Here is a 57,671-nt window from a genome sequence, read left to right on the forward strand (position 1 = left end):
CTCAAGCAGCTTTGGATCGGTGGTAAGACGGCCCTCCCCGCGGATCCGCAAAGTTTCTCCTCGACCGGGGATCAGAAACAAAAGACCAATGCGCGGGTCTTTCAAAAGGTTATGGAATGTATCGAGACGGCGGTTGCCGGGCCGGTCGGGGATCGCCAGAAGGCTTGGGGACAAAACCTTTACAAATCCAGCCGGATCGCCCTTCGGTGACACATCGACATGACCCTCAGGATTCGCCGATGCGACAAAGCAAAAAGGCGCTTTCGAAATGAAATCTCGGCAAATCTCATCAAGCGCCGGCAACTCCTTTGCTGCAATCTGCGGCAAAGGATGTCCGCAAACGGTTTCAAGCTCTTCTGCGGTGGTAATGAACCCAGAAAGAGCTTCAAATGGATCAGAAACAGACGGCATCAGCAACTCACCAAACCAGACCAAACAATTGCACTATCCGCCGATTTGGGTTCAATTGCGACGGTTTTTGGCACCCTGCCGGGACAAATGCGCGGAACAGGATCAGCGAGCCTTGTTGGATGCAATCGCGGCATCGATGACATCGGCGCCGATATCATCTCGGAACATATCCCAGACCGGCTTCATGGTAGTGACCCACTCATCGCGCTGATCCGGGGTCAACGCCCGCACAACTCCACCGTTTTCAATGATGCTTTGCTTGCTGTCTTCATTGATCGCGTTTGACCGTGCGTTGAAGTCATCAGAGACCTCGGTAAAGATCGTCAAGAATTGGCTGCGGACATCTTCATCCAGGCTGTTCAACCATTCCTGAGATGTTACCGCGAGATAGGCCAGAAGCTGGTGATTGGTCTCCGTTGCGCCGTCCTGAACCTCAAAGAACCGCTGGGTGTAAATGTTGGACCAGGTGTTTTCCTGTCCATCCACAACGCCCATCTGGAGGGCCTCAAAAACATCCTTAAACGCCAGTTTTTGCGCAGTGCCCCCCATGGCTTCGACCATGGCAACCGCAACATCGGAGGGCTGGACACGGAACCTCAAGCCTTTCGCATCATCTGGTACGATCAGGGGCCTATTCGCCGAAAACTGTTTGAGACCGTTGAATAGGTATCCCAAGCCAACAAAGCCGTAATCGGACATCGCACCGAGCAGCTCTTGTCCCTTTTTGCCTTCAGTGAAAGCTGTCACGGCGTCCATGTTGGAGAAAACAAACGGCAGATCGAACACCCTGTATTTCAAGGTGTAAGCTTCGAATTTGGAAAGCGATGGGGCCGCCAGCTGGACGTCCCCCAACAAAAGCGCCTCCATCACCTGATTGTCGTCGAAGAGCTGCGATGATGGAAACACCTGCATACAGGCAGTGCCGTTCATCTCGGCATTGATCCGGTCCGCTAGCGCGCTTGCCATTTCCCCTTTGGGATGGCCTTCCGCTGCGACGACGTGACTGAACTTAATAACGATTTCGTCCTCATCGCAGGCAGCAAAGGCATGCGATACACCGAATAAGAAGGAGGACAAAACCGCAGCGGTGAGGCCGGCGATCTTTCTCATATGTGCTCCTCCCAGGCTTTCATGAACAGCATTGCGTGTGTCGAACGGCGTCGACCCTAACCCAATGCCTCTTGCCGAACATTAAACACTCAGGAAGGAAAACCCTTTGTTGAGACTGCGATCAGTTCGGCTGAAGAGCCCCGTTTCCGGTGTCGTGCCGGATCGACAGCGCCATCCCGCGCAGCTTATCCGGGTTCCGCATAATGAAAATCTGATCAATCAAGCCGTCCGCGCTGTATCCAAAATTGACGACTGAGACCAGTTTCCCACCTTCATAAAGGGCCAGACCTTCAATTCCGTTTATGATCCTGCGCTCCAGAGTTCCACCTGAGCCAACCCAGAGCCGCGACATGATCTTTGCAACGTATTTGGAGACATCTCCGCTGCCCGAAAGGATCCTGCCGAGGGCCGTCGCCTTGCCGCCACCGTCTGACTGATATTGCACACCTTCAGACAACAGCCCGGCCAGCTGTTCCGTCGAACCGGACATCACGGCATCAAGAAAAGCTGTCAGCATCTTTTCCTGATACTCCACTGGCGGCACAAAACGGGCGCTCGGCCCCTGCACATGACGGCTTGCCCGGGAGACGAGCTGACGGGAGGCAGATTCACTCATTCCGAGAACGCCTGCGACCTGTCTGTGCGATTGGCCGAACACCGAATGTAGCAAGAACGCAGCCCGTTCTTTTGGCGACAGACGTTCCATCATGTGCAGGAATGCAATCGTGAGGGATTCAGCCCGCTCAATATCGCCTTCCGGTGTTTCACCGGCTTCAATGTGCAGCGGCTCGGGGATCCAGGGGCCGACATAATCGACGCGCTTGTTGTGCGCGGATTTTAACAAATCAAGACACCGGTTGGTGCAAGCGGTCGTCAACCATCCATCCGGATTCAGGATCGCGGCACCGTCGCTGCCCTGCCACCGCAAAAACGTATCCTGCACAGCATCTTCAGCATCGGCCCAAGAGCCGAGCAGGCGGTAAGCCAGCCCCAAAAGACGGGGTCTGGCCTGCTCAAACACTTCGAGTTTCGATTGCTCGCTCATATCAGTAATTCGAGATTTGAACCCGGTTCCAGAGGTTGATCATGCCGATCGCCGCGGTTAACAAGCTGATCTCCGCTTCGGTAAAGTGTTTTCTGAGTTCCGCGCGCAGCGGTCCATAGCTTTGCTCCGACTTCATGTAAGTCAGCGCTTCGGCATACGCCAACGCGGCCTTTTCTTTCTCGCTGAAATCATCGACATGACGCCAGACGATCAGACGTTCCAGCCGTTCACTGTATTCGCCGGCTGCCAGTGCTTCCTTGATATGCATCTTCACGCAAAAGGCGCATTGATTGATCTGTGAAACACGCAGATCGACCAGATGTTGAAGCTTTGGATCCAGTCCTTCCTTGGCAAAGGACGCCGAAACGCCGCCGAGGGTCTGTGCAATTCCAGGGATCTGCTGGTGGTGGTTTACAGGTGCAGTAGTCGCAGTCATTTGAAGTTCCTCATTCAGAACCTGAATTGGTCCCATACTCAAATGACGACCCAGCTTTGCCGCTTGTGACATGCTCTAAATTTTTTTCATCGCCTCACATGAAACCGCAGATATTTCAGCCTCTTACCCCGGCACCGGAGCACGCTGGCGTTTGTCGATGGCGACACTCTTGATGAGGACCGTCACCGTTTTTCCAACTACCAGACCAAGATCGGCAACCGATGCCCGCGTGATCCGGGCACGGATCGTCTGCTCGCCGACGCCGCAGAGAATTTCTGCATAAGGTCCGCTTTCTTCCGAAATGCTGCGGATCGTTCCCTTCAGCCTATTCCGGATCGAAAGCCCATTCGGAACCTCTGTCGCAAGCGCGACATCTCGTGCCCGAATACGCAACCGGATTGGCTCGCCTGGCGCAGCTCCAAGATCAGGGATCTGAATGGTCGCACCGCCAATGTCGATATGCGTCAGTCCCCACACGCTGTCCGTATAGCTCACGGTGCCTTCAAGGAGCGCCCCGGCCTCATGCCGGCCGGTTGCCTTGCCAAGATCCGTTCTGGCGAGCATCTCGGCAACCGGTCCAAAGGCCGGTGTCTGGCCATCGGACAGGATCACCAAGGTCTGGGACAGGCGAGCCACCTCTTCGATCGAGTGGCTGACGTAAAGGATCGGGATCCCGGCTTCCGCGCAAAGGCGATCCAAATAAGGGAGAATGTCATTGCGCCGGGCCTGATCCAGATTGGCCAAGGGCTCGTCCATGATCAAGAGCCGCGGATCCGACAGCAGCGCCCGTCCGATTGCGACCCTCTGACGCTCACCGCCGGACAGCGTTGCGGGTTTGCGGGCCAAGAGCGGCTGCAAACCCAATAGCTGCACCACCTCGTCCATCGAGCGTGTCGTTTTCCGGCGCCCGGCCCAGCGCGCATAGGTCAGATTGGAGCGCACACTCATGTGAGGAAACAGGCGCGCATCCTGGAAAACATGCCCGATCCGCCGGGCCTGAACCGCAAGATTGATGTTCTTGTCTGCATCAAAAAGCGTTGTGCCGTTGACGGTAATCCGGCCGGATACCGGGCGGATAAGACCCGCAATCATATTGGTGAGGCTTGTTTTCCCGGCCCCTGACTGGCCAAACAGGGAGGTAACACCCCCCTCGCTTTTGAATCGTGCAGTCAGCGGCAGCGCACCGACCTGGCCCTTGATATCAACGTCAAGCATCCGCGCCTCCAAGACGTTTCCGGAGGCGACGAGCGAGCAGTTCAGAGGCTATCAAGGCGCCGAAGGCGACGATGGTTGCGATGATGGTCAGGCGAAAGGCTGCCAAGTCACCGCTTGGGCTTTGGGTGGCTGTATAAAGCGCCAAGGCGAGCGTTCGTGTCTCTCCCGGAATGTTGGAGACGAAAGTGATGGTCGCGCCGAACTCACCCATGGCCTTGGCAAAGCCGAGAATGGCCCCGCCCAGAATACCCGGGAGCGCTAGCGGCAAAGTGACTGTCAAAAAACTGACCAGCCGCCGCGCACCCAAGGACCGGGCAGCATCTTCGAGCTTTGGATCAACGGCTTCAAAAGACAGACGGATCGGACGGACCATCAGGGGGAACGCCATGACCCCGGCGGCCAGCGCGGCCCCGGTCCAGTTAAAGGCAAACGTGATGCCGAAGGTGTCTTCCAGCACGGACCCGATCGGCCCATTGCGGCCAAAGGCCAGCAATAGAACATAACCGGTGACGACCGGAGGCAGGACCAGCGGCAAATGCACCAGTGCGTTGACAACACCATGACCCGGAAATCTGTACCGGGCCAAGCCATACGCAACCATCACTGCAAGCGGTAGGGCCACAAGCAAGGCTGCTGCTGCAACCCTTAAGGTGAGAAGAAGCGCCTGCCATTCGGCGGGCTGAAGGGTGAGAAAATTCACGCGCGCTCAGATCGATTTGCCGTTGGACCTTCCTCCTGGAAGGCTATTCTTCCTTATGGGTCACAAAGCCAAAGGAACGCAAGATCTTCACAGCTTCGGGACCAGTCAGAAAGCTCAGAAAGGCCGCCGCCTGCGGATGATTGGCGTCTGTCGTCATCGCGGCCGGATATTCAATTTTAGGATGACTTTCCGCTGGCAGTTCCACCAGTACCCGAACACTCGGCTCAATTGCAGCATCGGTTGCATAGACCAGCGCGAGCGGCGTGTCACCGCGCGCCGCCGCGGCCAAGGCAACGCGAACGTTTTCCATCGGCGCCAATCGGCTTTCGACCAATGACCAGAGCCCGAGTGCGGTCAGCCCGGCCTTGCCATAGCGCCCTGCAGGAACAGTATCCGGGTCGGCAATTGCCAGCCGTCCGTCGCCCAGCCGCGCAGCAACTGCGTCAGCGGACAGATCCAATGGTTCGCTGTCCAGCGCGCCAGCCAAGACTATCAGGTTCGAAGCGATAACCGTTTCGCTTTCCGTCTGAACGGCACCCCGGTCCGTCAAGTACCCCATCCAGAGCGTGTCGGCAGAAACGAAGACATCAGCGGGCGCGCCTGCCTCAATCTGACGCGCAAGCGTACCAGTGCCGGCAAATGAGAATGTCACCGGCACACCGCTTTCCGCTTCAAATGCCTCACCGATCGCCCCCATCGCCTCGCTCATGCTCGAGGCTGCAAAGACGGTCAGTGGTCTTTCCGCAGCAGCAACAGTAGTCTGAGCGAGCACAAAAACGGCAGCCACAATGAGGCTCAAGCGCACAGCAACGTCCTTTCGCTTTACAGCCTTTGCTATGTACGTTGCCAACCGGTCAGATCAAGACACAGATCATCCTGCCTGCCGGTCGGCCTTGATCATGTCCGCGCCCTTTTCCGCGATCATGACAGTCGGAGCATTTGTGTTGCCGGAGGTGATGGTTGGCATCACAGATGCATCAATCACCCGGATGTTTTCAAAACCACGCAAACTCAAGCGGTCATCAACCACAGACTTCTCATCGACACCCATCCGGCACGTGCTGACGGGGTGGAAAATCGTGGTGCCGATGTCTCCCGCGGCTTTAATCAACTCGTCTTCGCTGGTGAGATCGGGACCTGGCAGATACTCCTCCGGCTCGAACCGTGCCATGGCAGGCGATGCCATGAGTTTGCGCGTGAGCCGGATACTGTCGGCCGCCACCCGGCGATCGGCTTCTGCAGAGAGATAGTTCGGCTGGATTTCCGGCTGCGCGCCTTTATCCGGTGACGTGATGTGCACATGGCCCCGGCTTTCAGGGCGGAGGTTACAGACACTCGCCGTCATCGCCGGGAAATCATGCAGCGGCTCGCCAAACTTGGGTAACGACAGCGGCTGGACGTGATATTCCACGTTCGCCGTCTCGAACGACGGATCGGTCTTGGCGAACACACCAAGCTGGCTCGGCGCGGACGACATTGGCCCGGATCGCTTGAGAAGATATTCCAGACCAATCTTCGCCTTGCCGGTCCAGGTCTTTGCCATCTTGTTCAGGGATTTTGCGTTCTTCACCTTGAACACGGGACGAAGCTGCAAATGGTCCTGCAGGTTTTCGCCAATGGACGGCAGCGCATGCCGTGTTTCGATCCCTGCGTTCGACAGGACCTCCGGATTGCCGATGCCTGAGAGCTCCAGAAGCTGCGGTGATCCAATTGCGCCGGCAGCCACCAGCAGCTCTCCGGAAATCGCTACCGTTGCCGGTTCGCCCGCAACCTCCAAATCGAGACCGGAGGCCCGGCCGTTCTCGAAGCGGATCTGGGCCACATGAGCTTCGGTCACAATATTAAGGTTCGGCCGGTTCTGGGCCGGTTTCAAAAACGCTTTCACCCCGTTCCAGCGCATACCTGATTTCTGAGTCACCTGAAAATAGGCAGATCCGAAATTGTCACCCTTGTTGAAGTCCCGGATCTTGGGAATGCCGTTTTCTTCACAGGCATCCCGAAAGGCATCAAGCAATTCCCAGGAAATGCGCTGCTCTTCAACGCGCAAGTTGCCGCCCTGAGCATGGAGCTCGTCGTCCCACGCATAATGATCTTCCGATTTCCGGAAATAGGGCAGAACGTCATCCCAGCCCCAACCGGCAAGCCCGAGCTGGCGCCAATGGTCATAGTCCCAAGCCTGGCCGCGCATGTAAATCATGCCGTTGATGGATGAACTGCCGCCAAGCACCTTGCCGCGCGGATAGACCAGTGACCGGCCGTTCAACCCCTTGTCGGGTGCGGTCTTGAAACCCCAATCAACGCGCGGATTGCCGATGCAATAGAGATAGCCAACGGGAATGTGGACCCAGATGTAATTGTCGCGCTTTCCCGCTTCCAGAAGCAGAACCTTGACGCCTGGATCCTCTGACAAACGGTTGGCCAGGACACACCCGGCTGTTCCCGCGCCAACAATTACATAATCCCAATCACCCAGGTCGCGCATTGTTCCTCCCGCACCTTTATTTGAGCATGATGGAGACACGGTCCGACCAACTGGTCAAGTCAGCCAGAGGGCATAAGCGGCCTGAGTGCACAGAGGCCGAACGTCATGTGTTTACGTATTTCTCACAAGTCCCACCTAAGCTGCAGGCTGCTTTCAGCTGAAGGGGCCCTTCGTGTCTAATCCTGTTCAACGCCTGTTGGAACAAAGCTTCCTGGTTTGTTTCAAAACAGCCAATACGCTCTATCGACCGTTGCGGCAGTGGATTGGTGCTTTAATTTTTGTGCTCTTTATCGCCATGACCACGGCTGTTGTGCACGTTTTTCCGGGTTCCAACTGGGACATGTTCGCTTACACGGCCAGTGTTCTGGAGCCATCTGTTGACGACCCGGCTGAATTGCACCGGCAAAGCTATGATTTCGTTGAAAAGAATGTTTCGCCTGGCGAATATCTGATCCTGACTCAGGACCGGGATTACCGGATCCATCAGGCAGAAAACCCCGATGCCTTCATGACCATGCTGGGCTTTTATCGTCTAAAGATCCTTTACATCGAAACAGCAAGACTGCTGACCGGCTTCATGGATCCGGTTCAGGCGCTACGGCTTATTTCCAAGGCTTCGATACTTGCCATCGGGGGGCTTTTGCTTGTCTGGATGGCCCGCAATCAGGCACTGGCGTATGGTTTGCCGGTCGCGGTGCTGCTGACCCTCTCCGGTTTCACCGAGGCGGCACAATTGGTGACACCGGACCTTTTTTGCACCGTCTTCCTGCTCCTTGCAGCCATGAGTTATCTGGAGAAGCTCGATTGGTTGGCAGCTGTTAGTCTTTTATGTGCCTTTCTGGTCCGCCCCGATCATTTGGCCTTCATTGGCGTCTTTTTCGTATTCGCAGCGATCTACGGTCCGGGACGATGGTGGATGACCGGCTGTTTTGCAGTGTGCTTCAGTCTTTATGTCTGGCTGACAAAAGGTGCAAACCACCCTGGTTGGTGGGTGCATATGTGGTTTTCACACATTGAATTCGTTCTAACGCTCGAAGGCTTTGATCCGCCGTTTTCGATAACCGCTTATGTCCAGATGCTCGTTCGCGCGACAGTGCGGTCACTTATGGGTGAGACTTGGCTCGCGGTCCTGATCGCGCAGGTCCTGTTTTTTGCAAAACTCATTCGGGTGACAGAGATGGCAGAACGGACCCGTGTGTTGCTCTATGCGGTTTTCGTATCAATATGTGCAAAGTATCTCGTGTTCCCACACTATGAGACACGGTTCTATGTGCCGTACCTCATCATCATGGGAATGATCCTGCTGATCTCCTGGCACAAGCAAAGCCAGAGCGATTCACTCGTTGGCGCAGGTCGAACGTGACACCACTGAACACAGCTCAAGTGCTCCAAATTTCATTGTTCTGGCCTGATCTCAACCTTTGTTGATGTCGCCTGAGCCCATTGCGCCTTGCTGTTCGGCCAACATGAGACCCATTCTTCAGACATAAACGCATGATTCCCGAGGTATATTTTGACATTTGAGATCAAGAACCAAGTCCCAGAGCCCGAGACCTATTTGCAACTTCGCAAAGACTGCGGCCTTGGCGATTATGAATTGAAAGCCGCAGAACTCGGACTGAAGAACAGCCTGCATGCCGTGATGGTATTTGACGGTGACACTCCAATCGGCATGGGGCGTCTTGTCGGAGATGGCGGCCTATTTGTTCAGGTCACCGATATTGCCGTGTTGCCTGCATACCAGGGCAAAGGCCTGGGCCGGACGATCATGGAACGTCTGATGATGTGGGCTGAGGTAGAACTGCCGGTATCAGCCTATATGAGCCTGATCGCGGATGTGCCGGCAAACACGCTCTATGAGAAATTCGGCTTTCACGAGACAGCGCCGCGGTCTGTTGGAATGGCGCGCCGTGTTGGAACGTATCCCTGACACTGTTTCGCCAGTCTATGGATGTCGGTTTCGCATGCTCGCAAATCGGGTCGTTTCCGGCAGCGTCGCCGCCTACCGTCCTGCCAATAGCAACGGAGGACGAAGTCCATGTTTCAAATCCAACCACTTCCGGCAGAGCATTTTTCCGACCTGAACGGTCTTTCGAACGCCGAACTGTCCGAGCGCGGCGTTCAGGTTCATATCTCAGATGGCGGCTTTCCCTGCCGTGTGTCCCTTGAAGACGTTACGGCGGGCGAGCGTGTGTTTCTTCTGAATTTCGAGCACCAGCCGGGAAATTCACCCTATCGATCCCGGCACGCGATCTTCGTGAAAGAAGGCGCTGAAGAAGCGCATCCGGACCAAGGCGACATCCCGGCCTCAATCACAAGCCGGCTTTTGTCCGTCCGCGCCTTTAACGAAGCGCACGAAATCGTGGATGCGGAAATCATCGAGGGAACCGAGGTGCAAGATCTGATTGCAAATTTCTTCGGAAACCCAACTGTGGACTACATCCATCTGCATTATGCACGCCGCGGATGTTTCGCGGCCCGCGTTGTCCGCCCCGAACCAAAGGCATAGGACCTCAATAACCGGCGTTGCGTTTGGATAATCCGGCAGATGTCACGTTCGTTTTTCCGATGTTGGGCTATACTCAAATTCAAAATGCTTTGGGAGAACACTGATGGTTACTGCCGCGCAACGCCGTTCCGCCTTCAAGGCGCTTCATGTGAAGGGCAAAGCCTTTTTGATGCCCAACCCGTTCGACATCGGCTCCGCCCGTATTCTGGACGGCATGCGCTTTGATGCGTTGGCAACCTCCAGTGCCGGGTTTGCATGGGCCCGAGGTGTTCGGGATGCTGAAGGCCTGATTGGGCGGGATGATGCGCTGGCTCACGCCGCTGATATCATTTCCGTGACCAGCCTGCCGGTCAACGGCGACCTTGAGAACGGGTTTGGCGACAGCCCTGAAGACGTGGTTGAAACCATCAAGGGTGCGATCGAAGTTGGTCTTGCCGGGTGCTCCATTGAGGATTATTCGCAGAATCCCAAGAACCCCTTTTACCCGCTGAACTTGGCCGTTGAACGGATCAAGGCGGCCAGCGCCTACGTTAAGGAAAATGCCCCTGAGTTTGTTCTGACTGCCCGCAGTGAAGGCCCGGTGAAGTCGGAGCATGAGCTAGAACAGACCATCAAACGTCTCAATGCCTTCAAGGACGCAGGCGCTGATTGCGTTTACGCCCCGATGCTCAAGGACAAGGCACAAATTACCAAAGTGCTGGAGACCGTCGATGCCCCATTGAACATCTTGGCCGGCCGCCCGAATTTTCATCTCACCCGCAAAGAACTCGGAGATCTCGGTGTTGCCCGGATCTCGATTGGCGCTGGCCTGGCGCGGCTTGCTTACGGCGCCTTCACGGCTGCGGCAGAAGACATGAAGGACGGCGGCTCGTTCGGCTGCTTCGATCGGGACCCAAGTGCAGAAATGCCTGTCAATTTCGAAGACTTCATGAAGGCAAAACCCTGATCTTTCCGCTCATGCTGCCCCATAGGTCAGTACAAGCGGAAGCGTCAGCAATGTCATCAGCGTCGACAGGAAAATGAAGCCTGCAACAGCAGGTGCGTCGTCAGGACGATGTTGCGATACCGCCAGATAGGTCGCAACGGATGGCGGCATGAAGCAGAGCAGAATGACCGCTTTTTGCTTTGCACCACTGAACGGAAATACGCTTGTAAGCGCCAAAGCGGCAACCACAGAAAAGCAGATATGGATCACGGATAGCGTGGCTGCGCGGCCGAGATTGCCGAATTTCAGCGTCGCAAGACTGTGGCCCAACGTCAACAGCATGATGGGAACGGCAAACCCGGAGAGAATGCTGAGGCTTTGATCCACCGGGCCGGGCAAGCTCCAATCCGTCTCCATGAGAACCAAAGCCACCATGACGGCATAAATCACCGGTTGCTTGGCAAGGGTTTTGAAGTCGGGTTTGCCAATAGGTAGCGCAACCCCAATGGTGAAGATCGCAGCAAGGACCACAACAACAAAGCCCAAAGCCACCGCCGCGCCTTCCGCACCGAAAGCCAGCGTTGTGACCGGCAGACCGATGTTCCCGACATTCGACAGCATCATGGGAGATAAATAGGCCTGAACAGGCAAACCCAGCAGCTTCAGGATCCCGAAGCCTAGAACACCGAAAATCAATATCATGCAAGCAGCGGCCAACAGCACATTCAAAAAGGCGCCGAGTTCGATGTGGTCTTTGGCAAGGTGAGACAGGATCAAGGCCGGGTAGCCGACATTGGCGACAAGGCTGCCAAACATTTTCCGGTCAAAAGGTGCTCTCAGAATCGCCAGGCCATATCCGAGCAGCACGCACAAAAGCACGGGCAGCATGACAGTAACGACATGTCCGATGATTACGTCCATGACAGCATCCGCTCCGGCGAACCCAACAATTTTAAAAGCTTAGCCGTGTCGCAGGTACCTATTCAATCGAATTGCTATCAACTGTCGCGAATTCCGACATAGGTTGCGCGCGGCCGGATCTGTTCTTGCGCGCCGTATTGTTCCAACGCGTGCGCAATCCAACCGGCCATCCGTCCGGCGCAGAAAATGATCTTGCCGCTGTCTTTCGGCAAATCATAGGTCTTCTGCATGGCGGCAAGCGCAAAGTCGATGTTTGGAAAGAGGCCAAAGAGGTCATGGCCTGCCTTCAGGATTGCCGGCAATTTCTGGACGAAGGGATGATCCGGTTCTGAAGCCATCAGGTTGGTGATCAGCCAGTGACCGCGCGGATCCTTGTCGACATAGATCTTATGGCCGAACCCTGGAAGGGTTTCGCCGCGCCCCAATCGGTCGGCAATCAAGGCCTCAACGTCCGTATCCGCATCGATTTCGGCCATCCAAGCATTTGCCCGGCCGGACGCCGCGCCATGACGTGGTCCCGTGAACGCCCCCAGGCCGGACAAGAGCGCCGCATGCAAAGGCGCCCGCGTAGATGCCGCGCAGCGCGCAGCGAAGGTGCTTGTGTTCAGCTCATGATCGGCAGAAAGAACGAGCGCCGCCCGGATCAGGTTCTTTGCGCGCGATGAAACGTCAAAGGCCTGCGCGATCTGCGTGTGAACGGGGATGGTTTGCGGCTCGGTTTCAAGAAGAGCGGCAACACCGTAGCGCAGCAGCGCAGCCCCTTTTGTCCGCAGCAGTTTCACGGCCTGCGTATGGGCTGCCCGGTCCTGCAGGGGCCAGGCTGCCAGCGCCATCATCACCCTGTCCAGCGGCCCCAGCCCATCGGGAAGTTCGGGCGGCGCTAGGGGCGCAGGTTCGGCAAAGGGATCATCACCGCAATCCCAAAGAAGCGTTGCAACGCTTTCCAAAGTGGCATTTTCAGCAAGATCAACAGCCGGGCGCCCACGATAGATAGCGCCCTCCTGGGAGATCATCGTGAGCTCGGTTTCCAACACCGGGTCACCAGTTAACGGGCGGCTTCCGGAAACCTCCTCCGTCGTTCTCCGGCCCTTAAGACGACGCACATCAGCCGCATCATAGCGCCTTTGTTTGCCCGGCCCGGCGACAGACTCAATCAGGCCTCGGCTGACATAAGCATAAAGCGTGGCCGGCTGAACGCCGAGTTCAGCGGCAGCTTCTTTCGCGGAGAGATAGATCGGCGTGTTCATATATTGATTGTATTTATCAAGATTGATCAATGCAATGACTTCTACTTAGGTGCTTTCCAGAACAAGGAGATGATCATGACAAAAGCACCCGATCCCGGAACACTGACCGCAGACCCAGCCTCCGGTCTGGAAGGTGTTGTCGCGGCCCACACAGGCCTTAGCGATGTCGATGGTCTGAACGGCCAACTGGTTCTGCGCGGCAAACGGATCGAAGACCTCGCCGGCAAGGTCTGGTTCGAGGACGCCATCCTTCATCTCTGGCACAGTTATGTCTTTTGTGATGCCGATGAACTTAGAAAAGCCATGGGCGATGCACGCCAAGCTGCGTTTTCCAGTGTGCCGTTGATCGAAGCATCTTCCGGAAAGCTGAGTATCTATGAACGGATGCAAGTCGGCCTTGCCGCTCTACCCCTTGCTCCGGGCCTCCCGCAAGCCGTGACAATCAGCGGCGCTCTGCCTGTGTTTCTTGCCGCCGCCTGCCGTGTTTCTGAAGGCGAAAACCCGATCGCACCAGATCCGAACCTCACGACAGCGGAGGATCTGTTGCGCATGATGGGAGATGAGGAGCCGGACGCAGAGCACATTGCAGCGCTTGACCGGTATCTGGTCACCATCCTGGATCACGGATTGAATGCGTCGACGTTCACCGCCCGGGTCATAGGCTCGACGGAAGCCAACATGAAACAAGCCGTGCTTGGCGCCATGGCGGCCTTGAGCGGTCCGCTTCACGGCGGCGCACCGGGACCGGTGCTCGATATGATTGATGCCATTGGAGCCCCGGAAAACGCAGCAGACTGGATTTCCGAAGCCTTGAACCGCAAGGAGCGTTTGATGGGGTTTGGGCACCGGATCTACCGAACACGGGACCCGCGCGCAGATGTCTTGAAGGCAGGCCTCAGAACACTTCAGGCTGGAAATCCAAAAGTTAGCCTTGCCGAAAAGATCGAAGAAGCCGCATCGATCGCTCTGCGCAGTGCCAAGCCGGACCGGGCGCTCGATACGAACGTTGAGTTTTATACAGCGGTCCTACTTGATGCGATCGGAATAGACCGCACACTGTTCACGCCACTCTTTGCCGTTGGACGCACGCCGGGCTGGTGCGCGCATGTCATGGAGCAGCAGACAACAGGAAAACTGATCCGCCCGGCGTCCCGATATGTTGGCCCAAAACCGGTGTAAAGTAACCCCGCCCGGCACTGCCGGGCGGTTCGTCAATGCGCTTAAGCTAAGCCCGCAATTGCCGAGGCAAAATCCTTGGCGGAGAACGGTTCAAGATCTTCCACGCCTTCGCCAACCCCGATGAAATGAACCGGCAGGCCGTGTTTGGCGGCAATGGCCACCAGAATGCCGCCGCGCGCTGTGCCGTCGAGCTTGGTCATGACAAGTCCGGTGACGCCGGCAACCTTGCCGAAAATCTCGACCTGATTGAGTGCATTTTGCCCCGTTGTCGCATCCAGGGTGAGGAGACAGGTGTGCGGCGCGTCCGGATCATGCTTCTTGATCACGCGGATGACCTTTTCCAGTTCATCCATCAGTTCCGCCTTGTTTTGAAGGCGGCCGGCGGTGTCGATCAGGAGAACATCGACTTGTTTTTCGGTCGCTTCCTTCATTGCATCAAAGGCAAGACCGGCGGCATCCGCTCCGGTATCGCGGGCAATGACTTCAGCGCCGGTGCGCTCACCCCAGATCTTAAGCTGTTCGACAGCAGCCGCGCGGAATGTATCGCCAGCGGCCAGCATGACCGTCTTGCCCTCTTCGCGCAGCTTTTTGGAGAGCTTGCCGATGGTGGTGGTCTTGCCGGTCCCGTTGACGCCGACCATCAAGACAACGTGCGGTTTTTTGCCGGTATTCAGATCCAGCGGTTCGGCGACAGGTGCCAGAACCTTTTCCACTTCCTCTGAGAGGATTTCGCGGACCTCATCAGGGGAAATTTCCTTGTCGTAGCGGCCGTCAGACAGGCGCTCGGTTATTGCCATTGCCGTATCAACACCAAGATCCGCCTGGATCAGGATGTCTTCCAGTTCTTCGAGCATCGCCGCATCAAGCTTGCGCTTGGTAAAGATTGACGAGATGCCGTCCGTCAATGCGGAAGAAGACCGCGAGAGACCCTTTTTCAGCCGTTGGAACCAGGAGAGTTTTTCTTCCTCAACGGGTGCAGGAGCAGGCGTTGCCGCGATCGGTACGGCAGCTGCAGATGGCTCTGCGTCCGGTTCAATCTCCGCCGGTTGTTCGATCGGCTCGACGGGTTCTAGAACTTCCGGCGCCTCTTCGGTCGCTGTTTCGTCCGAGGGGCTTTCAACCGGTGCGTCCGGGAGGTCGGGCTCTTTTTCATCTGCACCAAGATCAGTCGAAATATCGACCTCAGGCAGCACCGGCGGAACGGTTGGTGCGATCTGTGGCGACAAATCCGGGCCGGTCTGCGCAGACAGGACAGTAGGCTCGCTGCCCATTGCGGCAACGGGCGCAACTTCCATCTCAACGGTCGTCGGCGTGTCGTCCGGCGTTTCTGCGGCTGGAGAAGTGTCTTCCGAAGCCTCTACAGCTGGGGTTTCAGGCTCATCAGGCGCATCTTTGCCGCCAAAGAGCCGCCCAAAAAACCCGCGCTTCTTCTCGCTCATAAATCCGCCTTAAAAAACTCGGCCGCCGCTCAAGCCGCCTTGGAAAGGGCTTCGCCCAACAGATGGCGTCCGGTATGGCCGATAATTCTCGTTTCGACAATCTCTCCGGCCGTTCCGCCTGCAAGTTCGACCTGGGTGAACTGTTCCGTGCGGCCAAGGCCTTCTTTCTCTATGAGAACGGGCCGAACCTTGCCGACTTCCATCGCCAAATGCTGCGCAAGGACTTCCGCGCCCTTTTCACGCAATCGCGCACCGCGTTCCTTGATGATGCTCCGGTCAAGCTGGGGCATCCGCGCTGCCGGTGTTCCCGGTCGCGGTGAAAACGGGAAGACGTGGAGATGTGTCAGGCCGCATTCGTCGACGATCTTGAGCGAATTCAAAAACATCTCTTCGGTTTCTGTCGGAAAACCGGCGATGATATCGGCGCCAAACACCACATCCGGGCGCATCTTGCGGACATCTTCACAGAACTTGATCGTATCGGCACGCAGATGGCGGCGCTTCATCCGCTTCAAGATCATGTCGTCACCTGCCTGCAAAGACAGATGAAAATGCGGCATCAAGCGGTGATCATCGGCGATGACCTGCATCAGCTCCTCATCCGCCTCAATGGAATCGATCGAGGACAGGCGCAACCGCTTGAGGTCCGGCACCATCTTCAGGATCTTGGCCGTCAAGGTGCCGAGCTTCGGCTCTCCCGGCAGATCCGCGCCGTAAGACGTAATGTCGACACCGGTCAGGACAATTTCATTGTAGCCGTTGTCAACCAGCCGCTTGATCTGATCGATCACAACGCCCATCGGCACGGAACGGGAATTGCCGCGGCCATAGGGAATGATGCAGAACGTGCAACGGTGATCGCAGCCGTTCTGGACCTGAACGAAGGCCCGGGCACGGCCGGTCAAACCGTCGATCAGGTGACCGGCCGTTTCCTCGACACTCATGATGTCGTTGACGCGCACCTTCTCGGTCTCTGAGATGCCGAACGCTGCGACATCGGCGTAGGACTTGCGCTCCAGCTTCTCGGTGTTGCCGAGAACCAGATCAACTTCGGTCATCTCCGAAAACGTATCGGTTTCGGTTTGCGCCGCACAACCGGTAACAATGACCTTGGCGTCCGGATTGTCGCGCTTGGCCTTGCGCACCGCCTGGCGCGCCTGGCGCACGGCTTCGTTCGTCACCGCGCAGGTGTTGATGAGGATGGCGTTCTTGAGACCCGCGGCCTCGGCTTCACGCTTCATCACCTCCGACTCGTAGGAATTGAGCCGGCAACCAAAAGTAACAACGTCGATGGTCATGACGCAGCCCCAGCTTCCAGGGGGGCGTCCCCGCCGCCTGTCTTCCGCCACGTGAGCGTCTCAAGATCAACTTCGCCTTCGAATTCAACTTCCGTCAGGCCGGTCATCAGCACATGACCATCCCTTTCCCGCCACTCAATGCCGATCGGGCCGCCAGGCAGGTGAATGGTGGTTTTGCGTCCACTCTTGTCGTCCCGCGCAGCTGCAACCCCGACAGCACACGCGGCTGTGCCGCAAGCCAGTGTCAGGCCGGCCCCGCGTTCCCAGACCTTCACACGGATCTGATCGTCATCGAAAATATGCGCCAAAGAGATGTTCGCGCCTTCCGGAAAGATCGGATGACGCTCCAAAAGCGGACCAACGCGAGCCAGATCATAGGCCTCGACGTCCTTGACCCAGAAGATCGCGTGCGGATTGCCCATGTTGACCACGGCCGGCGTGTGCAGGATGGGCTCATCGATCGGCCCGATCTGCAGTTCGATCGCCCGTGTATCGGCAAACTCTTCAGCCAAGGGGATCTGATCCCAATTGAGGCGCGGCTTGCCCATGTCGACGGTCACATTTCGCAGACCGGCAGCGTCAAAGGCATGCAGAAGACCGGCATTGGTCTCGATTGTGACGAGATCCTTGGTGCTTTCTTCCATTAGGAGGCGGCCAATGCAGCGCGTGGCGTTGCCACAGGCGTCGACCTGACCGCCATCACTGTTGTGAATCCGCATGAAGGCATCGACACCACACGTGGACCGCTCAACCGTGATCATTTGATCAAAGCCGATGCCATGCTCCCGATCGCCCAATTTGGCAATCTGATCCTTGTTCAGGCGCAGCGGTTTTTCCCGCGCGTCCCAGACCACGAAATCATTGCCAAGGCCGTTCATCTTCAAAAAGGGTCTGGTTTCAGACGCCATACCGGGTGCACTTTATCTTTTGGGTGTTGAGATCCAGGCGCATTTCATCGCCATAGTCCGCCTTATATGACGGATTTGTGAAGAAATTACCAGATCTCTCCCCCCAAAGGGTTGGCAGTGCAGATGTGCAATGACGGCATGGCGGTGCTGAACCGTCGTGCTTCTTAGTGCGCTTCATCCCAATTGTCGGCGGCGCGAGCGTCGACCTGGAGCGGAACCGACAATTTCAGCGCAGGATCGCAAGCGTTTTCCATGACGTCCTTGATGAGCGGGATGGTCGCCTCGACCTGGGTCTCCGGCACTTCGAATATCAGTTCGTCATGCACCTGAAGCAACATCTGAGCATCCAGCTTTGAAGCGGCTAGGCGGTCTTCCATACGCACCATGGCCCGGCGCAGGATATCGGCCGCAGAGCCCTGGATCGGCGCGTTGATCGCGGCCCGCTCATAGAAGTTGCGCATGTTCGGGTTCTTGGTATTCACGTCCGGATAATGCGCCTTGCGGCCAAAAATCGTGGTGACATAACCATCCGCGTGGACCTGTTTCTTGACCGCTTCCATGTACTCCTTGATGCCCGGGAAACGCTCGAAATAGGTCTTGATGTAGTCGCCCGCCTCACCGCGTGAGATGCCCAGCTGATTGGCAAGGCCGAAGGCGGAAATGCCATAGATAATGCCGAAGTTGATGGCCTTGGCCTGACGGCGGACCATCGGGTCCATGCCCTCAATCGGCGTCCCAAACATTTCACTTGCCGTCATGGCGTGAATGTCGAGCCCGTCCTCGAACGCCTTTTTCAGCTGCGGAATGTCCGCCATGTGCGCGAGCACGCGCAATTCGATCTGGCTGTAGTCGGCCGAGATCAGCTTCTGACCCTTTTCAGCAATAAAGGCCTGGCGGATCTTGCGGCCGGCCTCTGTTCTGACCGGGATGTTTTGCAGGTTCGGCTCCGAGGACGACAGCCGCCCAGTCGTTGTTGCCGCCAGTGAATAGGAGGTGTGCACCCGTTTTGTTTCCGGGTTGATGTAGCCCGGCAGAGCGTCTGTGTAGGTGGATTTCAGCTTTGACAGCTGCCGCCACTCAACGATTTTCGACGGCAGCGGATGACCTTCGGCGGCAAGATCCTCCAGAACCTGCGCCGAGGTCGACCAGGCCCCGGTCTTGGTCTTCTTGCCGCCGGGAAGACCCATCTTGCCGAACAGAATATCGCCGAGCTGTTTCGGCGAACCGACGTTGAAAGTTTCGCCGGCAAGCTCGTAGATCTCGCTTTCAAGCGCAGCCGCGCCTTGGGCGAAATCGCCGGACAGACGGGAGAGCATCTGACGGTCGACGGAAATGCCGCGCCTTTCCATGCGCGCCAGCACCGGCACCATCGGGCGCTCCAATGTCTCGTAGACCGTCGCCATATGATCGCTGGCAAGACGCGGTTTCAGGATCAACCACAAGCGCAAGGTGACATCAGCATCCTCAGCCGCATAGGCGGTTGCCTTGTCGATCGCCACCTTGTCGAAGGTGATCATCGATTTGCCAGAGCCGCATACCTCCTTGAACGGGATCGGCTTGTGACCGAGCCAGCGCTCCGACAGCTCGTCCATGCCATTGCCGCCTTTGCCCGCATCCACGGTGTAGGAAAGCAGCATGGTGTCGTCATAAGGGCCGACGTCAACGCCATGGCGGGTCATCACCAGCCAGTCGTATTTGAGGTTTTGTGCGATCTTCAGGACGCCGCGGTCCTCCAGCATCGGCTTCAGCGCTTTCAGCGCATCGTCGAGCGGGATCTGGTCCGGCAAAAGTCCACCACCGCCGAGAAGGTCGCCTTCGCCGTCCTTGTGGGTCAGCGGTATGTAGCAGGCCTTGCCCGGTTCGGAGCTCAAGGAAATCCCCACCAGCTCGGCCTGCATGGCATCGAGCGAGGTGGTTTCCGTGTCGAAGGCGACATAGCCCTTTTCATAGGCCGCATCGATCCAGGGCTGCAGCTGTTCCAGCGTTGTGACGGTCTCATAGACACTGGAATCAACCGGCATCGCGCCGATCCTGGCCGCACGTTCATCAGCCACGGTCTGCGGCACCATCAGTCCGTCCGGCGCAGTTTTTTCGCCGGCACCGCTGCTGTCAGCATCAGGCACGGACATACCGCCCGGGCGGTCCATCATCCGGCCTTTGTGGTCCGGCACATCCCAGCCGGGCACCTCAAAGTCCGTTGCCTCGACATTGGCAAGCTCCGCTCCGGTCACTTCCGCAACGCGTTTGGTGAGTGTCGAAAAGCCCATCGCCTTCAAAAAGCCGACGGCCTTCGGCCCGTCGATGTCACAAACCGAAAGATCTACAACCGGAATTTCGACCGGCACGTCCTGCTTGAGCGTCACCAACTGTTTGGAGACGCGGGCCTGATCGGCAAATTCGATCAGGTTTTCCCGGCGCTTCTTCTGCTTGATGGTCTCGGCTTGTTCCAGCAGCGTTTCCAGATCGCCGAATTCGTTGATCAAGAGCGCTGCCGTTTTCAGGCCGATGCCCGGCACACCGGGCACGTTGTCGACGCTGTCGCCGGCGAGCGACTGCACCTCGATCACCTTGTCCGGGCCAACGCCAAACTTTTCAAAGACGTCCGGTTCCTTGAAAACCTTGCTCTTCATCGTGTCGATCATGGTCACATTCGGACCGATCAACTGCATCAGATCCTTGTCGCCAGAGGCAATTGTCACGCGGGCACCTTGTGCGGCGGCCTGAGCCGCATAGGTCGCGATCAGGTCGTCGGCCTCGAAGCCTTCCTGTTCGATGCAATGGGTGGAAAACGCGCGCGTCGCTTCCCGGATCAGGCCGAATTGTGGCACCAAGTCTTCCGGCGGGGGCGGGCGCTGCGCCTTGTATTCCGGATAAATGTCGGACCGGAACGTTTTGGCGGAATGGTCGAAGATCACCGCGAAATGGGTGGGCTCGTCGCCTTCTTCAGGCGTCAGGCCTTCTTGCAGTAGCTTCCACAGCATGTTGCAGAAGCCGGAGACAGCACCAACCGGCAAGCCATCCGGCTTGCGCGTCAAGGGCGGCAGCGCGTGATAGGCGCGGAAAATGAAAGTGGAGCCATCAACCAGGATCAGGTGGTCGTCGGCAGTCAGGGCGGCGGAAGTTTCTTGTGTCGACATGGCGCGGATATTGCCCGCAGACGCGACTGGGGGAAAGACCTAATCCACCGCTTTCACATCTCTCCTGTCACTCCGCCGCTTGGGGGGCCGTTTTCCGGCCGTAGGTGCCGCCGAGATAGGCCCATTCCGGCCGTTTGAACAAGAACCAGCCAAACCCGGTTTTCTGGATAAACCACAACAGGATCACCGGCGCGACGACGGCGACGACATTGACGATCAAAGACACGGTGCCGATGTCAAGAATATCGAGTTTCAGCAGGATCACGCGCGACAAGCCCATCGGGAAGAAGAACGCCAGATAGATCACAATGGAGTTCGCGCCGAAGTGGCGCAGGAAATCCATGCTGCCTGCTTTGACGATCAGCGCGCTAGTGAGAATGATGGCCCCGGCCCCGGCCGCCCCAAGGGCCAGCGACACGAACGGCAATTCAGACCAGCCGATAAAGACAAGACTACCGTTGATCACGCCCCAAACGAGCAAGAGTACGAGGCTCAGGCTGACCCGGTCCCGCGCCCACTCTGCAAGCTCAAGGATTTTCGGTGCGAAAATGTAGCCAGCATAAAAATAAACGAAGCGCGATGCGAACTCATCGACCAAAAGCCAGCCGGTATGGATCGGCGCGATCTGCAAAAGAGCCGCAATCCCCAGCATCACTTGCCAGGGCACCCCTTTGTCATGCGCCAATTTGCAAACAACAAAGAAGATCGGCAGCATGTAGATGAACCACAGCGTCCCGAACGGTTGGAAAAAGCTGACCAGATAGAACTGAAATGCCCCGGCCCAGCCCATTTCACCGGCAAAGACCGGCGCTTTCACCGCGAACTGAATGGTCATCCAGAGCACATAAAAGTAAGCGAAATGAACGACTTTCCGGTCGAGATAGAGCTTCCAGTCCCGCGTGATGACGTTAGCCAGGAAAAGACCAGAGATCAGAAAAAAGTCCGGCATCCGGAAAGGCGCTGCAAAGGCGATGACCGCATGCATCCAGCCGGTTTCACCAGCGGCCGCTTCAACACCCAGAACGGCGTGCATCATGACGACAAAGACGATGCAAATGCCTTTTGCCGTATCTACCCAATCAACGCGCGGAGCCTGTACCATGACCATTTACCTGCTGCGGAAATCTCCAATCCGGGCAGGTCTAGCGCGCAACTGGTAAAAATTACGCATAAAGCAAAGTCACGTTTCGGTGATTTTCTGCGGAAATGGCAAACAATCTATGAGTTCGGCTTTTCCGACCCATCGTTCCAGGGACTGATGCGCGGCTGACCGGACGTTTGGCTTCCGGCATCCGGGCCATGGTTGGTTTCTTTCCAGTCATCCGCATCGAGATCCACAACACCGTCCTCGTTCCGCGGACGCATGGTTCCACCCTCCATGATCACAACGTTAGAACGCGCGATGATGAACTTCGCAAGGCTCTCGCGGACCGGCGGAATAAACAGCAGCAAACCGATGGCGTCCGTGACAAACCCCGGGATCAAAAGCAGAATACTCGCCAGCACAATCATAGCGCCTTGCATGACCTCGTTGCCCGGCGCCCGTCCTCCATCGAGTTCCTTCTGCATACGCATCAAAAGCGACAGCCCCTGCTGACGCAGCATGAGTGTGCCGGCCATGGCTGTCAGCACGGTCAAAAGGATCGTCGGCAGAACCCCAAGAAGCTCGCCAACCCAAATGAAAACCGAGATTTCGATCAGAGGCAGGAGTATAATGCCTGCTATGATATAAAGTCCCACGGAGGCTCCATCGTCTGGTAGGGTGGAAATCTGTACTATCTGACCCAGAGATGTAGACACTCTGTCACAAAAATGCGAGCGGCCGGTCGCAAGGAATGTGCACTTCGATCAAATTCAGTCTTGCTCTTGGGTCTGGATGCTGGTTGAAGAACCCACTAAATAGAACATATCTGACCTAAACGTGCGTCGCACGGGCCTTGCAAAACAAGTCAGAGGCAGCCTACCAGCCTCTGAAAGGGTAGCCGGAATAGAAGATGAATGAAATTTTTGATCCCCTAAATCTGCTGCTTCTTGGACTGGCGGTGTTCATTTTGTTCCGGTTGCGCTCTGTTCTCGGCAAACGCACCGGCGAGGAACGCCCACCGTTTGACCCGTACTCGAAGCCGGAGCAGCAAAATGGTCAGGCCAACGGCCAGGACAATGTCATTCCGCTGCCGCATCAGGGGCAACAATCGCCGGACGGTTACGACGACATGGCTCCGGCGCGACAGGAAGAAGATGGTGAAGTGGTCATCGACAAGGTCGCACCGGCTGGCTCTGCACTGAACAACGCGCTGAAGCAAATCCTGTCCGTTGACCGAAGCTTCGAGCCGGAACCTTTCCTGCAAGGTGCAAAAACCGCATACGAAATGATCGTCATGGCGTTTGCCGATGGCGATAAGAAGGCTCTCAAAAATCTTCTGTCCCGTGACGTGTTTGAAGGCTTTAGCGCTGCGATTGACGATCGTGAAAAACGCGGCGAAACAATTGAATCCACGTTCGTTGGCATCGACAAAGCCGAAATCGTGGAAGCGGCCCTCAAGGACACCACCGCACAGGTTACTGTCCGGATCCATAGCCAGCTGATCTCAGCAACACGCGACAAAGGCGGCGAAGTTGTTGATGGTGACCCCGCTAAAGTGACGGAAGTCATTGATATCTGGACCTTCGCCCGTGACACCGCTACGCGGGATCCGAACTGGAAGCTGGTCGCGACCGAATCCGCCGAGTAAATTCGTGAGTGCCCCGGCAGGCATGCGCGGATCAGCGCGGCCGTCTGGTTTGGCAATAGTATTTAAGGGCGCGGCTTTTGCCGCGTCTCTTTTTGTTGCAGGACCTTTAACTGCCATGGCGCAAGGCCCGATCCAACCTGCCGATCTTATACCAGTCCAATTCGCCGATCTCAGCGGTTGGGCAACAGATCAGCACGCGGACGCACTCGTTGCGTTCAAGCGGTTTTGTGGGCCTGGTGCGCCGTCAGCTGCAAACCGGGGACCGTTCCAGCTTTCCAAAGACCATCGCAACGCGCTGTGCAAGGCGGCACGAGTGTCAAAGGATGCGCGTTCGTTTTTTGAAACCCATTTCGAACCATTTCAGGTTCGAGAGCGGGGGTTCGTGACCGGGTATTTCGAACCTGAGGTGGCCGCGTCCCGGGAAAAAACGGCCGAATTCAACGTCCCGCTTCTGAAAAAACCCGATGGGCTCGTTCACGTGCCAGCAAAGGCACGTCCGCCTGGTTGGCCAACACACCTGACACATGGCCGCAGGATCAACGGCCAGGTGACCGAAATGCCCGACCGCGGTGCCATCATGGATGGCGCCCTTGATGGCGAGGGTCTGGAACTTGTCTGGCTCCGCAACCCGATCGACGCCTACTTCATCCATGTCCAGGGCTCCGCGCGCTTGAAACTCGTTGATGGCTCGACGATGCGGGTCGGGTATGCGGGAAAAACCGGGCACCCCTACACCGGAATAGCCCGGCTTTTGGTTCAGCGCGGTGAAGGCACTCCGGAAGATTTCACGATGTCCGGCTTGCGCCGCTGGCTGGAACAAAACCCGGATGACCGGGACCCGCTTTTCAAGGAAAACCAGTCTTACATCTTCTTCCGGGAAGTCACTGAAGCCGCACCAGACGAAGGGCCGATCGGCGCAGCCGGGCGACCTCTCGTGCCCGGTCGAAGTCTGGCAATCGACGACAGAGCCATGCCATATGGGGTGCCTGTATTCGTTTCCGCGGAGTATGAAGATCCACAGAAACCCGGTCAGCAATACCGCCGCCTGATGGTGACCGACGACACAGGTTCTGCAATCAGGGGTCAATCCCGAGGCGACATCTTTGTCGGCTCCGGAGACGATGCCGGACGCATTGCCGGTGAGATCCGGCATGGAGCCACCTTTACTGTGTTGCTGCCCAGGCGATCAACTGGCCTCGGGAACTGACGGCATGAGCAAGCGCGGTAGAAAGGGCATGCTGTCTCCCGAAGACCGGGAGCTCTGGGGCAAGGTCGCCAAAACAGCGACACCGCTTGATACAGAGCGCGCCAAGGCTCAAATGGCAGAGCTGGAACAGTTCATAGATGCAACACCCAAGGCGGCTACAAAATCTCCCAAAACATCAACCGCAATTCATCCACCAGAACCGGCGAAACCTGTAGCACCGCCACCATTGCGGCAGCTTGAGCACCGGTACCGCAAGAAACTGGTGCGCGGTGTCAAACAAATCGACGCCCGGATCGACCTGCACGGCCTGACGCAGGACAGAGCCCATGACCGCTTGCGCGGATTTCTCTATGAAGCCCAGGCGCGCGGACACAAGGTTGTGCTGGTGATTACCGGCAAGGGCGGCGGACCCGGCTATGCCTATATGGACGAACGCGGAATTTTGCGCAGAATGGTACCGCAATGGCTGGCAATGCCGGATGTTCGCCACCTTGTCGTCGGCTACGAAGAGGCCCACACGACCCATGGCGGATCCGGCGCGCTTTATGTGCGAATAAGAAAACGCAGGTAGGAACGTGACACCTCTTGGGGCCAAAATCCGTGAACTCAGAACGAAACAGGGTGTTTCCCTGAAAGAAATGGCAGCGGCCCTGTCCGTTTCCAGTGCCTATCTGTCTGCGCTGGAACATGGCAAGCGCGGCAAACCAACCTGGTTCTTGGTGCAAAGGATCATTGCCTACTTCAACGTGATCTGGGATGAAGCTGAGGAAATCCAGCGGCTTGCGGAACTCTCCGACCCGCGGATCACCATCGACACTGCCGGCATGAACCCCAAGGCAACGGAACTTGCCAATCAACTCGCGCTGAAAATCGGCGGCCTTTCCGATGCCTCTCTCGAAGGGCTGCTGCACCAACTGCGCGTTGCCGCCGTAAAAGACGACATCTGACGTGCATCGGTATTTACCCGCCCTTATTATCAAGGCGCTATAAACCGCGCGCGCCGCAGTTCGGCAATGACCTATTTTGGAAGTTTGAGATCGGTATGACATCCACCCAAGACGACCACTCCGGATTGATCGATGCCGATGCGCTGCGGACGCGCCTGACAGCGCTGACTGAGGCGACCGATGGTGAGGGGTCTGATCCCAAGGTCCGCAACGCCGTTTTGGGCGAGCTGAAAACCGCAGTTCGGGATGCCCGGAAAATTGCCGAAGACAGATTAGCCGATGATGGCGGCGGCCTGTTGTGCGCCCAGCGCCTGTCTTTCATCCAGGATGAAATCATCCGGGTAATCTACGATTTCGCGCTTTACCACGTCTACCGGATCAAGAACCCATCGGCAGCCGAACGCATGTCGGTCGTCGCCGTTGGCGGATACGGACGCGGCACACTGGCGCCTGGCTCTGATATCGATCTGTTGTTTGTGCTGCCTTACAAGCAGACCCCTTGGGGTGAGCAGATCGTTGAGTACATCCTCTACATGCTCTGGGATCTGGGCTTCAAGGTCGGCCACGCAACGCGCAACATCGATGAATGCATCCGGTTGTCAAAGGCGGACATGACGATCCGCACGGCCATTCTGGAGGCCCGCCACATCTGGGGCGACGGAGAGCTTTTCGAGGATCTCGTTGCCCGCTTTCAAAAGGAAGTCGTGGAAGGCACCAGCTCCGAATTCATCGCCGCCAAGCTGCAGGAACGCGACGAGCGGCACCGCCGTCAGGGCACGTCGCGCTACCTTGTCGAGCCGAATATCAAGGAGGGCAAGGGGGGCCTTCGGGATCTGAACACGTTGTTCTGGATCGCGAAATATCACTATCAGGTGTCGAGCCAGTCGGAGCTGGTCAAAATCGGCGTTTTGAAACGGGCCGAAAGAACAAGGTTCCGCCGTGCCGAGGACTTTCTCTGGGCAGTCCGGTGTCACTTGCATTTCCTGACCGGCCGCCCGGAAGAGCGGCTGTCTTTTGATGTTCAACGCGAGATCGCAGTGCGGCTCGGCTACACCCAGCATCCGGGCATGAAGGATGTCGAGCGTTTCATGAAGCACTATTTCCTGATTGCCAAGGAAGTTGGCGACCTGACGCGCATTCTGTGTGCCGCCCTGGAAGACGAGCACGTGAAAGACCCGCGCGGGCGCGGCATTTCGGGCATCATGCGGCGCTTTCGTGTTGGCCGGTCGGACAACAATGCGCCGCAGCCCGTCAAGGGCGCACCCGGTTTCGTGGTTGAGAACAACCGGCTGAGTGTGACTGCGGACACCATCTTTGAGACCGACCCGGTCAACCTCTTGCGGGTGTTTCAACTTGCAGACAAGCATGATTACAACATGCACCCGCGCCTTACCCGGCTCATCCGCCATTCGCTGAAACTGATCAACAACGATGTGCGCAAGGACCCGGAAGCGAACAGATTGTTCTTGTCCGTGCTCACATCGCGCAATCATCCGGAAAAGATCTTGCGGAAGATGAACGAGACCGGCGTCCTCGGCCGGTTTGTACCCGAGTTCGGCAAGGTCGTCGCGATGATGCAGTTCAACATGTATCACCACTACACGGTCGACGAACACCTGATCCGCTCAATCGGCGTTCTGGCCGAGATCGAGCGCGGCGACTCTGGCGAAGATCATCCCCTATCCACGGACCTGATCCGCACGTTGCAGAACCGCAAACTGCTTTATGTCACGATGTTCCTGCATGACATCGCCAAGGGACGCCCGGAGGACCACTCCATTGCCGGCGCAAAGGTGGCACGCAAGCTCTGCCCGCGGTTTGGGTTGAACGAAGCGGAAACCGAAACTGTCGCCTGGCTGATTGAACACCATCTCGACATGAGCACGATTGCCCAGTCGCGCGATCTGTCGGACCGCAAGACAATCACCGACTTTGCCCATACCGTGCAATCTCATGAGCGTTTGAAACTGCTCCTTATCCTGACCGTCGCGGACATTCGCGCCGTTGGACCGGGTGTTTTCAATGGCTGGAAGGGGCAGCTTCTCAGAACACTCTATTACGCCACCGAACCGCACCTGACAGGTGGGCATTCCAAGATGTCCCACGGTCAAGCCATCACCCAAGCCAAGGAAGAACTGGTCTCGCGGCTCGGGCATTGGACGGACAAAGACCGGAAGGCCTATTTAAACCGTCATTATCCGGCATATTGGCTGCGAACAGAACCGGACCGGCTGGAGACCCATGCCGAACTGCTTCACAAGGCAGATAAAAATGGCGAACAACTCTCATTCGATGTGACGCCACGGGCCTTTGAAGGGGTCACCGAACTCACAATAATGGCACAGGATCATCCGCGTCTTCTCTCGGTGATTGCCGGCGCCTGCTATTCGACCGGGGCGAATATCGTTGATGCACAGATCGATACAACAACAGACGGTTTTGCCCTTGATACGATTTTCATAGGCCGCGAGCTGCCGGGCGACGACGATGAACGCCGCCGCGGCGAGCGCATTACCGCATTGATCGAAAAAACGCTGCGCGGTGATGAAAGAATACCAGAACCGGTTGCGAAAAAAGGATCGGTGAAAGGCCGGATGAAGGCCTTCAAGGTGGCCAGTGAAGTACTGTTGAACAACACTTTGTCCGATGACTACACGGTTCTGGAAGTGTCCGGCCTTGACCGCCCGGGTTTGCTTTACGACCTCACCCGATCCATCGCGACGCTCAATCTCAACATCGGTTCGGCGCATATTTCCACCTTCGGTGAAAAAGTGGTCGACGTGTTTTATGTGACCGATCTGACAGGCCAGAAAATCGCTAATATTGGCCGTCAGGAAATCATTCGCGAACGCCTGGAAGCTGCTGTCGAAGGCCAAGTGGAACTGGATCCGGCCGCACCGGTTGCACGCAAAGTCCGCCGTCAGGCGTCCTGAGCGGCTATCTCAGAAAGAAGTACACCGTGTCTGGAGCCCCGCTGGCATGAACCTGGTTCGAAATTTCGCAACTGTCGGCGGCGCCACTCTCATGAGCCGTGTTCTCGGTTTTGTCCGGGACGTATTGCTCGCGGCCGCAGTCGGCGCGGGTCCGGTGGCCGATGCTTTCGTGGTTGCCTTCCGGCTGCCGAACTTGTTCCGCCGGTTGTTTGCCGAGGGTGCGTTCAACTCCGCCTTCATTCCGCTTTTTGGGCGCACTGTCGAAGAAGACGGCGAGGAGGGCGCCCGGCGCTTTGCCGGTGAAATTGGATCGGCCTTGCTGTTTTGCCTTCTCGCGCTGACCGCACTCGCCCAGATCTTCATGCCCTTTGTTGTTTGGGCTTTGGCCCCGGGCTTCGTGTCTGATCCGGAAAAGTTCGATCTGACAGTTTTGATGTCGCGGATCGCCTTTCCGTACCTGATTTTCATGTCGATGCTCGCCTTCATTGGCGGCATTTTGAACACCTATCAGCGCTTTGCGGCCGCCGCTTTTGCGCCGGTCATGCTGAATGTGGTCATGGGACTGGTCCTCGGCGGTGTTTTGTTCTGGGGCGTCGAAGACAGCACAACTCTTGGCATCATCCTGACACTCGGCATCACGTTCGGCGGCATCGTTCAGCTGACCGTGGTGGTGATTGATCTGAAGCGTCTTGGCTTCCGCATTCCCGTTTACCGGCCGCGCTATACAAAATCGGCCAAACGCCTGCTAGTGCTTGGCATTCCAGGTGTGATTGCGGGAGGCGTCACACAGATCAACATCGCGGTCGGACAGGTGATTGCATCGATGCAGGACGGGGCAAATGCCTTGCTCTACTACGCTGACCGGCTGTATCAGCTACCGCTTGGGGTCATCGGGATTGCCTTCGGCGTGGTGCTGTTGCCAAGCCTGACCCGGCAGCTCCGCTCCGGCGAAACAGCCGCTTACCAAAAGACTCTGAACCGGTCGCTGGAATTCTCTCTAGTTCTGACTTTGCCCGCAGCTGTCGCGCTGGCGGTTATTCCTGACGAGATCGTCTCGGTGCTGTTTCAGAGGGTCCGGTTCGATGAGGCCGCTGTTGAAGGAACGGCAGCAGCCTTGATGGCATTTTCGTTCGGCTTGCCTGCCTTTGTCCTGAACAAGGTATTCTCGCCAGGCTATTTTGCCCGCGAAGATACCAAAACTCCGATGAAGTTTGCGGCGATCGGAATGGTGGTCAATGTTGCCTTGTCGATCGCCTTCTTTCCCTTCCTGCAGCATGTCGGGATCGCGCTGGCAACCACGATTGCCGGTTGGGTGAACACCGGTTTCCTGGTTATCGTTCTTTGGAAGCGGGGACATTTCGCCCCGGACACCACGGTTTTGAGAAAACTGATGCTGGTGCTTCTGGCGAGCCTGTTGATGGGGCTTGTCATTCATTTCGCAGCAGATGCCCTTGCGCCTTACCTGAAGGATGGATGGCTTTTGATAAGGGTCGCCAGCCTCGGAGCCCTGGTGCTGATCGGTATTGCCGTATTCGCCCTTTTTGCGCAGATCAGCGGCGGCAGCGATCTGGTTGGTCTTGCGAAATCGTTGAAGCGGCGCAACACCTGACGCGCAAACGCTTGTCTGAACGGCATCTTTGCTTGCATCGAAGCACGCTGAGGCCTACACCCGTCGCGCCCAAAACATTCACAGCGCCCTTCCAACCGGCCGCACCAATAAGGGATATGAAATGACGGCGTTCCAGCCCCGTGTCTTTTCCGGCGTTCAGCCCACAGGCAATCTCCACCTTGGCAACTACCTTGGCGCCGTGTCGCGCTGGGTTCCGCTGCAAGACCAGATGCCTGCGATCTTCTGTGTCGTGGACTCCCACGCGATTACAGCAGGTTTTCCGGACCCGAGTGAACTGACAAACGCAACGCGTGAAGTAACGGCCGCTTATATGGCGGCCGGGATTGATCCCAAGAAATCGATCATCTTCAACCAATCCCAGGTCCGTGAGCACATGGAACTGGCCTGGATCTTCAATTGCGTTGCCCGGATGGGCTGGCTCAACCGCATGACCCAGTTCAAGGAAAAGGCAGGCAAGAACAAGGAAAACGCTTCTGTCGGCCTGTTCGCCTACCCGAACTTGATGGCGGCCGACATTCTGGCATACCGCGCGACCCACGTTCCGGTGGGCGATGACCAGAAACAGCACCTGGAACTGACCCGGGACATCGCGGCGAAGTTCAACAACGACTTTGGCGCCCGGATCAAGGAACTCGGGATTGGCATTCCAAACCCGACACCTTCTCCCGAATTGCCGGAAGAGCTCTATTTCCCGATGACCGAACCGATGATTGCCGGTCCGGCCACCCGGATCATGTCGCTGCGCGATGGCACGAAGAAGATGTCGAAATCCGATCCTTCAGATCTATCGCGCATCAACCTGAAGGATAATGCGGACGGAATTGCCAAGAAGATCAAAAAGGCAAAAACCGATCCGGACGCGCTGCCGAGCGAGACCGATGGCCTGGAGGGCCGGCCGGAAGCTGACAACCTTGTCGGCATCTTTGCGGCTCTCAATGGCATGTCCAAAGACGATGTTCTGAAAGAGTATGGCGGACAGCAGTTCTCTGCGTTCAAACCAGCGCTTTCAGATCTCGCCGTTGCCAAGCTTGCTCCGATGACGGACGAAATGCGGCGGTTGACCGGCGATCCGGCTCAGATCGATGCGATCTTGAAGGAAGGCGCGGAAAACGCTTCTGCGATTGCCGAGCCCGTTCTGAAGGATGTGCGCAAGATCATTGGTTTTCTGGACGTCCGGTAAAACCAACTGACGATAAGAAAAAGGCCGGGTTCGCGTCGAACACCGGCCTTTTTTGGTTTCGCTCGCTGCGGAGAACTCAGTAGGAGCACGGCTCCAGCGTAATGCCGTCTGGCAACTTTGTGTTTTCATCGCCGCAAGCATCAATGATCCGGCTTGGGTCGAGATTGGAAGCTCCCGTCAAATCCGCACCTTTCAGCCGCGTCCGCCGCAACAAGGCCCCGTCGAAATCCACGTTTGTCAGATTAGCGCCGCTCAAATTGGTGCTGACCAAGCGAGCCCCGGACAAATCCGCTCCTGAAAAATCCGCATTGACGGCCTGGGCACGGTCCAGCTTGACATTGCGCATGCGAGCACCCTGAAAGACGGAATTCAAAAGATCCATCCGCTCCAGGTTGGCGTTGTCCAATTTGGCGGATTTGAACGATGTGTTCTGAGCAACAGCGCGGATCAAAGTCACATTGCGCAGGTCTGCACCCTCGAACGTGGAGCCGGTCATGACAGCTGCATTCAAGTCCGCATCGCGAAGATCTGCATCGCGGAAAATCGAACTGTTGAGGTTTGATTTTTCCAGATCTACGGCCCGCATCGACGCACCAGCAAAATCACTCGCCGAAAAATCGGCCCGTTCGGCCTCGGTTCGCCGGAAATCGGATCGTTCAAAGTTCGATCGCGGCATGACGGCCTCTTTGAGATCAACCTCACGCAGATTGGCCCGATGGAAGTCAGCGCCCTCCAGCTCCATCCCACGCAAAGTCGCAAGAGATAGATTACACCGCGGGCAGCCGCCGTCTTCGAGAATTTGTGGAACGCGCGGATCCAACTCCATCGCGCTAACGTGCGGTGCCAAGGTGACAATGACCGCGCTCGCTGCCAAATAGCTGAAAACCGACTTTTTCATAACCGATCCTTTTTTCATAACCCTTGACATAAGTGCGATCTGCGGCGGTTCAAAGGCCAGGAACGTCACGATCTCTATAATCGGGATCGTAAGCTGAACTCAATAAAGCTGAAAACCATGAAGATTGTATGCGAACTGCTTCCCTTGCCGGAAGCGAATAGATCGGAACGGAAGAAACAGGCGGGGTCGCAGGTGCCTGCTTCTTCCATTCACAATGTCGCTGACGACGCACTACCTGACAATCAGCGTGCCGAATAAGCAGCAAAAGGCTTGCCAATTGGTTTCTTTATTCAAACACGCAAGATCTAGAACCTGCGGTACTCGCAATCACAAGATACTGAATTTGTTTAGAGATTGTTCAGGTCTCGCGCATTGCAATTTGCAAGGCGCGTTGCAAACATCCTGAACGATGGGTTAACGAGCGACGTGCTCTACCTTGCCGGCGCTCACGCAAATTCCTTGCGCAGGTCGATGGTGGAGCGCTCGCCAATATCGTCAAAGTGCCGGTCGAGCCACTCTTTGGCGGTCTGACGGCCAACGTCGCGCAAATGTGTGAGAAAATCCCACTCCGCATTCAGTTTGGACGAGGCCTGAAGAGGTTTCAGTTCTTCGGCCGCAATCCGGTGCAGATGCACCTTGGTGTATTCCTTGCGGTCCAGCTTGCCCTCTTCGATCAGGCGGGTGACGAAGTCGATTGCCCTGAGTTCCCTCAAGAGCGTGGAGTTGAAGGTGATCTCATTGAGACGGTTGACGATTTCGCGAGCCGTCCTGGGCACTTCACGCCGCTCGATCGGGTTGATCTGAATGAGGACGACATCCGATGTTTCGGTTTCATAAAACAGCGGATAGAGCGGCGGATTGCCCATGAACCCACCGTCCCAATAGGGTTCTCCATCGATCTCCACCGCTTGGTAGAGCTGTGGCAGGCACGCAGAAGCCATCACCGCATCAAGCGTCACTTCCTTCTCGCTGAATACTCGGATCTTGCCTGTAAAGACATTGGTGGCTGCGATGAACAGCTTCAGACCGGAGCAGCAGTGCACCTTTTCAAAATCGACCGTCCGTTCCACGATGTCGCGGAGGGGATTGAAATTCAGCGGGTTGAATTCATAGGGCGAAGCGAACCGCGAGAGCACATCGAAATAGAGATAACTCGGTGAATAATCGAGGCTCCAATGGCCCAGGAGCACATCCAGCGGCGAACGCTGGATGGGACTGGTGCGCGCCTCTGCGCTGACTTCGCGCCAGAAGGCTTCCAGCGTTGCACGCGCGCCCTCTTCCCCGCCAGCTTCCATGCCGCTGGCCAACACAACCGCATTCATCGCCCCGGCAGATGTCCCGGTGATCCCGTCGAGTTCGAACCGGCTGTCTTCCAGGAACCAATCGAGCACACCCCAGGTGAAGGCGCCATGCGCGCCTCCCCCTTGCAAAGCCAGATTGATCTTCTTTGGATCTGACATGGCTCTTTTCGCTCCTGCGGGCTTGTGTCTATTGGCTTACTGAGCGGTCCAGCCGCCATCCATCGTCATGATGGCACCGGTAATCGAAGACGCCGTATCGGAGCACAAGAAGACAGCGTATCCGGCGACCTGTTCGATGGTGACGAATTTCTTGGTTGGCTGGGCCTTCAAGAGCACATCTTTCTTGACCTCTTCCTCGGTCATGTTCCGTGCTTTCATAGTGTCCGGGATCTGGGCTTCAACCAGTGGCGTCCAGACATAACCCGGACAGATCGCGTTAACGGTGATGCCTTGCTCGGCCACTTCGAGCGCAACTGTCTTGGTCAAGCCGGCAATGCCGTGCTTGGCGGCAACGTAAGCAGATTTATAGGGGGACGCGACGAGAGCGTGCGCGGAGGCTGTATTGATGATCCGGCCCCAACCGTTTTCTTTCATTCCCGGCACCGCCGCGCGGATCGCATGGAAGGCAGAAGACAGATTGATCGCAATGATGGCGTCCCATTTGTCGATCGGGAACTCATCAACCGGGGAGACATATTGGATGCCTGCGTTGTTCACCAGGATGTCGACAGACCCGAATTCCTTCTGAGTGTCAGAGATCATTCCGGCAATTTCATCGCCTTTTAACATGTTGGCCGATGAGTAGACACACTTCACGCCAAAATCAGCTTCTATGGCTGCGCGGGTCTTTTCGATTTCATCGGCATCGCCGAGACCGTTGATGACCACGTTGGCACCTTTTTCAGCGAAGGCGCGGGCGCAACCGAGGCCAATCCCGGACGTTGACCCTGTAACAACTGCTGTCTTATTGGCGAGCATCAGAAAATCCTCCCGAAATGAATGAAACGTCTGGCGGGACTTTTGACCAGTTATCGCCGCACTGCAACATGAGAATCGAAATTCGCGCCTGAAACCGCTGACTTAGGTCAATCACGTTCAACGGCGGCGCATTTTTTGCGCTCCGGCTAGGGCCTTGCGCGCCTTTGATCGCGTTTTTTCGTCGGCGGCACTTCGGGTTTCTTCAACCTGCTTCAGGTCTTCGGCCCGCAAGCCAATGCGGGCAGCAAATCGCTCACGGACCATGCCATAAAACGTTGCATGAAGATTGGCGAAGACCCATACAGTGATCAGCATCGTCGCCATTGGAAAAGCGGCTGACCGGATCTGCTGCCAGAACACATTGGCGGCAAGAAAGTTCTCCATGAGGCTCAGGACCAGGCCGACGCCGGCGACAAGAACGGCAGCAAGCAAGCTCATCACCAGCGCCGCAAACGCCATCGGCCAACCAAGCCCGTTGGTGGCGCGCCAGCTTTCCTTGAAAGTAAGGGGATCATCAACGGCAGCAGCCGGCAGAACGAGAGAGAACTTCTGGGTCACCATCAGCGCGATGAAGGGCGCCGCTAGAAACGCGATTGCGCCCAATCCACCTGTAATCGCAGCGAGGATGCTGGCGGCAATCCCGAGCGGGATCAAAGACAAGAACCCGATCAGGTTCAAAACAATCATGTTGATGATCACCTTGAACGTTCTGGGCCCCACAAACAGAGGGAAGTCGCGCGCATCAATCAGGATCTTGCGAACATAGGCAATGGCAATCGAGAACCCGACCAAAAGGTTCGCAAGGGCCGCAAGTGCTCTCAGTGCCCCCTCGTCCACCGTCTCAACCGGTTCGGTCATATAGGAAATGGTGCTGAACCCGCCGCTCGGCATCAAAGAAGACCCGATCGCGAAGTTGAGCGCGACCAGCACCAGAATGTAGGCCCAGCCGGTCTTGAACAGCGTACCAATATTGTGCTGCGCCAGTGAAAGCGACCGTTCCAAAACGGTGATAAACATGGGTTCCCCTCGAATTCCGGTTCTCACCCAAGATAGGTCTTTTCGGACGATCCGCTAGTTTTGCGGCGCTTGCGTCTGTCTTTCCATGGCCATGCGATAACCCGCTGTGATGACTGAGATCCCAAGCACGGTCACGATGATCTGCAACAACACATTCAAGATCATGACCTTGATCTGGATGAACAAGGCAGGCAGCCCGATCGACACGACTGTAAGGACCCACTGAAGCCCCATCGTTGCAAGGACAAAGGGCAGGGACAGAACCACGATTGCCAATAGCATCCGCCATCCGAGCCCTTTGCCGATCCTCAGGGCCTCGCCAAATCCCAGCGGCCGTTCGATCGCCGTCGCCGGCAGTACCAGATTAAGCCGCATCAAAAACGGCATGATGACGAGCGCAAACCCCAGAACAAGTGCAACGATTGCCAGGCCAGATGCGGAGTCGGACGGCATGAAGGCAACAAAAACGAGGGGCAGAGAAACGAGGAACCCAAACAGGCCGATCAGAAGCATCCGCCAGATGAACTGGATTTCGATTTTGCCAAAGCGCAGATAGATGTTGCCGACCCTTTCACCAAGAAGGCCAAACCGGTGCCATGCAACGGATATGGATGCAGATGAGATCAGCGCGACAAGAGTACTTGTCATCAACAACAAGCCTGCAGCTGGCGGCAATGTTTCGGCATCGGCGGGAACACCGGCGGTCGCAGTCAGAATCAGAATTGAAATCAAAAACTGGATCAAAAACCAGGCGCCGCAGACCTTGAAGACTGTTTCAAGATGTCCGAAGACCAGTGATGCCGCGTCACTCAGCAACCGTTTGAGCATTGTCGAACCCGCCACGTTACTATTGTTGGGACCAATGCCCCGCCAAAATCTTGCTTGTCATATGGGGCAAACCGCACGCACGCAATGACAACAAGCGCAAGTTCCGCCTCCACCGAGCGCGCTGCCATTGCCCTTTTTTTGCAGACACCCTATTGATGCGCTGGAAAACCCAGGCACACTCCCACATATGGGACGCATGAACGACAACCGGTTGGCCTTGCCATGATTGATGATTTCGCAACTCCCCTACCGCGCCGCAAATCAGTTGGGGTAAAAGTCGGCTCAGTGATGGTCGGAGGCGGCGCGCCGATCGTGGTTCAGTCCATGACCAACACGGATACCGCAGACGCGGATTCAACAGTCGCGCAGGTGTCGGCGCTCGCGCGGGCAGGCTCGGAAGTCGTTCGGATCACTGTCGATCGTGCAGAAGCAGCCGCCCAGGTCCCGCATATCAAGGAACGGCTCAACCGCATTGGTGTGAACGTGCCTCTGGTGGGCGATTTTCACTATATCGGCCACAAGCTCCTCACCGACTATCCAGACTGCGCTGCAGCTCTCGACAAGTACCGGATCAACCCCGGCAACGTTGGCTTCAAGGCCAAGCGCGACACGCAGTTTTCCCAGATCATCGATATCGCCCAAAAGCACGACAAACCGGTGCGGATCGGCGTCAACTGGGGCTCGCTGGATCAAGAGCTTCTGACAAAGCTGATGGACGAGAATGCAGAGAGCGAAGCGCCTGTATCGGCAAACGCGGTCATGCGCGAGGCAATTATCCAATCAGCCCTTTTGTCGGCGGAGCGTGCAGAAAACCTTGGCATGGGCAGGGACAAGATCCTGTTGTCGGCCAAGGTTAGCCAGGTGCAAGACCTGATTGCGGTTTATGCCGACCTTGCCCGCCGCTGTGACTACGCCTTGCACCTCGGCCTGACGGAGGCGGGCATGGGAACCAAGGGCATTGTGTCCTCCGCAGCGTCGATGGGAATTTTGCTGCAACAAGGTATCGGCGACACGATCCGCGTGTCCCTGACACCAGAGCCGGGCGGTGACCGGACCCGTGAGGTCCAGGTCGCGCAGGAACTCCTGCAAGTGATGGGGTTCCGCGCATTCGTGCCGGTGGTGGCAGCTTGTCCGGGTTGCGGCCGCACGACCTCCACGGTCTTCCAGGAACTCGCGCAGGACATTCAGGACCACATTCGGGTGTCAATGCCGAAGTGGCGTGAACGGTACCCGGGCGTTGAAAGCCTGAACGTTGCCGTCATGGGCTGCATCGTGAATGGCCCGGGCGAATCCAAACACGCCGATATCGGCATTTCGCTTCCCGGAACAGGCGAAACACCCTCAGCGCCCGTTTTCATTGACGGCGAGAAAGCCACCACCTTGCGTGGCGAGGGCATCGCGGATGAGTTCAAGCAAATGGTGCTGGAATACATCGAAAAGCGCTATGGTGACGGCAAAACAACCAGCACCGATGCCGCCTGATCGCCAATCCGGCGAACCCTCAATTGAAAGCCGCCTATGACGCAGTCGCCTGCCGGATCCGAACCAGTGACAAAACCGATCCTTGTCATCACATCTCAAGTGGTACGCGGCGGCATATCCGGCCGCGGTCTGACGTTTGCACTGGAGCGGAACGGTCATGATGTCTGGTTCCTTCCGACCATCTTGCTGCCTTGGCACCCGGGACACGGCAAGGGAACGCGGATTGTCCCGCCAACCGCTGATTTTTCCGCAATCGCTTCCGATCTGGCAGGATCGGCGAAGCTTAGCGAGATCGGGGGTATCATCACCGGGTATCTCGGCAGCCCGGATCAGGCTTCCGCAATTGCGGATCTGATTAAGGCGGTCAAAACCGCCAACCCCGATGCGCCTTATCTGTGCGATCCGGTGATGGGCGATCACACGTCTGCTTCGGGAGGCGGGCTTTACGTTCCTGAAGCAACTGCGGAAGCCATTCGGGACCATCTGGTTCCGCTGGCCGATATCGTCACCCCAAACAGTTTTGAACTTGGCTGGTTAACCGGCAGAGAAATCTCCAGCGAGCTGGAGGCTCTATCGGCGGCCCGGGATTTGGGCACCGAGCGCGTCTTGGTGACGTCGGCACCGGCCTTGCGCCGCAACGCGATCTCCAATCTGCTCGCCGGCCCAAGAGGCGCCGTTGCCGCTGAACATGCAGCAATTGCCAACCCGCCGCACGGTACGGGTGATCTGATAGCCGGTCTGCTTTTAATCAACCGGCTCGCTGGATTGGACGATGAGGAGGCCGTAAAGCGCGCTTCCGCCTCCGTTTTTGAACTTGTCGCGCGCAGCGTCAAAAAAGGAGCGGATGAGCTCCTCTTTGCCGATGAACAACAGTCCGTAGTCCGAGCCATGGCGCTGGTCACTTCCCGGCGTGTTATGGAAGCCAAGGTCCGTGCCTGAGCGCGCCGGGACCTGGGTCGCCGGTGTTGACGGCTGCCGGGCCGGCTGGATCGCAGTTCTACGAAACCTGAGCGATCCCAAAGATCTCAAACTTCAGCTTTTTGAACACTTTGCGGATCTTCTTTCCGTCCAGCCCGATTTGAAGATCATTGCGGTCGACATGCCGATCGGGTTGCCGGACCTCCTTGGACCAGATGGCAGGGGGGCTGAAAAGGCTGCTAGAAAGCACCTTGGAATGCGGCAGTCTTCTGTGTTTTCCGTGCCGTCGCGCGCTGCGGTCTACGAAGAGGATTACAGAGCTTCGTGTGAAACGTCGCTTAAAACCTCCAGCCCACCCCGCAAGGTCTCAAAGCAATGCTTTTATCTGTACCCCAAAATCCGTGAAATCGACGGCCTGATGACACCCGCACTGGAAGAGCGGGTTCATGAAGTGCATCCGGAGCTCGCCTTTTGGCGTTTGAACGGGGAGGCCGAAATGAGCCTGCCGAAGAAGGTCAAGAGCCGCGCGAACCCGGAAGGCTTGGATCAGCGCCGTGACCTACTCGTCTCCAAAGGCCTGCCAAAACCCTTCCTGGATCAAAAGTCTCCAAGGGGGTGTGGCCGCGACGATCTCCTTGACGCGGCAGCCAACAGCCTGATTGCAGAGCGGATTTTCAACAGGCAGGCCGAACCGTTTCCTGAAAATTATCAGCGCGACGGCAAAGGCCTGCGCATGGCGATCTGGGCCTGACACACCCTCAAGATCAATCAATGATTGAATTTCGTGACATTTTCAAAATTCCTATATCTTAAGTTGATGGAAATTCGATATCACGTTTATATACCGGGTGAGTTCCAATGTTTTTTTGGAGTGAACCATGGCCAAAAAACGGAAGACTGCAGGTAAATCCGACACAGAGTCCACTCAGCACATACTCCGCAAATTCATCAGAACGCGCGGCAGCGGTTACCTTGACGATCCGAACGTCACATCCATCGGAATAGGCCGGAAAAACAACACCGGCGAAGTCAGTGTTGTGTTCACAGTTGGTCAGAAAGCAGAAGTGTCGGGGCTGGAAGCCCTGGGCACAAAGGAATTGCCAAAAACAATCGCCTTTGAAGGCATTACAATCCCGACCGATGTCGTGGAACGCGGGTTCAAACCGTCCTATCAGGTCATCAGTCCGGAGACCCAGTCCGTCCTGAAAACAAGACTCGATCCGGTTGTCCCGGGGGCAAGCGTTTCTCACGTGGATGGCACCGCGGGCACACTGGGCATGATCGTGTTCGACGACGAAACCGGGGCTGCATGCATTCTCTCCAACTGGCACGTACTTCACGGACCCACGGGCGAGATAGGAGACCCGATCGTTCAGCCCGGGCCGCATGACGACAACAACATCGCATACAACTATTGCGGCGACTTGGAAAGGAGTCATCTTGGGATCGCGGGCGATTGCGCCATCTCCCGCCTGCGGGACCGCGAATTTGATCCAGAGATCCATAACCTCGGCGTTGCACCGCAGAGAATGGCAGAGGTTGAGCTCGACGACAAAGTCGTCAAGACAGGGCGGACAACCAATACGACCTACGGAATAGTCAGACGGACCGACGTCATCGCGAAAATTAATTACGGCAGTCATGTGGGCGAAAAAGCAATCGGCTGTTTTGAGATCGCACCGGACCCCAAAAAACCCGCACCGAACAACGAGATCAGCATGGGCGGCGACTCCGGCAGTGCATGGATGATCGTCGACAAACAAAAGGCAACAGACATCTTCGCAGGCCTGCATTTTGCGGGCGAGACTGGCGACAACCCGGACGAACATGCGCTTGCCTGTTACCCAGCCTCCGTCATGAACAAGCTCAGGTTCTCTCTGACGCCTCCGGAAACAAATCGCGTTCCAGGTGATGTGGCGGAAGCCTTTGGAGCTCGCTCTGGTTACGATACCGACTTCCTTGGCTTCCATGCTCCAATGCCCGGCATGTCGACCGCCGTCAAACGGGACGCGGTGAATTTTGGCCGCAAGCAGACAATTCCCTATACCCACTTCTCCGTATGCCTGAGCGCAAAACGGCGCATGGCCCGCTTTGTGGCGTGGAACGTCGACGGCGCGCGAAAAGTGACCTTGGGCAGTCACAGCTTCAAGGAAGATCCGAGGATCGAGAGTGGTCTGCAGTGGAACAACAGTCTTTATGAAGACAACAAGCTGGATCGCGGGCACATCGCGCGAAGGGCTGATTTGGCCTGGGGGCCGGTGCCAGAAGCACGCCAGGCCAACAAGGATTCCTACTACTACACAAACATTGCCCCGCAACACGAGCGCTATAACCGGTCCAGCCTTGGCGGGCTCTGGGGACGCCTTGAAAACATAATCCTGGAACAGGCTGCCGATCAGGACATTCGTGTATCGGTGATCTCAGGTCCCGTCTTTTCGGACGAGGACATCGAGTACCGTGGCGCCCGGATCCCGCGGGATTATTGGAAACTGGTCGCCTATCGCGGTGCCGACGGCAACCCGACAGCCGCCTGCTTCGTGCTTTCCCAGAACGACCTGCTGAGTGATCTGGAAACGCTTGACTTCGATCCATTTCGGTTGTTCCAGATTTCTGTTCATGAGCTGGAAATCCGGACAGGACTTGGCTTTGACGCATATGTGGACGCGGATATCACCCAAAACGAGGCGCTTCTATCGACTTTGAGTGTTGAAAGCCTAGGACGGGAGACAATCAAGACCAAGGTTCGTGAAATAACAAGCGCAACCCAAATCGCGATCTAGTGTCAGGACTTCTTCGCGGTCGTCCGAAAATGTAGGACCGGGTTACTGATTGGGCGTTCTAACCAGAATGAACCGAGAGTACCCGGCCCAGTTTTGTCGGCATCTCAACCGGTGCCGGAACCAAAGTCTCTTCCCTTTTTGCGCAAGCCTGTTATAAGGCGCGCCGCTTGCTTCAACGGCAGGCCACCGGTCGCAGCCTACCCGGTGACGGGCGTTTCAACGAACGTCCACAGCGAAAACAAGGGACCAATACGTTGAAAACACTTGTCATCTGTTCCGGCGGAATGGATTCCGTCACCCTTGCGCACAAAATCGCGCAAGAAAACGAGCTGATCGGCCTGATCTCCTTCGACTATGGCCAGCGCCACAAGAAGGAGCTGGACTATGCCAAAGCCTGTGCCGATGCGCTCAACACCGAGCACATCCTGATCGACATCACGAACATCGGCCGCCAGCTGACCGGCTCGGCGCTGACCGACAACATTGATGTGCCTGACGGCCACTATGCCGAAGACACCATGAAGATCACCGTTGTGCCCAACCGCAACGCGATCATGCTGACCATCGCCTTTGGAATTGCGTCTGCTCGCGGCGCCGAGGCCGTCGCAACGGCCGTTCATGGCGGCGATCATTTCATATATCCGGATTGCCGGCCCGCCTTCACCGAAAGCTTTGAAGAAATGCAGCGCCATGCTTTGGAAGGCATGGGCGAGATCAAGCTCCACACGCCTTATGTGCGTCTCAGCAAAGCCGATATCGCAGCCGAGGGCGCAAAGCTGGGAGTAGACCACACCAAATCCTGGTCTTGTTACAAAGGCGGTGAGATCCACTGCGGACGCTGTGGCACCTGTGTCGAGCGGCGGGAAGCCTTCCACCTTGCCAAGGTGGACGATCCAACAACCTATGCCGACCCCGACTTCTGGAAAGGGGCCTGCAATGTATAGGATCACCAAGGAATTTCATTTCTCCGCATCGCATCAGCTGATCGGTCTTCCGGATGATCATCCCTGCGCCCGGTTTCACGGCCACAACTACGTGGTCGAAGTCGAGTTGGCGTCCTCTGAGCTCAATCAAATCGGTTTCGTACGGGACTACAATGAGCTGAAGTCCCTGAAGACCTATATCGACGACACGCTCGATCACCGGCATCTCAACGATGTTCTTGGCGATGACTGTGTCACTGCGGAGCGTCTCGCCAAGCATCTTTTCGACTGGTGCGTAGAAAAATGGCCAGAGACGACAGCTGTCCGGGTCAAGGAAACACCCAAAACATGCGCCGAGTACCGGCCGCTGACCTATATCCCGGTGGAGGCCCGCCAATGAGCATTGGACAAATTCGGGTCAATGAGATTTTTGGACCAACGATCCAGGGTGAAGGTGCTCTGATTGGTCAGCCGACAATATTTGTGCGCACAGGCGGTTGCGATTACCGCTGCAGCTGGTGCGATACACTGCATGCCGTCGACAGCGCCTACCGGGACGACTGGCACCCGATGACGCCGCAGGCAATCCTGATGCAGATCGAAATCCTCAGCGGCGGCAAGCCTTTGATGGTCTCGCTGTCCGGGGGCAATCCGGCGATCCAGCCACTTGGATCTTTAATCGAGCTCGGCAGGCGGGAAGGCTATCGTTTTGCCCTGGAGACACAGGGCAGCATTGCAAAGGACTGGTTTGCAGCACTCGATGTCCTGACCTTGAGCCCCAAGCCGCCCTCCAGCGGCATGGACACCGATTGGCAAAAACTCGCGGAATGTGTCGAGGCGGCCGGAGCAGACACCCAGACAGTCTTGAAAACCGTGATCTTCGATGACGCGGACTACGACTACGCCAAGGATCTTGCTGCGCGCTATCCGGAGCTGCCGCTTTATCTGCAGCCCGGCAACCACACGCCGCCGTCACCGGCCGCAACAGATGCTCCGATCGACATGCCCGGCATCATGGACCGGATGCGTTGGCTGGTGGACAAAGTGGCTGGTGACCGGTGGTACACACCAACGGTCCTGCCGCAGCTGCATACCCTGATCTGGGGCAACTTGAGAGGCGTTTGATATGAGCGACAAATCCATATACGAAAACCTCACCCAGCTCGGCGCATCGACAGAGCTGCCCGACAGCCCGGAAAACGCTGTTCTGGAAAAGGTTCCAAACCCGCAAGCCGGCACGAAATACATGGTCCGCTTTGTGGCACCTGAGTTTACCTCTCTGTGCCCTCTGACCAGCGCGCCGGATTTTGCGCATCTTGTCATCGACTATGTGCCCAAGGACTTCCTGGTCGAGAGCAAATCGCTGAAACTCTTCCTGGGGTCTTTCCGCAATCACGGCGCGTTCCATGAAGACTGCACGGTCTCAATCGGCAAGCGCCTTGTTGATCTGCTGGATCCTGAGTGGTTGCGGATCGGCGGATACTGGTATCCGCGCGGCGGGATTCCGATCGACGTATTTTACCAAACCGGCCCAGCCCCGGAGGGGGTCTGGATCCCAGAGCAGGGCGTACAGCCTTACCGGGGCCGCGGCTAGTCCGACAGCCCTTTAAGAAATCGATCGGCAGGCTTGACCGACCTGCGCTTTAATTCGCAGGCAGGCCGGCGTGCGCAAGGACATCGCGAATCGTTGCAACGACTTCTGCGCAGGCCTGCGGATCCATGCCCGACGGGTGCGGGTCTGCGAAGCGTCCGGAATCATTATCAAAATAAGCTCCAGACCGGCCTTCAAACTCTTCGGACATGGAGGCCCGTATCAGGATGTCAACGCCGACACCGATGTCACTACCGGACACACCGAACCCCTCTTTCACCATCTTGGTGCCAAGAAGGGAGGCTGGATTGACGGCGACGATGACCGGCCCGTCAGTGCCCAGCTCGCGCGCCAAATCCCGTGTCCACATGGTGATGGCAAGCTTACTCTGCGCATAAGCCTCCATATCAGAGGCCCGTTGTTGACCGACCAAGGCCTTCAGATTGACTGGCGCCTGAGCAGCCGAAGACAGGTTGACCACCCGGCCCGCATTCCCCATCAGCGGCAACAGCTTCCGGGTAAGGAGATACGGCGCGATCGTGTTGACCACAAAGCGAACATCCATACCATCTTTGGTCAAAGCATCCTGGGTGCGAAGGATCCCGGCGTTATTGATCAGAACGTCCAGATGATCGTGGTGGCTGCGAATGGTATCGGCCAGATTGTTCACATCGGCCAGATCTGAAAAATCAGCCACATACGCCTCAACCTCACCGGCGCCCGGAAGAGCCTCCAGATCAGCTTTCACCCTGGCCAGCTTGTCCGGGTTTCGTCCATGGATCAACAGCGTGTGACCGTCCGCGGCAAGCCGCTTTGCCGTTTCCAGCCCAATGCCATCAGTGGCCCCGGTCAGAAGAATAGTCTTTTGCATCAGTAACCTCACGCGTGAAAGTTGGGCAGCAGCTCATCGGCGAGCCGGGCCAAGGTGTTCTCGATGTTTGCTTGATTGAACCGGAGATTCAGGGCCACGTGGTTCACACCAATTTCTTCGAGGGACCCTAGATAGCGATTCAGCGCCCGAACCCCAGACCGGAAGCCGAGATGGATCGGCTGGGGTGGCGCGTCCTTGTCTTCAAGCAAGTCGACATAGAGCGGTTGCATGACCGGTTTGTCCGCCAAGCCCGCAGCGGCAACGCGCCGCCGGTAGTCCTCGATCACCTCGGCTTGGTGCGAAACGTTTCGAGGGTAGGTCATCCACCCATCTGCATTATGGGCAATCCAGTCCGGCTCCTGTCGGCTGCCACCTGTAATCAGCATTGGCAAACGGCCCGCGACCGGTTTTGGCAGCATGTCCATCCCTCCGGATGGTGCGCCAAGTGGGCTGTTGAAAGCCGGAGCAGGATCAGCCATACGGCGAATGTAGTCATAGCTTTCACGAAAGGCATTGCCGCGGGCCTCAAACGAGACATTCAACGCCGGGAATTCCGTCGGCCTGTCTCCAGACGCAATCCCGAGCAGCAAACGGCCGCCAGAGAGCACATCCGCTGTCGCCGCCGCCTTTGCAACATGTGCCGGATGGCGAAGCGGCAAGATAATGCTCGAAACGCCCAGCGCTATGCGGTCTGTGACAGCCGCCAATGTTCCCAGATAGACAAACGGGTCAAAGGTCTGCCCCGCATCCCCGAAAGACGGGACGTCAAACGGTACATCGCGTAACCAAACAGCAGCAAAGCCCAGTTTTTCCGCCAACTCTACCCGATCCAAATGATCCCGCATCGTCGGCACGGCGCTATTGGCATAGTTTTCAATCGGCACGACGAGGCCGATGCTCATCCTGTTCTGCCGGAAGGTGGCATTGTAGGCGGTGTTCAGCGACTGAAAACCGCCGTCTGCGGTGCGTTTCAGCATGACGTGCATCCTCACCCATGGAGTGCTTGTTCAAATTAAAGATATTTCTTTTATTCTCTCCATAAACAGCATATTTGAGACTTCACTATTCTGAATTTCGGGATAATAAAATGGACACCGAATGCCTGCGCCTGTTCGTTTTGGCCGCCGAAAAAAGCAACATCAGTGCAGCCGGCAAGGCGTTGGGGCTTGCCCCGTCCATAGCAAGTGCACGGCTTGCAAAACTGGAACGCTCTCTCGGTTCGGATCTCCTGCACCGCTCCACGCGTAAAGTCTCGCTATCGCAAGAAGGTGCGGAGTTTCTTCCCTATGCCCGGGAAATTTTGGCGCAGGAGGACGCGGCACGTGCCGCACTCGGGCATGGCAAACCGGAGGCGACCGGGACCTTGCGTTTCACCGCACCAAGCACTTTTGCCCAACTTTACATCGTTCCGCTGTTGCCAGAGTTCATGGAAAGGCATCCCGGCATCCGTCTCGATCTGCGATTATCGGACGTTAAATATGATTTGATTGACGGGAGTTTCGATCTTGCACTCCGAAACTCGGCGATGGAAGACACCAGCCTGAAGGGCCGGAAGCTCGCGGATGACACACGTATTCTGTGCGCCTCACCGGGATATCTTGCATCGCACGGTGTGCCCACGGCGCCTGATGAGCTTCAGCAACACCAACTGATCGGTTTTGCCGCCCGCGCAGTGAAACCTCTGATGAGCCCAACAGGTCCGGAAGGCGTGTTCGATACCCGGGGTCCCAACGCCCGGTTAACGATGGACAACGGTCTCTCTCAAAAGCTCGCCACTCTGGCCGGCGCCGGTATTTCGGCCAATTCTCTCTGGAGTGTGCATCAGGAGCTGAAAACAGGAACACTCATTCGGGTACTGCCGAACCACATCGTCGACGATCCTTCCATGCTCTGGCTGATTTACCCGAAATCAAATGTCCTGACTGCAAAGGTGCGCGTTTTCATTGATTTTCTGCTTGAAAAAATCGGAAAGGCGCCGCCTTGGCTGAAGCCTTAAGATCTCCTCGGCAATTGAGAAAACTCGCGGAACCTCAATAGCTGGTTTTACCGCCAGCCCGCATCGTCATGAGCAATGCTCTTTCTGGCCATCCGCCCCGGCCCCCACGTGACCGGATCTCGCGGAGCTGGTCGATCGCTCCGACTTTGTCGCCGCGCTCAAACAACCCCATCCCCATGTAGGACCGCGTCATCAGGCTGTCAGGATCCGCTGCGAGCGCTGCAAGATAATACTTCTCAGCTTGCGGCCAATCCCCGGCCTTCCGCGCAAGAAATCCACGATAGGTGAGAACACGGGCGCTGTCTTGCTCCCGGATTGCATCCAATGCCTGCGCAGACGCCGTTAGGCGCCCCGCATAGGCGAGTTCACGCGCCGCCAGGAACCGGTCATCGTCGTCAAAGAGGTCCGATTTGATATCAATGCAGCGGTTGCTCTCTTTGTCCCAGGCTTTCCCGTCCGGACATTCGGTCGATGTCTGTGTCGGCTTGGGTGGCAGGTCCTCAGTGTCGGAGGGCACAGCGAAAGCTGCGCCGTTCAATCCCAGCACAAACAAAACCGCCAAAGACGCTCCGCGTATTTTCATCAAAAGCCCCTCGTCAACTGCACCGCATTTGTCGCCAAATCATAGGTACCGCTGCAGTCTCCTTTGGCAACTCTCCGCGATCAGTCCGACCAGACAACGCCTTTTCAATTCAGGCTCGGCCAGTTCTGATTGGCCTTGGAAATAAATCCGGGCACGTCGCGGCTCCAGGTTCGCTGCACAGAGCGCGAGTAGTTCACGTAAAGCTTTCCATCGACGACCTTATAGGCCAGCGGGTCGACGCCCACCTTATAGCCGCGGGCAACACCATAAGCGCAATAACCATCATATTGCGGGGCGAAACGGCTGGGATTGGCTGCAAACGCATCCCGGTTTTGAGCGCTGGAAAACTGATACGTCTTGCCGCGATGTTTTGCGGTGAATTGTGAAGACCCCTTTTCCGGGGCACGGCCGGAAAAATAGGACACCGGATCATAACCGGTTAGAGCCAACGGATCTTTTGCAAATGCCGGGGCGGATGGAAGCGCGATCGCCGCAACACTGGCTGCTGCGAGGCCAAGTACAATACGCCGGTTCATCATGCTGAATCTCCCAAGTATCTCCTTTCTAGGAGATGTTTGGCCCACTGCTAACGTTCAATCCACAATCCTGTGAGGTCATCTCAACAGCACGCCCAGTGAGGCGGTTTTAATCCCAGCGGCTGGCCGGCGCGGTGGATTCGCGGACAATCAGCGAGCCCCGGATGGCATGATCCGAGGGGGCGTCCATCCTGGCGATAATGCGATCAACAGCAACCGAAGCAATGTCCTCGATCGGCTGACGCAGAGTCGTGAGCCGTGGGACAACGAGAGAGGCCAAGGTGATGTCGTCGAAGCCAATCACGGAGACATCCTGCGGAACGTGTACACCAAGGTCACGCGCGCACCGCAAAACGCCGATTGCCTGCTGGTCGCTTGCTGTCGCAATGGCCGTGATGCGAAAGCCCCTGCGCAGCTGCAAGAGAATGTTTCGAGCAACAGCCTCGCCGGATGCAAAATCAAATTCACCTGTGTGAACGGTCAGGTCAATCTCATCATCCGGCGTGGACAGCTCATTGACCCGCTCAATGAACCCGTCGCGTCGCTCGCGGGCGACCTCCAGATTCTCCGGCCCGGCTATATAGGCAATGATCCGGTGACCAAGACCATGCAGGTGATCGACGACCTTGCGCGCGCCATCCCGCTGATCGGTCGCTACCAAGGGATATGTGCCGTAACGGCGATCTAGAGAAATGATCGGCAGCTCCGCGGAATAGGAACGACTGGCATCTGAACCAGCCACCACGATGACCCCCGTGACCGGCCAATCGTGCATGGCCCGAACCTGTTTGAGCTCAATACCTGGATCGTCGTGGGAATTGGCAAGCATCACCATGCCGCCCCGCGATGCGACTTCCATCTCTATGCTTTTTGCCAATTGAGCAAAGAACGGATTGGTGATGTCCGGTACGATCAAGCCAATGACCATACTTCTGGCGCTCTGCTGTGCTTGAGCTGCCATTTCACTCATGGATGATTTCTCCGGATCATCAATGCTCTTCTACGTTTTTGAAGCACCTCTCCGTCGGATAATCAAGGAAATCCGAATAGTGTGACCAAACAGCACTGTGTCCAACTACGACGCTCAGCAAGTTTCACAAAGTTGGCGCACGCGGGTGTAGTTGAATGGCTTAAAGGTCTATTTCAGGCTGCATTGATTTCTCTCATGATTTGGGTCGGTGGTGCAGAACCCGGCCAATGGTGTTCATCAGGATTTGAGCCGCCAATACGCCGGTAACACCAGCGGGATCATAGTCCGGAGCAACTTCGACCAGATCCATTCCGACAATGTCTCCCTGCTGCGACAGCCCATCGATCAGCTCCAGGACTTCGTAGTACAAAAACCCTCCGTGGCTCGGTGTGCCCGTGCCCGGCGCGATAGATGGATCGAAAGCGTCGATGTCGAGCGTCAGGTAGTAGCGTTTGCCTTTCGGGATCTTGGCAAGAAGCGCGTCTGTACCGAGTTTCCGTGCCTGACGGACCGACACAATGTCCGAGCCCATCTGGCGTGCGGCCTCATAACCGTCCCGGGCCGTTGACGAAACGTTGCGGATGCCGATTTGGGTAAGGCCGGTCACATAAGGTTTTTCAGCCGCCCGGCGCATGGGATTACCGTGCCCATAACGTACCCCGTGACGCTCATCGACAAAATCAAGGTGGGCATCAATCTGCACCACATGGATTGGCTCTTCGCCATCAAAAGCATTGATGCAAGGGATGTTGATCGAATGATCTCCCCCTAACACGACAGGTAAGGCCCCGGCCTCAAGTATTTTGCGAACGCCAAACTCGATGCGTTTGTGGCTCTCGATCGTGTCGGTGTGAACGATATCCGCATCACCAATGTCAACAATCCGCGTGGTTTCCGCGGGCAGGTAGGTGATGTCATCTTCGAAATCATAGGCCCCGGCGTGGCCAAAGGAGAACAACGTTGACGCCTCCCGGATCGCCCTTGGTCCCATACGCGCACCAGAGCGCCATTGGGTTCCGAAATCAAACGGCGCGCCAAGAACAGCAACGTCAGCGTCAATGGCATCCCAGTCCGGTTGGTACGGATACTTTCCAAATGTGCAAATTCCGACAAAGGGCAGGTTGAGCCGCCCGCTTTCATATCCGTGAGATGTCATGAAACGCTCCGGGTTGGTCTTTCAATTCAGAGCTTCCCGTGCGGATCTGGCGGCGTCAAGCAGCTTGCGACGGCTTTTCCATGCGCGTCGCAGACGAAAAACCGAAAATATATTTGAACGGTCCTGTTTCCTCAGTGCCTGCCGGCACAAACCCGGACCGCTCATAAAGCGCCCTTGCCCGTGGGTTGGTGTCGATCACATCGAGCCGGACCCTGGAGCAGCCGCGCGCAACGGCAGCCGAGCAGATTGCATTCAAAAGGGCCGTACCGACACCAAGACCACGTGCTTCAGCACCCACAAAAATCCCGTCCATCAATAAAAGTCCGGGCTCTGGATCTCTTTCCAGGAGTTCCAGCACAATCCCGCGCCACAACCCTCCAAACAGACCATAGACGGCCGTCATGTCGGATAGGCTGCCAGCAACCAGCCCGCCCTCCTTGGTTTTGAACCCGGCCATTCCGATAAGCCCGCCGTCTTCATCCAGCGCACTGATTGCAAAGTCAGGATCAAGGAGATGGGCAATCAACGAGAGTGCCTTGTCATCCGGGGCCAGGATCTTGCCGAGCTTTCCGGAAAACGCCTGCCAGAACAAGGTAGCGGCCGTCTCCCGTTGATCTTCGGGAAAGCCGGACACAATCTGAAACTGTTGATCTACGGGGTCCGCCATCAGCGCATTGTGACAGCGGTACCGGTCGCACTCACCATCAGCATGGAACCGTTTTGGCCCACAGTTTCATAATCGATATCAACGCCAATCACCGCGTTGCCACCAAGCCGTTGTGCCTGTTGGCACATCTCTTCAACTGCAATCTGACGGGCCTTGGCAAGCTCTTCTTCATAGGCTGCAGACCGGCCACCGACGATGTCACGAATACCGGCGAAAATGTCCTTGAACAAGTTCGCGCCGAGGATGGCCTCGCCGGTCACCAGGCCCTTGTAATCGAGATCCTTGCCCTGAATGGTCGGCGTTGTCGTCACCAGCATGCGTCATCCTCCAGATTTGAGTGCAAGACATGACATGGGACGGCGTCCGGACGAATACAAGGAAAGTGAGCCGGTTCGGTTACGCTGCGCGGCGTGACAGATCCTGACCGCGATAACTGAGCGCTTCTGCAAGGTGGATGCGGGCAACCGTCTCAAGACCGTCCAGATCGGCAAGGGTCCGGGCAAGTTTCAGTACCCGGTGATAGCCCCGCGCCGATAGCTGCAGTGTTTCGGCAGCTTCCCGCAAGAAGGCCAGACCCTTGTCATCCGGTTGCGCCATTTTTTCAACAACGGAGGCCGGGGCTTGCGCGTTGGTCCGCGCCGCAACCCCGAGATCAAAAAAACGCTGTTCCTGAAGTTTGCGGGCCGCCAGAACGCGCTTCGCGACCTCCGAAGATGGTTCACTCTCTGCCGGGCCGATCAGATCGGCAGCTGTGACCGCGGGGACCTCAATCCTCAGATCAATGCGGTCCAGAAACGGCCCCGAAATTCTTGCTTGGTATTCGGTTACACACCGCTCTCCGCGCCGGCATTGGTGTCCCGGTTCCCCGGCATGGCCGCACCGGCAGGGATTCATCGCCGCCACCATCTGAATGCGCGCCGGGTAAGTCACCCGGTGGTTCGCCCGGGCAATGATCGCCTCGCCTGTTTCCAGCGGCTGGCGCAGACTGTCGAGTACCTGCGGATTGAACTCAGGAAGCTCGTCCAGGAACAGGACCCCGTTGTGAGCCAGCGAGACTTCACCGGGTTTGGCCCGCAAACCACCGCCCACAAGCGCTGCCATGGAAGCGGAGTGGTGCGGTGCGCGAAACGGTCGGCGGTCGGACAGTTTGCCATCCGCAAGTTCCCCTGCAAGCGAGGCAATCATGGAGACTTCAAGAAGTTCGCGCGGGGTGAGTGGCGGCAAAATGGAAGGCAAACGGCTGGCCAGCATGGACTTGCCGGATCCCGGTGGTCCGACCATCAGCGTGTTATGGACTGAAGACCAATTTGTTTGTAGTGTCTTTCTCAGGAGGCTTTTAATGACCAAGGCTTACAGCTATCTGCGCTTCTCGACACCAGAGCAGATGAGAGGTGACAGCTTTCGCCGCCAAACTGCTATGGCGAACGAATACGCAGCTAGACACGGTCTCGAGCTTGACGATGAACTCACCTTCCACGACCTCGGTGTTTCAGCGTATCGGGGCAAGAACGCTGAGGCTGGACGCCTTGCAGACTTCCTTGAAGCCGTCAAGGCTGGGCTGGTTCCTCGTGGTTCTTATCTGCTGGTTGAGGGCCTGGACAGGATTAGCCGCCTTAAGCCTCGACGGGCGCTCAAAGTCCTTGAGAACATTGTAGATGAGGGCATCACACTCGTCACTCTCAACGATGGGCGCGAATATGACACAGACAGTCTTGATGAGGACCCACTTAACCTGCTTCTGGCCGTTCTGACGTTTATTCGAGCCAACGAAGAGAGTGCTACAAAGGCAGCACGGCTACGGGCATCTTGGGACGCCAAACGGGCCGCATCCGAGACCAAGCCGCTTACGGCACTCGCACCAGCTTGGCTGCGACTGAAGGAAGACAGGACGGGATTCGATATCATATCGGACCGGGCAGATGTTGTCCGAAGGATCTTTGACATGACGCTAAACGGCGTCGGACAGCACAGCATTGAGAAGATCTTAAACGCAGAAGGTGTTCCTGTTTTTGGTCGAGGCAGTCAATGGCACCGTTCCTACATCCTGAAGATACTGGACAACCCAGCAGTAGTAGGAACGTTCACTCCACACGCCGTCGAGTACGAGGACGGAAAGAAGGTCAGGCGTCCACTTGAGCCTGTCAAAGGTTACTTCCCTTCCGTCGTGTCCGAAGACGTTTTTCAGCGTGTTCAAGCCGTTCGGAAGTCCGTTGAACCCCAACGTGGGCGTCATGCCAAGGCTGAGATCTCAAACATTCTCGGAGGGTTGGCAAAGTGCCCGAACTGCGGAGCAACGATGACCCGTGTCAGTAAGAACAAGGCAAAGGGGTGGGTCTATCTGGTCTGTACCAAAGCTAAGTCCAAAGCAGGATGTCAGTACAAGGCTGTCCGTTACGATGCTGTTGAACAAGCTGTGCTTGAACGCGGCACAGACCTTTTCTTGGACCTCCCCTCTTCCGGTGCGTCAGATCTAGACAACCAGCTGCAGTCAATAGAGGAACATATCAGCGACATCTCAGAACGTGGCAAGAACCTGCTGGATGAGCTGGCAATGAACCCGTCGCCGTCTATCAGGGACCGTGTGCGGACGCTCGATCAGGAGATCGAAGTGGCCCGTACTGAACGAACCGCGATAAAAGAAATGATAGCCCAAGCATCTGGCCCATTGATCGCCCAGCGCGTCGAGCGGGCGAAGGAAGCCCTGACAGCAACGCCAGTGGACCGCACGACAATAAACCGAACACTGCGGGAGCTTTTCTCTGAGGTGGTCGTGGACTATAAGACCGGCTTCTTAGAGCTACAGTGGCATCACTCGAACGAACCGGCATCGCTGTTCTATGAATGGGTTGACAGTGACTGAGGACCGCGTCCCCAGAAAGACGCAACCTTCACGACCACCAACACGCGATTAAGGCGGTCCTACCGGGAAAAAGAGATATCTATAAGATATTCTACTACATACTCTTATAGTGACTCCTGAAGATATCCTTGAGAGCTGTTAAAGACACCGTCAACTGTCTCTTTGGGATCACTCCCCCGTCACGTTAGCTGATCTTCTACATCTCTCAGAGATGTCAGGGTTTATCTCAACGATCCGTGGTCTGTATCTCAGATGAACGAACGTAGTGAGAATAAACCTAGGGATACATGTCATCGACCTATGATGATGATTGTTAAAGAGCCAAACACCTCATCATGACGCACCCACTGCAGTTGGACGCCACCTCGACCAATAGCGTCTTGATCCGTGACGTTGTTCACGGTCTTGAGGTACATCGAATACACGTTTCTTATCTGTCTGCCCTGTATCTGGTACAGGGTAGCTCTGCTGTCCATCCACCCAGGACACCCCCAGACAACACGTGAAGAGCAGCGCAAGGTTTGCACAGGAACTGCGAAGCCTCACGAAACCAGCCCCGGTGTACTGCCCCCTGTGCGGTGGTTGCCGGGGCTGGGTCTACCTAATCACAACTCTCTCCCAGTTGGTCAGTCCACTTCACTGTCAGACTTACAGCAAAGACACCGTGGACTGACACGCCAACAACCACCCCTGTATCCAACACAGTTTTTTTCCGTCTGTCTGCGGGAACTGCCCAGCGCCGTCTTCAACACCCACAAAAGGAACCAGCCATGCCCACCGATGCACGACACGTCATCAGCGTCTCTATGTACGGAGACAAAAACTCCAAGACACTGATCCACACAGTGCGGGACGCCCTTGCAGCCTTGACCGGTCGTAGATGGTCTCTGACAGAAACGATGAGGTACTGCGTAGAGCAGCAATGCGCTGTTTTGATTGACCAGCTGACCGAGGAGCTTGGGGAAAGATCCCCGCCTGATGATGCAGATTACGCTCAGAAGCCCTCAGAGAGTCACTGAGAGTCATTTGCCCCGGCAGGCTAGGTAGGTACCCGACAGCACCAGAACGCCCGCCAGCGACTCTCTGAGAGTCTACTAGACCCTCTCCCAACTCGGACACACGACTAACGGACAACTACCTAGATGACCCAACACCCCGCAAAGACCCATAGAGCCTCTCAGAGAGTCGTAGAGAGCCGTTTTCATGATAAGGCTAGGTAAGCTCCCAACAGCCCTGAAACGCTCATCAGCCACTCCCTGAGAGTCCCACAGACACCACCTGCTTTCGGAGGGCCCGTCTGAAGCGACATTCAGGGGGTGACACTAGGCTGTGTATCCCGCAGCCCTAAACCACGACCGTACTGCTCGATCAACTCCACGACATCACAGCCATAATCCAGCACTGAACCGCAGGGATTGTGGACAACCCAATTGACGGTATCCTGCTCCAAAATAGAGCGACCGTCCGGCAGTAATACTTCCCGCTGCCCAGCGCTCCCACTGCGGATCTTGATGGTGATATCGATACCCTGACACATAAAATGACGTCTCCTTGAGAGAATTAAACACACTCGCTCATAGTCAGAAAAGTGACCATGTAAATGAAAGCAACTCTCTGATTCTAAATCACTATTACAGGTTTCAGGCGATTGTGAACCACACCCTGTCTTCCATCACTCAAGGAGATGTCGTGATGACCAACCTGAACACCTTCAACTTCAAGTCCAACGAGATCCGCGTTGTAGTAATCGACGACGAGTCATGGCTCGTCGAGATGACGTAATCAACCTACTCAACCTTTAGCTATCGGAATATCGGCGGCGTTATGATGATTAAAAGACCTACTTGCGTCGAACCCACTTAGGTTTGACTCCCGGGAAAAATGCGGTGGTGGTTGTGAGCTGGGTCTCGACCAGCTGCTCATGCTGAGCAACAAAGAAGACACCTCTAACGGGTCGGAGACCAACAAGGTTCGACCTCTCTAGTTTTTCTCGCCCATTCTCAGCTTATGATCTCCGATAGCAATCTAAGTTCAATTTAGGTTATGGCAAAAAAGCCAATGTTATCAACGAGGACTGCCTGCATGACACGATCCTCGACACATGTGAAATGGGTCTTAATTCAATATAGACGCCTGCTTCTACATTACTGAAACCATTGGAGATTTCGAAAAAGCTACAATGGTCGTATCCATTGGCAGGTGACTGTGCCCTAAAGTTGAATTTAGATCGTTCATCTGCGTTCAGATTGTCCTGCGGCTTCATGACCAGCAGAATACTGTGCTCCTGAAACACGATATTCGTGGCACCCCTCACTCGACTATGGCTCTGAAAAAGCTAACGAGCTTACCCTGAAGCAGCTTCAGGGGAAGGAACGGAAGCTGGATGCTGAGTATAAACGTGTATTGGATACGCTCTTAGGCCGTGGTCGGAACCCATACGTGGTTTTTGAATCTGCCCTGCACAAGAATATAGGGGCGTTCGTTCATGTGCGCCTGCCGTATCAGAAGGGAAATCACTCACCCCTCATCTGGTGAGGGAGGCGGGGCGGCGAAAAGCGAATGGAAAACAACCCTGAGAATTTTGTGTGATTGGTCAAACCAAGCGATGCGGCTCGGTGCCAGTTTGTTCTGTCTCCTCACAAACTCGCAAAATACTGGGCCGTTGCGAAACTGCTTCACACAGTGTTCTTAATTTTCCAAATCACCGCAAAACGAGAAGGGCTGTCCGGTCTATTGTCTATCTTGTCGAGATGAACAGACAAGGGTAGCTAAAAGTCTGCTAGCCCTGCGCTGAGACTGCTGTCCTAAACAAAACTCGCAGTGGGTTTAATGTAGCAAAATACGACATTAGCTTCCCGAACCGGGGCGCGAGCGGCGTCTCTGAGCGAAAGATGTCTAAAGCCCCACTAGTGCGATTGACCCGCAAGGCCCAATATGTACTGTAAATTTCAGATCTTTGTTTGGGTATTCATTTGCAACAAATCATTGTTGTATTTCTGGTTACTCTCATAAACCTATTTTAGCTCGCGCTATGATTTATCAATGTGAAGTGAACGGGAAGTATGATTCCGGACACGGTATGTAATCACTACAACAGCTTGATAAGTGCAAGTAGTCCGTGACACTTAACGTTCAGGCGGAATCCGCCACAGTATCCAGATGCGGATACGCTACCCTAGAACAACGAGTGACGTTCACGAAATACGATGTGGATTACGCGACACAGGACCCGAACTCTGCTCAAATCGATGTGCAGCTTCTTCCAATCTAACTTTACTGGGAAACAACGGCCGTGGAACTTTGGGTCGCGGCTAGTGTGTCGTAGCGAACCCATAATGAGGTTATAAATAGCTAGATTTATTGCTGCTGTACTGTTCCTAATTTTTTACACAACAAGCTCGACAGCATACTCGGGAGCTGACTTAAACGCAGACAACCAGACATTTGGCGCAGGATTTGTCTTTGGCGTTATTAAAATGGAACTGGCACCCAGCAGGACACACCCTCAATACAGATCTGACAAGTTGACGGCAGTCGGAAAGACTAACTCGGATTTACGGCACCAACAAGCGAACGGCGGTGGTTACGTATAAGTGGATGAGAAGATATCAATCGTCGATTCCACTTAAAAACATGACATCAATTAATTGACCATAATATATGTAAAAGGCTGGTATCTGCTCTAATGTACCAAGCATATATGGAGGATCTGCAGACAAAAAAGG

52 protein-coding genes and 1 pseudogene (2 of these 53 cut by a window edge) are annotated in these 57,671 nt (G+C 56.3%); 22 read left to right on the forward strand and 31 right to left on the reverse strand.

Annotation, left to right across the window (positions count from 1 at the left end; genetic code table 11):
* The 8 genes from RBB44_RS19325 to RBB44_RS19360 all read right to left on the reverse strand — a co-directional run.
* On the reverse strand, positions 1–411 hold the 5' portion of the coding sequence (locus RBB44_RS19325) for an MSMEG_1061 family FMN-dependent PPOX-type flavoprotein (RefSeq protein ID WP_306149278.1). The gene continues 237 nt to the left of window position 1, outside the view; only the first 411 of its 648 coding nucleotides appear in the window; it begins with the start codon at positions 409–411; the stop codon falls past the left edge of the window.
* A gap of 102 nt (positions 412–513) precedes the next feature.
* A complete protein-coding gene (locus tag RBB44_RS19330; protein WP_306149277.1) occupies positions 514–1,521 on the reverse strand; it encodes a DctP family TRAP transporter solute-binding subunit in 1,008 nt (335 codons plus the stop codon).
* Between the two features lie 121 nt (positions 1,522–1,642).
* Positions 1,643–2,566 (reverse strand): RNA polymerase sigma factor SigJ, encoded by a 924-nt coding sequence (gene sigJ / locus RBB44_RS19335; protein ID WP_306149276.1) that lies wholly within the window; start codon positions 2,564–2,566, stop codon positions 1,643–1,645.
* A 1-nt stretch (position 2,567) separates the two neighbouring features.
* Positions 2,568–3,002: a carboxymuconolactone decarboxylase family protein gene (locus RBB44_RS19340; protein ID WP_055671903.1), complete on the reverse strand. Its 435-nt coding sequence runs from the start codon at positions 3,000–3,002 to the stop codon at positions 2,568–2,570.
* A gap of 123 nt (positions 3,003–3,125) precedes the next feature.
* Complete coding sequence (gene modC, locus RBB44_RS19345) at positions 3,126–4,217, reverse strand: molybdenum ABC transporter ATP-binding protein (protein WP_306149275.1); 1,092 nt, start codon at positions 4,215–4,217, stop codon at positions 3,126–3,128.
* The gene (gene modB / locus RBB44_RS19350; protein ID WP_306149274.1) at positions 4,210–4,917 is read right to left on the reverse strand and encodes a molybdate ABC transporter permease subunit; all 708 of its coding nucleotides are present in this window, start codon (positions 4,915–4,917) and stop codon (positions 4,210–4,212) included. The genes modC and modB overlap by 8 nt, the downstream gene beginning before the upstream one ends.
* A 43-nt stretch (positions 4,918–4,960) precedes the next feature.
* Complete coding sequence (gene modA, locus RBB44_RS19355) at positions 4,961–5,722, reverse strand: molybdate ABC transporter substrate-binding protein (protein ID WP_306149273.1); 762 nt, start codon at positions 5,720–5,722, stop codon at positions 4,961–4,963.
* A gap of 66 nt (positions 5,723–5,788) precedes the next feature.
* Positions 5,789–7,399: a GMC family oxidoreductase gene (locus RBB44_RS19360; RefSeq protein ID WP_306149272.1), complete on the reverse strand. Its 1,611-nt coding sequence runs from the start codon at positions 7,397–7,399 to the stop codon at positions 5,789–5,791.
* Between the two features lie 172 nt (positions 7,400–7,571).
* On the opposite strand from RBB44_RS19360, the gene RBB44_RS19365 reads away from it, so the two are divergent.
* The 4 genes from RBB44_RS19365 to RBB44_RS19380 all read left to right on the forward strand — a co-directional run bounded on the left by RBB44_RS19365 (position 7,572) and on the right by RBB44_RS19380 (position 10,854).
* Positions 7,572–8,762, forward strand: a complete 1,191-nt coding sequence (locus RBB44_RS19365) for a hypothetical protein (protein ID WP_306149271.1) — start codon at positions 7,572–7,574, stop codon at positions 8,760–8,762.
* 195 nt (positions 8,763–8,957) lie between these two features.
* Positions 8,958–9,329: a GNAT family N-acetyltransferase gene (locus RBB44_RS19370; protein WP_306149270.1), complete on the forward strand. Its 372-nt coding sequence runs from the start codon at positions 8,958–8,960 to the stop codon at positions 9,327–9,329.
* Between the two features lie 108 nt (positions 9,330–9,437).
* Positions 9,438–9,908: a DUF1203 domain-containing protein gene (locus RBB44_RS19375; RefSeq protein WP_306149269.1), complete on the forward strand. Its 471-nt coding sequence runs from the start codon at positions 9,438–9,440 to the stop codon at positions 9,906–9,908.
* Positions 9,909–10,011: 103 nt separating this feature from the next.
* Positions 10,012–10,854 carry an oxaloacetate decarboxylase gene (locus RBB44_RS19380; protein ID WP_306149268.1) on the forward strand — a complete coding sequence of 281 codons (843 nt, stop codon included), beginning with the start codon at positions 10,012–10,014 and terminating at the stop codon, positions 10,852–10,854.
* Positions 10,855–10,863: 9 nt separating this feature from the next.
* Here RBB44_RS19380 and RBB44_RS19385 read toward each other — a convergent pair whose 3' ends face one another.
* The gene (locus tag RBB44_RS19385) at positions 10,864–11,754 is read right to left on the reverse strand and encodes an AEC family transporter (protein WP_306149267.1); all 891 of its coding nucleotides are present in this window, start codon (positions 11,752–11,754) and stop codon (positions 10,864–10,866) included.
* Positions 11,755–11,831: 77 nt separating this feature from the next.
* Complete coding sequence (locus RBB44_RS19390) at positions 11,832–13,031, reverse strand: citrate synthase family protein (RefSeq protein ID WP_306149266.1); 1,200 nt, start codon at positions 13,029–13,031, stop codon at positions 11,832–11,834.
* 45 nt (positions 13,032–13,076) lie between these two features.
* Here RBB44_RS19390 and RBB44_RS19395 point away from each other — a divergent pair, with 45 nt between their 5' ends.
* Entirely contained in the window at positions 13,077–14,180 is a 1,104-nt protein-coding gene (locus RBB44_RS19395; RefSeq protein WP_306149265.1) for a citrate synthase/methylcitrate synthase, read from the forward strand.
* 41 nt (positions 14,181–14,221) lie between these two features.
* Here the strand turns inward: RBB44_RS19395 and ftsY are convergent, their stop codons facing one another.
* From ftsY to RBB44_RS19425, 6 genes are all read right to left on the reverse strand, one after another.
* Positions 14,222–15,619 carry a signal recognition particle-docking protein FtsY gene (gene ftsY / locus RBB44_RS19400; protein ID WP_306149264.1) on the reverse strand — a complete coding sequence of 466 codons (1,398 nt, stop codon included), beginning with the start codon at positions 15,617–15,619 and terminating at the stop codon, positions 14,222–14,224.
* A 29-nt stretch (positions 15,620–15,648) separates the two neighbouring features.
* Positions 15,649–16,917: a tRNA (N(6)-L-threonylcarbamoyladenosine(37)-C(2))-methylthiotransferase MtaB gene (mtaB, locus tag RBB44_RS19405; protein WP_306149263.1), complete on the reverse strand. Its 1,269-nt coding sequence runs from the start codon at positions 16,915–16,917 to the stop codon at positions 15,649–15,651.
* Positions 16,914–17,825, reverse strand: coding sequence for a diaminopimelate epimerase (gene dapF / locus RBB44_RS19410; protein ID WP_306149262.1), 912 nt, complete (start codon positions 17,823–17,825; stop codon positions 16,914–16,916). Before dapF ends, mtaB begins: the two co-directional genes overlap by 4 nt.
* A 164-nt stretch (positions 17,826–17,989) precedes the next feature.
* Positions 17,990–20,935 (reverse strand): DNA polymerase I, encoded by a 2,946-nt coding sequence (gene polA / locus RBB44_RS19415; protein ID WP_306149366.1) that lies wholly within the window; start codon positions 20,933–20,935, stop codon positions 17,990–17,992.
* A 94-nt stretch (positions 20,936–21,029) separates the two neighbouring features.
* A complete protein-coding gene (locus RBB44_RS19420) occupies positions 21,030–22,064 on the reverse strand; it encodes an acyltransferase family protein (RefSeq protein WP_306149261.1) in 1,035 nt (344 codons plus the stop codon).
* A 116-nt stretch (positions 22,065–22,180) separates the two neighbouring features.
* Entirely contained in the window at positions 22,181–22,702 is a 522-nt protein-coding gene (locus RBB44_RS19425) for an FxsA family protein (protein WP_306149260.1), read from the reverse strand.
* A 254-nt stretch (positions 22,703–22,956) separates the two neighbouring features.
* Here RBB44_RS19425 and RBB44_RS19430 point away from each other — a divergent pair, with 254 nt between their 5' ends.
* From RBB44_RS19430 to trpS, 7 genes are all read left to right on the forward strand, one after another.
* The gene (locus tag RBB44_RS19430; protein WP_306149259.1) at positions 22,957–23,694 is read left to right on the forward strand and encodes a Tim44/TimA family putative adaptor protein; all 738 of its coding nucleotides are present in this window, start codon (positions 22,957–22,959) and stop codon (positions 23,692–23,694) included.
* A 115-nt stretch (positions 23,695–23,809) separates the two neighbouring features.
* Positions 23,810–24,901, forward strand: a complete 1,092-nt coding sequence (locus RBB44_RS19435) for a murein transglycosylase A (protein ID WP_306149258.1) — start codon at positions 23,810–23,812, stop codon at positions 24,899–24,901.
* A gap of 4 nt (positions 24,902–24,905) precedes the next feature.
* A complete protein-coding gene (locus tag RBB44_RS19440) occupies positions 24,906–25,472 on the forward strand; it encodes a Smr/MutS family protein (protein ID WP_306149257.1) in 567 nt (188 codons plus the stop codon).
* Positions 25,473–25,476: 4 nt separating this feature from the next.
* Positions 25,477–25,848, forward strand: coding sequence for a helix-turn-helix domain-containing protein (locus RBB44_RS19445; RefSeq protein ID WP_008192375.1), 372 nt, complete (start codon positions 25,477–25,479; stop codon positions 25,846–25,848).
* Positions 25,849–25,943: 95 nt separating this feature from the next.
* The gene (locus RBB44_RS19450; protein ID WP_306149256.1) at positions 25,944–28,781 is read left to right on the forward strand and encodes a [protein-PII] uridylyltransferase; all 2,838 of its coding nucleotides are present in this window, start codon (positions 25,944–25,946) and stop codon (positions 28,779–28,781) included.
* Between the two features lie 46 nt (positions 28,782–28,827).
* Complete coding sequence (murJ, locus tag RBB44_RS19455; RefSeq protein WP_209176385.1) at positions 28,828–30,390, forward strand: murein biosynthesis integral membrane protein MurJ; 1,563 nt, start codon at positions 28,828–28,830, stop codon at positions 30,388–30,390.
* A gap of 121 nt (positions 30,391–30,511) precedes the next feature.
* On the forward strand, positions 30,512–31,591 hold the full coding sequence (gene trpS, locus RBB44_RS19460; RefSeq protein WP_306149255.1) for a tryptophan--tRNA ligase: 1,080 nt from the start codon (positions 30,512–30,514) through the stop codon (positions 31,589–31,591).
* A gap of 76 nt (positions 31,592–31,667) precedes the next feature.
* Here trpS and RBB44_RS19465 read toward each other — a convergent pair whose 3' ends face one another.
* The 5 genes from RBB44_RS19465 to RBB44_RS19485 all read right to left on the reverse strand — a co-directional run bounded on the left by RBB44_RS19465 (position 31,668) and on the right by RBB44_RS19485 (position 36,613).
* Entirely contained in the window at positions 31,668–32,489 is an 822-nt protein-coding gene (locus RBB44_RS19465; RefSeq protein ID WP_306149254.1) for a pentapeptide repeat-containing protein, read from the reverse strand.
* A gap of 446 nt (positions 32,490–32,935) precedes the next feature.
* Positions 32,936–33,949, reverse strand: a complete 1,014-nt coding sequence (locus RBB44_RS19470) for a patatin-like phospholipase family protein (RefSeq protein WP_306149253.1) — start codon at positions 33,947–33,949, stop codon at positions 32,936–32,938.
* A 36-nt stretch (positions 33,950–33,985) separates the two neighbouring features.
* Positions 33,986–34,768 (reverse strand): 3-hydroxybutyrate dehydrogenase, encoded by a 783-nt coding sequence (locus RBB44_RS19475; RefSeq protein WP_306149252.1) that lies wholly within the window; start codon positions 34,766–34,768, stop codon positions 33,986–33,988.
* A gap of 117 nt (positions 34,769–34,885) precedes the next feature.
* Positions 34,886–35,785, reverse strand: a complete 900-nt coding sequence (locus RBB44_RS19480) for a 4-hydroxy-3-methylbut-2-en-1-yl diphosphate synthase (RefSeq protein ID WP_306149251.1) — start codon at positions 35,783–35,785, stop codon at positions 34,886–34,888.
* Between the two features lie 54 nt (positions 35,786–35,839).
* The gene (locus RBB44_RS19485; RefSeq protein WP_306149250.1) at positions 35,840–36,613 is read right to left on the reverse strand and encodes a hypothetical protein; all 774 of its coding nucleotides are present in this window, start codon (positions 36,611–36,613) and stop codon (positions 35,840–35,842) included.
* A 222-nt stretch (positions 36,614–36,835) separates the two neighbouring features.
* Between RBB44_RS19485 and ispG the strand changes: the two genes are divergently transcribed.
* The 8 genes from ispG to queF all read left to right on the forward strand — a co-directional run bounded on the left by ispG (position 36,836) and on the right by queF (position 44,310).
* Entirely contained in the window at positions 36,836–38,095 is a 1,260-nt protein-coding gene (gene ispG, locus RBB44_RS19490; RefSeq protein ID WP_306149249.1) for a flavodoxin-dependent (E)-4-hydroxy-3-methylbut-2-enyl-diphosphate synthase, read from the forward strand.
* 36 nt (positions 38,096–38,131) lie between these two features.
* Positions 38,132–39,034, forward strand: a complete 903-nt coding sequence (gene pdxY, locus RBB44_RS19495) for a pyridoxal kinase (RefSeq protein WP_306149248.1) — start codon at positions 38,132–38,134, stop codon at positions 39,032–39,034.
* On the forward strand, positions 39,027–39,764 hold the full coding sequence (locus RBB44_RS19500) for a DUF429 domain-containing protein (protein WP_306149247.1): 738 nt from the start codon (positions 39,027–39,029) through the stop codon (positions 39,762–39,764). Before pdxY ends, RBB44_RS19500 begins: the two co-directional genes overlap by 8 nt.
* Positions 39,765–39,891: 127 nt before the next feature.
* Complete coding sequence (locus tag RBB44_RS19505; RefSeq protein ID WP_306149246.1) at positions 39,892–41,793, forward strand: DNA/RNA non-specific endonuclease; 1,902 nt, start codon at positions 39,892–39,894, stop codon at positions 41,791–41,793.
* Between the two features lie 254 nt (positions 41,794–42,047).
* Entirely contained in the window at positions 42,048–42,737 is a 690-nt protein-coding gene (gene queC / locus RBB44_RS19510; protein ID WP_306149245.1) for a 7-cyano-7-deazaguanine synthase QueC, read from the forward strand.
* Positions 42,730–43,116 carry a 6-carboxytetrahydropterin synthase QueD gene (gene queD, locus RBB44_RS19515; RefSeq protein ID WP_306149244.1) on the forward strand — a complete coding sequence of 129 codons (387 nt, stop codon included), beginning with the start codon at positions 42,730–42,732 and terminating at the stop codon, positions 43,114–43,116. Before queC ends, queD begins: the two co-directional genes overlap by 8 nt.
* A complete protein-coding gene (queE, locus tag RBB44_RS19520) occupies positions 43,113–43,841 on the forward strand; it encodes a 7-carboxy-7-deazaguanine synthase QueE (RefSeq protein ID WP_306149243.1) in 729 nt (242 codons plus the stop codon). Before queD ends, queE begins: the two co-directional genes overlap by 4 nt.
* A 1-nt stretch (position 43,842) precedes the next feature.
* A complete protein-coding gene (gene queF / locus RBB44_RS19525; RefSeq protein ID WP_306149242.1) occupies positions 43,843–44,310 on the forward strand; it encodes a preQ(1) synthase in 468 nt (155 codons plus the stop codon).
* 49 nt (positions 44,311–44,359) lie between these two features.
* Here queF and RBB44_RS19530 read toward each other — a convergent pair whose 3' ends face one another.
* Together RBB44_RS19530 and RBB44_RS19535 are read right to left on the reverse strand one after the other, a co-directional pair.
* Positions 44,360–45,178: an SDR family NAD(P)-dependent oxidoreductase gene (locus RBB44_RS19530; protein ID WP_306149241.1), complete on the reverse strand. Its 819-nt coding sequence runs from the start codon at positions 45,176–45,178 to the stop codon at positions 44,360–44,362.
* Positions 45,179–45,186: 8 nt separating this feature from the next.
* Entirely contained in the window at positions 45,187–46,155 is a 969-nt protein-coding gene (locus tag RBB44_RS19535) for an LLM class oxidoreductase (RefSeq protein WP_306149240.1), read from the reverse strand.
* A 110-nt stretch (positions 46,156–46,265) separates the two neighbouring features.
* Between RBB44_RS19535 and RBB44_RS19540 the strand changes: the two genes are divergently transcribed.
* Positions 46,266–47,174, forward strand: a complete 909-nt coding sequence (locus RBB44_RS19540) for a LysR family transcriptional regulator (RefSeq protein ID WP_209176401.1) — start codon at positions 46,266–46,268, stop codon at positions 47,172–47,174.
* 34 nt (positions 47,175–47,208) lie between these two features.
* On the opposite strand, the gene RBB44_RS19545 is transcribed toward RBB44_RS19540, so the two are convergent.
* The 7 genes and pseudogenes from RBB44_RS19545 to RBB44_RS19575 form a co-directional block, all read right to left on the reverse strand.
* Complete coding sequence (locus tag RBB44_RS19545) at positions 47,209–47,757, reverse strand: c-type cytochrome biogenesis protein (RefSeq protein ID WP_306149239.1); 549 nt, start codon at positions 47,755–47,757, stop codon at positions 47,209–47,211.
* 104 nt (positions 47,758–47,861) lie between these two features.
* On the reverse strand, positions 47,862–48,296 hold the full coding sequence (locus RBB44_RS19550; protein ID WP_306149238.1) for a YHS domain-containing (seleno)protein: 435 nt from the start codon (positions 48,294–48,296) through the stop codon (positions 47,862–47,864).
* Between the two features lie 106 nt (positions 48,297–48,402).
* The gene (locus tag RBB44_RS19555; RefSeq protein WP_306149237.1) at positions 48,403–49,263 is read right to left on the reverse strand and encodes a LacI family DNA-binding transcriptional regulator; all 861 of its coding nucleotides are present in this window, start codon (positions 49,261–49,263) and stop codon (positions 48,403–48,405) included.
* A gap of 193 nt (positions 49,264–49,456) precedes the next feature.
* On the reverse strand, positions 49,457–50,419 hold the full coding sequence (gene speB, locus RBB44_RS19560) for an agmatinase (RefSeq protein ID WP_306149236.1): 963 nt from the start codon (positions 50,417–50,419) through the stop codon (positions 49,457–49,459).
* Positions 50,420–50,474: 55 nt separating this feature from the next.
* Positions 50,475–51,086 carry an N-acetyltransferase gene (locus tag RBB44_RS19565; protein WP_306149235.1) on the reverse strand — a complete coding sequence of 204 codons (612 nt, stop codon included), beginning with the start codon at positions 51,084–51,086 and terminating at the stop codon, positions 50,475–50,477.
* Complete coding sequence (locus tag RBB44_RS19570; protein ID WP_055673029.1) at positions 51,086–51,403, reverse strand: heavy metal-binding domain-containing protein; 318 nt, start codon at positions 51,401–51,403, stop codon at positions 51,086–51,088. Before RBB44_RS19570 ends, RBB44_RS19565 begins: the two co-directional genes overlap by 1 nt.
* A gap of 79 nt (positions 51,404–51,482) precedes the next feature.
* A pseudogene (locus RBB44_RS19575) lies at positions 51,483–52,412 on the reverse strand (YifB family Mg chelatase-like AAA ATPase); the annotation flags it as partial.
* Between the two features lie 13 nt (positions 52,413–52,425).
* Here RBB44_RS19575 and RBB44_RS19580 point away from each other — a divergent pair.
* The gene (locus RBB44_RS19580; protein WP_306149233.1) at positions 52,426–53,946 is read left to right on the forward strand and encodes a recombinase family protein; all 1,521 of its coding nucleotides are present in this window, start codon (positions 52,426–52,428) and stop codon (positions 53,944–53,946) included.
* 3,608 nt (positions 53,947–57,554) lie between these two features.
* Here RBB44_RS19580 and RBB44_RS19585 read toward each other — a convergent pair.
* On the reverse strand, positions 57,555–57,671 hold the end of the coding sequence (locus tag RBB44_RS19585) for a hypothetical protein (protein WP_306149232.1). 798 nt of this gene lie beyond the right edge of the window; the window shows 117 of its 915 coding nt (coding positions 799–915); its start codon lies beyond the right edge, outside the window; its stop codon occupies positions 57,555–57,557.

It is taken from the genome of Roseibium sp. MMSF_3247, assembly GCF_030733765.1.
In the GTDB taxonomy this organism is placed as follows: Bacteria; Pseudomonadota; Alphaproteobacteria; order Rhizobiales; family Stappiaceae; genus Roseibium.

Bases quoted from the DNA above. Each gene is read 5' to 3' on its own strand.
- RBB44_RS19330 (WP_306149277.1), bottom strand. From the start codon at position 1,521: ATGAGAAAGATCGCCGGCCTCACCGCTGCGGTTTTGTCCTCCTTCTTA.
- sigJ (WP_306149276.1), bottom strand. From the start codon at position 2,566: ATGAGCGAGCAATCGAAACTCGAAGTGTTTGAGCAGGCCAGACCCCGT.
- RBB44_RS19340 (WP_055671903.1), bottom strand. From the start codon at position 3,002: ATGACTGCGACTACTGCACCTGTAAACCACCACCAGCAGATCCCTGGA.
- modC (WP_306149275.1), bottom strand. From the start codon at position 4,217: ATGCTTGACGTTGATATCAAGGGCCAGGTCGGTGCGCTGCCGCTGACT.
- RBB44_RS19360 (WP_306149272.1), bottom strand. From the start codon at position 7,399: ATGCGCGACCTGGGTGATTGGGATTATGTAATTGTTGGCGCGGGAACA.
- RBB44_RS19375 (WP_306149269.1), top strand. From the start codon at position 9,438: ATGTTTCAAATCCAACCACTTCCGGCAGAGCATTTTTCCGACCTGAAC.
- RBB44_RS19380 (WP_306149268.1), top strand. From the start codon at position 10,012: ATGGTTACTGCCGCGCAACGCCGTTCCGCCTTCAAGGCGCTTCATGTG.
- RBB44_RS19385 (WP_306149267.1), bottom strand. From the start codon at position 11,754: ATGGACGTAATCATCGGACATGTCGTTACTGTCATGCTGCCCGTGCTT.
- RBB44_RS19395 (WP_306149265.1), top strand. From the start codon at position 13,077: ATGACAAAAGCACCCGATCCCGGAACACTGACCGCAGACCCAGCCTCC.
- ftsY (WP_306149264.1), bottom strand. From the start codon at position 15,619: ATGAGCGAGAAGAAGCGCGGGTTTTTTGGGCGGCTCTTTGGCGGCAAA.
- mtaB (WP_306149263.1), bottom strand. From the start codon at position 16,917: ATGACCATCGACGTTGTTACTTTTGGTTGCCGGCTCAATTCCTACGAG.
- dapF (WP_306149262.1), bottom strand. From the start codon at position 17,825: ATGGCGTCTGAAACCAGACCCTTTTTGAAGATGAACGGCCTTGGCAAT.
- RBB44_RS19420 (WP_306149261.1), bottom strand. From the start codon at position 22,064: ATGGTACAGGCTCCGCGCGTTGATTGGGTAGATACGGCAAAAGGCATT.
- RBB44_RS19430 (WP_306149259.1), top strand. From the start codon at position 22,957: ATGAATGAAATTTTTGATCCCCTAAATCTGCTGCTTCTTGGACTGGCG.
- RBB44_RS19435 (WP_306149258.1), top strand. From the start codon at position 23,810: ATGGCGCAAGGCCCGATCCAACCTGCCGATCTTATACCAGTCCAATTC.
- RBB44_RS19440 (WP_306149257.1), top strand. From the start codon at position 24,906: ATGAGCAAGCGCGGTAGAAAGGGCATGCTGTCTCCCGAAGACCGGGAG.
- RBB44_RS19450 (WP_306149256.1), top strand. From the start codon at position 25,944: ATGACATCCACCCAAGACGACCACTCCGGATTGATCGATGCCGATGCG.
- murJ (WP_209176385.1), top strand. From the start codon at position 28,828: ATGAACCTGGTTCGAAATTTCGCAACTGTCGGCGGCGCCACTCTCATG.
- trpS (WP_306149255.1), top strand. From the start codon at position 30,512: ATGACGGCGTTCCAGCCCCGTGTCTTTTCCGGCGTTCAGCCCACAGGC.
- RBB44_RS19465 (WP_306149254.1), bottom strand. From the start codon at position 32,489: ATGAAAAAGTCGGTTTTCAGCTATTTGGCAGCGAGCGCGGTCATTGTC.
- RBB44_RS19470 (WP_306149253.1), bottom strand. From the start codon at position 33,949: ATGTCAGATCCAAAGAAGATCAATCTGGCTTTGCAAGGGGGAGGCGCG.
- RBB44_RS19475 (WP_306149252.1), bottom strand. From the start codon at position 34,768: ATGCTCGCCAATAAGACAGCAGTTGTTACAGGGTCAACGTCCGGGATT.
- RBB44_RS19480 (WP_306149251.1), bottom strand. From the start codon at position 35,785: ATGTTTATCACCGTTTTGGAACGGTCGCTTTCACTGGCGCAGCACAAT.
- RBB44_RS19485 (WP_306149250.1), bottom strand. From the start codon at position 36,613: ATGCTCAAACGGTTGCTGAGTGACGCGGCATCACTGGTCTTCGGACAT.
- ispG (WP_306149249.1), top strand. From the start codon at position 36,836: ATGATTGATGATTTCGCAACTCCCCTACCGCGCCGCAAATCAGTTGGG.
- pdxY (WP_306149248.1), top strand. From the start codon at position 38,132: ATGACGCAGTCGCCTGCCGGATCCGAACCAGTGACAAAACCGATCCTT.
- RBB44_RS19505 (WP_306149246.1), top strand. From the start codon at position 39,892: ATGGCCAAAAAACGGAAGACTGCAGGTAAATCCGACACAGAGTCCACT.
- queD (WP_306149244.1), top strand. From the start codon at position 42,730: ATGTATAGGATCACCAAGGAATTTCATTTCTCCGCATCGCATCAGCTG.
- queE (WP_306149243.1), top strand. From the start codon at position 43,113: ATGAGCATTGGACAAATTCGGGTCAATGAGATTTTTGGACCAACGATC.
- queF (WP_306149242.1), top strand. From the start codon at position 43,843: ATGAGCGACAAATCCATATACGAAAACCTCACCCAGCTCGGCGCATCG.
- RBB44_RS19530 (WP_306149241.1), bottom strand. From the start codon at position 45,178: ATGCAAAAGACTATTCTTCTGACCGGGGCCACTGATGGCATTGGGCTG.
- RBB44_RS19535 (WP_306149240.1), bottom strand. From the start codon at position 46,155: ATGCTGAAACGCACCGCAGACGGCGGTTTTCAGTCGCTGAACACCGCC.
- RBB44_RS19540 (WP_209176401.1), top strand. From the start codon at position 46,266: ATGGACACCGAATGCCTGCGCCTGTTCGTTTTGGCCGCCGAAAAAAGC.
- RBB44_RS19545 (WP_306149239.1), bottom strand. From the start codon at position 47,757: ATGAAAATACGCGGAGCGTCTTTGGCGGTTTTGTTTGTGCTGGGATTG.
- RBB44_RS19550 (WP_306149238.1), bottom strand. From the start codon at position 48,296: ATGATGAACCGGCGTATTGTACTTGGCCTCGCAGCAGCCAGTGTTGCG.
- RBB44_RS19555 (WP_306149237.1), bottom strand. From the start codon at position 49,263: ATGAGTGAAATGGCAGCTCAAGCACAGCAGAGCGCCAGAAGTATGGTC.
- speB (WP_306149236.1), bottom strand. From the start codon at position 50,419: ATGACATCTCACGGATATGAAAGCGGGCGGCTCAACCTGCCCTTTGTC.
- RBB44_RS19565 (WP_306149235.1), bottom strand. From the start codon at position 51,086: ATGGCGGACCCCGTAGATCAACAGTTTCAGATTGTGTCCGGCTTTCCC.
- RBB44_RS19570 (WP_055673029.1), bottom strand. From the start codon at position 51,403: ATGCTGGTGACGACAACGCCGACCATTCAGGGCAAGGATCTCGATTAC.
- RBB44_RS19580 (WP_306149233.1), top strand. From the start codon at position 52,426: ATGACCAAGGCTTACAGCTATCTGCGCTTCTCGACACCAGAGCAGATG.